Origin of the sequence: Pseudomonas endophytica (genome assembly GCF_001411475.1) — a bacterium.
GTDB lineage: Bacteria > Pseudomonadota > Gammaproteobacteria > Pseudomonadales > Pseudomonadaceae > Aquipseudomonas > Aquipseudomonas endophytica.
Map to the genome: position 1 here is coordinate 1 of NZ_LLWH01000161.1, position 43,554 is coordinate 43,554.

The window sequence follows — 43,554 nt, forward strand, 5'->3', positions numbered from 1 at the left end:
TCGTGGGGCCCGATGATTTTGGGCCATAGCCACCCGGACGTGTTAGACGCCGTGCGTGCGCAATTGGAGCACGGGTTGTCATATGGCGCCCCGACTGCCATGGAAACCGAGATGGCCGATCTGGTGTGCTCGATTGTGCCGTCTATGGAGATGGTCCGTATGGTCAGCTCAGGCACTGAGGCGACCATGAGCGCCATCCGCCTAGCGCGGGGTTTTACCGGGCGCGACAACATTCTGAAATTCGAAGGCTGCTACCACGGCCACTCCGACAGCTTGCTGGTCAAAGCTGGCTCCGGCGCGCTGACCCAAGGCGTTCCTAGCTCGGGTGGCGTACCGGCCGACTTTGCCAAACACACCTTGACCACGACCTTCAACGACATCGACGCGGTTGAAAAACTGCTGTCCGAAGTGGGCGACACGGTGGCCTGCATCATTGTCGAGCCGGTCGCCGGCAACATGAACTGCGTCCCGCCTGCTCCGGGCTTCCTGCAAGGCTTGCGCAGCGTGTGCGACCAGCACGGCATTGTGCTGATTTTTGACGAAGTGATGACCGGCTTCCGTGTCGCACTGGGCGGCGCTCAAGCTCACTACAACGTGACGCCAGACCTGAGCACCTTCGGCAAAATTATTGGTGGCGGCATGCCGGTTGGCTGCTTTGGCGGCAAACGCGAAATCATGCAACACATTGCTCCGCTGGGGCCGGTGTATCAGGCCGGCACGTTGTCCGGCAACCCACTGGCGATGGCCGCGGGTTTAACAACCTTGCGCCTGATCAGCCGTCCTGGCTTTCATGACGAGCTGACCGACTACACCACCCGTCTGCTCGCTGGCCTGCAAGAACGCGCGGACGCCGCCGGCATTGCATTTGTGACCACCCAAGCGGGTGCCATGTTTGGTCTGTACTTCAGCCAAGCCGATGACATCGTGACCTTCGACGACGTCATGGCCAGCGATGCCGAGCGCTTCAAACGTTTCTTCCACCTGATGCTCGACGGCGGCGTGTACTTGGCGCCGAGTGCATTTGAGGCAGGCTTCACCTCGATAGCTCACGGTGACGCTGAGCTGCAACTAACACTGGATGCTGCCGAGCGGGCTTTTGCTGCGCTGAAGTAAGTCTGAATAGGCAGAAGGCCTGCTTTACGTAAGAGCTGCCGCAGGCTGCGATCTTTTAATGATCAAACGATCGCAGCCTTCGTGCCTTGGCAGCTCCACGTGAGCTGACTGCTTACAGTTTTTAGCGAATCATTTATGCCACCCGTCCAAAATCGTCTTAAATCAAACGATATGGCGGTCAGGCAGCAGAAAAACGAGTAAAGACTTTGTAAGGTTGCCTCCGCTTATTTCATAATGCGCGCCTATTCATCCCTTAGTCGGGTATGCCCGCCTTTCAGAGGTACGTCGATTCCCATGAACCGCACCGGCCGCGCCCTTACACTGGGCTGCCTGTTGCTCCTACATCCTATGCTTGCTCAGGCAGGCGGTAACTCGTTGTTGATTCCAGCGATGGGTCGTTGCACCCTCAATACTCAGCCAGAGGACCTTAAAGAGGCACTGGAAACCTGTGTTGAGGCGGCAAAAACCGGGGATGCAGAAGCCCAATACGAGCTAGGTGAGTTCTATTACGACGGTAAAAACGCCCCTCAAGACCTCAATCAAGCCCTGAGCTACTTCGAACAAGCCTCACTGCAAGGCCACGCCATGGCTCAGTTTCAGCTTGGGTCGATGTTTTTCAAGGGGGAAGGCGTACCGGCCAACAACATTCAGGCTTACATCGTGCTGAAAATGGCTGCCGTCAATGGCGCCGAAGATGCGCTGGACACCGCCGACTTGGTTGCGGAACAAATGTCTCGCGAACAGCTCGAGACTGCCACCCAGATCCTGGGCCAGATCTTCCGCAGGTACTTACTCGAACTGCAGTCAGCCGACGGTCGCTCGCCGTTCTCGCCTCTGCCTTGACCTAATCCGAACTCGCCAAACTATTTGTCGGGCATCGGGAACGGAAAAGGCATCACGTTGCTCATACCGTTCGCTTCGCTGATTTTCGGAGTTCCCAGACGTTCGACTTCGTCGATTCGCACAATCGAGTGCATCGGTACAAAGCTGCGCACCACCCCTTCAAATTGCGCCTTGAGCTTTTCTTCGCTCGGATCGACGACTATTTGCGTGCGCTCACCGAAGACAAACTCCTCAACTTCCAGAAAGCCCCACAGATCACTTTGATAGATCTGCTTGGCGTACATTTCGAACACCTGGCCCTGATTGAGGAAAATCACCTTGTAGATTGGAGCTTCACGTTTGGTCATGGTGGGCGGGTAAACATCTGTGGAAATAAAAAGGGCGCAAACTATAGCATAGCCTCCAGACGCGCAGCGCTAGGAACCAGCGGCCATGCCCCCTATAATGCGCGGTTCTTTGAACCACTTGATGAACACCCATGGCCAAGAAGCTTTACATCGAAACCCACGGTTGCCAGATGAATGAGTACGACAGCTCGCGCATGGTCGACCTGCTGGGTGAACATCAGGCCCTGGAAGTCACAGCGCGCGCCGAAGACGCTGATGTCATCCTGCTTAACACCTGCTCAATCCGTGAACGTGCCCAAGACCGCGTGTACTCGCAACTGGGCCGCTGGCGCGAACTGAAGCTGGCCAACCCCGAAATGGTGATTGCCGTCGGCGGCTGCGTTGCCAGCCAAGAAGGCGCCGCCATTCGCGACCGCGCCCCTTATGTTGATGTGGTATTCGGCCCACAAACCCTGCATCGCCTGCCAGAAATGATCGACGCTGCGCGCATCACCAAGCTGCCGCAGGTAGACGTGTCATTCCCCGAGATCGAAAAATTCGACCACCTGCCAGAGCCACGTATCGACGGCCCAAGCGCCTACGTATCAGTGATGGAAGGTTGCAGCAAGTACTGCACGTTCTGCGTGGTGCCCTATACCCGCGGCGAAGAAGTCAGCCGCCCGTTCGACGACGTATTGAGCGAAGTGATTCACCTCGCTGAAAACGGCGTGCGCGAAGTGACCTTGCTGGGGCAGAACGTTAACGGCTATCGCGGTTTGACCGAAGATGGTCGTTTGGCGGACCTCGCGGAGCTGATCCGGGTGGTCGCAGCAATCGACGGTATCGAGCGCATTCGTTACACCACGTCCCACCCGCTTGAGTTCTCGGACAGCTTGATTCAGGCTCACGCTGACGTACCTGAACTGGTGAAGCATCTGCATTTACCGGTGCAATCGGGCTCTGATCGCATTCTCTCGGCGATGAAACGTAATCACACTGCGCTGGAGTACAAGTCCAAGCTGCGCAAACTGCGCGCTGCGGTGCCGGGTATTTGCATCAGCTCCGACTTTATCGTTGGCTTCCCCGGTGAAACCGAGAAAGACTTCGAGCAAACCATGAAGCTGATCGAAGACGTTGGTTTCGACTTTTCCTACTCCTTTGTCTACAGCCAACGCCCCGGTACGCCAGCGGCCGATTTGGCCGATGACACGCCCGAGGAGCGTAAAAAAGAACGCCTTAACGCGCTTCAACACCGCCTGAACCAACAAGGTTTTGAGATTAGCCGCCAAATGGTCGGCTCCATTCAGCGGATTTTGGTCACCGATTATTCGAAAAAAGACCCCGGCGAACTGCAAGGTCGCACCGAAAACAACCGTATTGTTAACTTCCGCTGCGACAACCCGCAGTTGATCGGACAATTTGCCGATGTGCACATAGACGCCGCCCAGCCGCATTCCCTGCGGGGTTCGCTGCTCAATTAAGCAGAACCTTATGTAAGAGCGAACTTGCATCGCGATCTTTTGATTTTTTAAAAGATCGCGAAACAAGCTCGCGCCTACAGAAGGGTAATCATTTATCTCGGCCCTTTCGCCCGTGACCTGCTAGCGTTATCCTTCATCTCACCTCAATTGCCTAAGGGCGGCTAAAAACGACCTTGAACGCACCTATCGAACCACATCGCTTTCTCCTCGAGCCCTTTGAGGCTCGCCGCTTCGCCAATCTGTGCGGACAGTTCGACGAGCATTTGCGCTTGATCGAGCAACGTCTGGGCATCGAAATCCGCAACCGCGGTAATCAATTCGAAATGATCGGCGACCCTAAACTGACGTCTTCCGCAGAAAACCTGCTGCGCCGCCTGTACCGCGAAACCAAAGCCACTGAGCTTTCGCCGGACATGGTGCACCTGTTCCTGCAAGAGTCTGCCGCCTCTGAACTCGCCAGCACACCGGTGGCTGAGGCGAGTGTTTCGCTGCGCACCAAAAAGGGCATGATTCGCCCGCGCGGCACCAACCAGCAGCGCTACGTCAAAGAAGTGCTGGGTAACGACATCAACTTTGGCATTGGCCCAGCCGGTACGGGTAAAACATACCTGGCCGTAGCCTGCGCGGTAGACGCACTGGAGCGCGAGCAAATCCGCCGCATCCTGTTGGTACGTCCAGCCGTTGAAGCGGGTGAAAAACTCGGCTTCCTGCCGGGCGACCTGTCGCAAAAGATTGACCCGTATCTGCGCCCGTTGTATGACGCGCTGTACGAAATGCTGGGCTTTGAATACGTAGCCAAGCTGATCGAACGTCAAATCATTGAAGTTGCACCGCTGGCTTATATGCGCGGACGCACCTTGAACAACAGCTTCATTATTCTCGACGAAAGCCAGAACACCACCGTTGAGCAAATGAAGATGTTTCTGACCCGCATCGGCTTCGGCTCAACAGCGGTGATCACGGGCGACATCACCCAGATCGACCTGCCAAAAGGCACAAAGTCTGGGCTGACCCATGTCATTGATGTGCTCAAAGACGTGCCGGGCATCAGCTTTACTCATTTCCAATCCAAAGACGTTGTTCGCCACCCGCTGGTACAGCGTATCGTGGAAGCCTACGGGCGCTACGAGCAGGAAGCCGCAGACAAGCTGGCCGCCCTGCCCGCCGCCAAGGACTACCGCCACGATGCTTGAGCTTGACCTGCAACTGGCGACACAAGCCGCAGCCCCCAATGAAGCCCAGTTCCGCCAATGGTGTGAACTGGCGCTGCGCCAGCGCACCGCCGATTCGGAGATGACCATTCGTCTGGTCGACGAAACCGAAGGCCGCGAGCTTAATCACACATGGCGCCACAAAGACTACGCGACCAACGTGCTGTCTTTTCCGGCTGAAGTCCCCGACGAATTTCTCGATATCCCGCTACTGGGTGACTTGGTGATCTGCGTGTCTGTGGTCGAGCGTGAAGCGGCCGAGCAAGGCAAGGCACTTGACGCTCATTGGGCGCACTTGGTGATCCATGGCTGCTTGCATCTTCTTGGTTACGACCATATAGATGACGAAGAAGCCGAAGAGATGGAAGCGCTGGAACGAACGTTGCTTGCAGAACTGGGTCATCCTGACCCGTATGCAGACGACGAAACTGATTAACAACCCACTGAAACAACCAAGGGATACGAGTAAATCGCTATGAGCGAAGACCGATCGAGCAACGGGCAAAAGTCGTGGTTGGGTAAGCTGACCCAGGCCTTTGCCCATGAGCCGAAAAACCGCCAGGAGCTACTTGAGCTGCTGCGTGAAGCACATCAGAACAAACTGTTGGACAGTGAAGCGCTGGCCATCGTCGAAGGCGCCATCCAAGTGGCTGACCTGCAAGTTCGGGACATTATGGTCCCGCGTTCGCAGATGATCAGCATCAAGGCGACTCAGACCCCCCGCGAATTTCTCCCGGCGATCATTGACGCGGCGCACTCGCGCTACCCGGTGATCGGCGAAAGCCATGATGACGTCTTAGGCGTCTTGCTGGCCAAAGACCTGCTGCCGCTTATCCTTCAAGAGAACGGTGACAAATTCAACATTAAGGACTTGCTGCGTCCAGCGACGTTTGTCCCAGAGTCCAAGCGCCTTAACGTGTTGTTGCGTGAGTTTCGCGCCAACCATAACCATATGGCCATCGTCATTGACGAATACGGCGGTGTGGCTGGACTGGTCACCATTGAAGACGTCCTGGAACAGATCGTCGGCGATATCGAAGACGAGCACGACGTCGAAGAAGACAGCTACATCAAACCGCTGCCTAGCGGTGATTTTCTGATCAAAGCGCTGACGCCTATTGAGAACTTTAATGAGTTCTTTGACAGCGACTTCTCCGATGATGAGTTCGACACCGTTGGCGGCTTGGTCATGAGTGCGTTCGGACACTTGCCAAAACGTAACGAAATCACTGAAATCGGCCCTTACCGCTTCCGCATCCTGAATGCTGATAGCCGCCGAATTCATTTAATTCGCTTAACGCCTATTGCTCGCTAAACCCTGACGCTAAGGATTGAAATGCGCTGGATAACCGCCCCCGGCTGGCCCGGTAACTTGCTGGCCGTGGTAGCTGGCGCACTCACAACCTTAGCGTTGGCGCCCTTCGATATATGGCCTTTGGCACTGGTTGCATTAGCCCTGTTTTATATGGGCTTGCGCGACCTGTCTCCAAAACAAGCATTGGGCCGCGGTTGGTGCTATGGCTTTGGCCTATTTGGCGCGGGCACCAGCTGGATCTACTACAGCATCCACCACTTCGGCGGTGCCTCGGTGTTGTTGGCCGGCTTTCTCATGCTGTTGTTTACAGCCGCTATTGCCTGGTTCTTCGCTCTGCCCGCTTGGTTATGGGCACGCTGGATTCGTCGCAATGAAGCACCATTAGCGGACACGCTGGCGTTTGCCGCGCTGTGGGTGATGCAAGAGGCTTTCCGAGGCTGGTTCCTCACCGGCTTCCCTTGGCTTTACTCGGGCTACAGCCAGCTTGATGGCCCTCTGGCGGGGCTCGCGCCGCTGGGTGGTATGTGGCTGATCTCGTTCACTCTGGCCCTAACGGCGGCACTGCTGTGCAACTTGCCGCGCCTGATCAAAGCCAAGCGCAAGGCCTTCGTCGGCGCAGCGGTGGTGCTATTGGTCGGCCCATGGTGCCTCGGCGCTGCGCTCAAGCATCACGCGTGGACCAGCCCTTCGGGTGATCCGCTGAGCGTGGCGGCCATGCAAGGTAACGTCGCGCAAAGCATGAAATGGGACCCGGCAGAGCTCAACGCGCAGTTGGCGTTGTACCGCGACATGACCTTCAGCTCCAAGCGCGTCGACCTGATTGTATGGCCAGAAACCGCAGTACCCGTGCTCAAGGAAAACGCCGAAGGCTTTCTGACGATGATGAGCCGGTTTGCCGCTGACCGAAACTCCGCATTGATTACCGGCGTACCGATTCGCCAGGAAGTGCGCCATCAGTCGCGCTTCTTTAACGGCATTACAGCAGTGGGTGAAGGCGACGGCATTTACCTTAAACAGAAGCTGGTGCCCTTCGGCGAGTACGTCCCGTTGCAGGACGTATTGCGCGGCTTGATCGCCTTTTTCGACTTGCCGATGTCAGACTTCGCGCGCGGTCCAGCCGATCAGCCCATGCTGCAAGCCAAGGGTTATCAAATTGCCCCGCTGATTTGCTACGAAGTGGTGTACCCGGACTTTGTTGCAGGCTTGGCGGCTCAGAGCGATATTTTGCTGACCATCAGTAATGACACGTGGTTTGGCACCTCAATCGGTCCGCTGCAACATTTGCAAATGGCACAAATGCGCGCCCTTGAAGCAGGCCGTTGGATGATCCGTGCCACCAACAATGGCGTGACTGCGCTGATCAACCCCTTTGGACAAATCACCACACAGGTGCCGCAGTTCGAACGCGCGGTCATGTACGGCGAAGTGGTGCCAATGCATAACTTAACGCCCTATCTAGAATGGCGCTCTTGGCCGCTGGCAATCCTGTGTGCCTTGTTAATTGGCTGGGCGCTGATCACCAGCCGAATCGCCAAAACGGTGTAACACCAAAGCCCCCGACCTCCTCCCGTAGGAGCTGCCGCAGGCTGCGATCTTTTGATCTTCAAAAACAAAAGATCGCAGCCTACGGCAGCTCCTACGCAGGATTTTCGTCAGCTATCCGAACATCGGCAGGTTGACGTTTTTCTCAACGATAAAACAACGGGTAGGCAATCTGCCCCACGGCTTCGTTGAGCAATAACCCGGACTGCCAAACCGATTTGTACTCAGGCAACCAGCCACCCAAAGGGCGTGCATTGTCGGCACTAAAAAAGCCGACCGGCGCAGGCAGCACCTCGAAGCCCGCTTTTTCAAAACTCCACACCGAGCGCGGCATGTGCCACGCCTGGGTGACGACCACTACACGTTTGATTCCCTGCGGTAACAGGATCTCAGCGGTCATTTGAGCGTTTTCCCATGTGGTACGGCTGCGCTCTTCTTTCCAGCGGACTTCAACGCCTGAATCCGCGCGTAAAGAGTCGGCCATCATTTGTGCCTCGCTAGGAGGCGCCCCGTAGTGCAAGCCCCCCGTCACCAGCACCGGCAAGCCAGAGGCTTTGGCCAGTTGCGCGGCGTAACGCTGGCGTTCCAGGCCGATTCCGGTGGGCTGATCGCTGCCCCACGCCGGATCACCCCGCTCACGCCCCGAGCCCAGCACCACAATCGCATCAGCCCGTTGCGCCAATGTCGACCATTCACTGGGCGCCAACGCCGGCTCACGTTCAATGACTCGCCCGCCCCACTGCACCATGATTGGCAAACTCATCAGCCACAAGCCGCCGAGCCCAACAGCGAACAGCACGCCTGCCAAGCGCGGGCGTGAATGGCGAAACCACCAAGCAAGCAGCAGGAGCAGCAAAAGAATGCCGGGAGGCAGCAGAAGTTGTTTAACCATGTATCGAAAAGGCATCGAGCATCTCCTTAGATGCCCGAAGCCTAAGGGGGTTGAGAGGAGGCATCAACAGGGCGAGTTGCACTCAATCAAATAACCCTGTGATTTCAACCTAAGGAGCAAGCCACTTACGTCGCGGGACCGGTCTGGTTCGTCGCGCTGGCTTACTTTCCCTTGACCCTGTCTTTTAGCCAGATGACCTGAGCTTTATGAGGGGTTTGCTGCTCATTACTGCTGCCTTGCAGGCGTTCATCTGCCTCACGCCCGATCCGGTTTAAATAAACGTTGATTAACGCCAATTCGGCTCGACTCAAACCACGCAACTCCAACTCGTCAGGACGTTCGTTTCTCAATTGTGCTGCCGTTTTTGCCGAGTCAAGAGCCACACTCAAACGATCAATCAACCGCTCGTACACCTCCGAATTTACTGCCTTATATTGCGACTCAACCATCCGTACACCTCATTAAGGAAGTTTCTTCCCCCAGAGAGAGCTTAGACGTGCTTATAAAACCAGCGCGCTGTAGCGACCAACGGAACGATCTGGCAATCAGGGTTTCCCTCGATAGAGTGGGGTCATGTATGCTACGGGACTTCCTGTAACCCCTACTCCAACCTAACCGGGCAACACAATAGCCGGTGTATGTTGAAGAGGATTAGGCCACCCTTTATTAGTACAAGTAGCCATGCACGAACAATATCAACCCCGTGAAATAGAAGCCGCCGCCCAATCATTCTGGGACAACCAAAAGTCCTTCGAAGTCAGCGAAGATCTAGGCAAAGAAACCTTCTACTGCCTTTCGATGTTCCCGTACCCAAGCGGCAAGCTACACATGGGGCATGTGCGCAACTACACCATTGGTGACGTGATCTCCCGTTACCAGCGCATGCTGGGCAAAAATGTACTGCAACCGATGGGTTGGGATGCGTTCGGCATGCCTGCTGAAAACGCGGCGATGAAGAACAAAGTCGCCCCGGCCAAGTGGACCTACGAAAACATCGCGTACATGAAAAAGCAGCTGTGCAGCCTGGGGCTTGCCGTGGACTGGTCGCGCGAGGTTACCACCTGCAAACCGGACTACTACCGCTGGGAACAATGGCTGTTCACCCGTCTGTTCGAAAAAGGCGTTATCTACCGTAAAAACGGTACCGTGAACTGGGACCCGGTCGACCAGACCGTTCTGGCTAACGAGCAAGTGATCGACGGCCGCGGCTGGCGCTCGGGCGCGCTGATCGAAAAACGCGAAATCCCGATGTACTACTTCAAGATCACTGCTTACGCAGACGAGCTGCTCGAAAGCCTCGACGACCTTGACGGCTGGCCTGAACAGGTCAAAACCATGCAACGCAACTGGATTGGCAAATCCCGTGGCATGGAAGTGCAGTTCCCTTACGACCAAGCTTCCATTGGCCAAGCGGGCGCACTCAAAGTCTTCACCACTCGCCCCGACACCTTAATGGGCGCGACCTATGTAGCCGTGGCGGCAGAGCATCCACTGGCCACACTGGCTGCGCAGGGCAACCCTGAGCTGCAAGCGTTTATCGCTGAATGCAAAGGCGGCAGCGTTGCCGAAGCCGACATGGCCACCCAAGTTAAAAAGGGCATGCCAACCCCACTGTTCGTTGAACACCCTCTGACCGGCGAAAAACTCCCGGTTTGGGTCGCTAACTATGTACTGATGCATTACGGCGATGGCGCTGTGATGGCAGTCCCGGCGCACGACGAGCGTGATTTTGAATTCGCTATTCAGTACAACCTGCCGGTCAAAGCCGTCGTGCGTACTAGCGCCGGTGACGAAACACCCGCACCGTGGCAAGCCGCCTACAACGAACACGGCACACTGATTAACTCCGGCGAGTTCGACGGGCTGGACTTCCAGGCCGCGTTCGATGCCATCGCAAACGCCTTGGCGGCCAAAAATCTGGGTCAGTCGCGCACCCAATTCCGTCTGCGTGACTGGGGCATTAGCCGTCAACGCTACTGGGGCTGCCCGATCCCAATCGTCCACTGTGACGCGTGTGGTGACGTGCCTGTCCCTGAAGACCAACTGCCAGTCGTGCTGCCAGAAGACGTAGTACCCGATGGTGCCGGTTCGCCATTGGCTCGCATGCCAGAGTTCTACGAGTGCAGCTGCCCTAAATGTGGCGCACCGGCCAAGCGCGAAACGGACACCATGGACACCTTCGTTGAGTCCTCTTGGTACTACGCTCGTTACGCCTCACCGCACTTCGAGGGTGGTCTAGTTGAGCGCAAAGCAGCCGATCATTGGCTGCCGGTAGACCAATACATCGGTGGTATCGAACACGCGATCTTGCACCTGCTGTACGCGCGCTTCTTCCACAAACTGATGCGTGACGAAGGGCTGGTCAGCTCTAATGAGCCGTTCAAAAACCTGCTCACCCAGGGCATGGTGATTGCTGAAACTTACTTCCGCACGCTGGATAACGGCGGTAAGGACTACTTCAACCCGGACGACGTAGAAATCGAGCGCGACGCCAAGGCCAAGATTATCGGGGCCACGCTGAAGTCTGATGGCTTGCCGGTAGAAATCGGCGGCACGCAAAAAATGTCCAAATCGCTGAACAACGGCGTGGATCCGCAGTACATGATCGAGCAATACGGCGCAGATACCTGCCGTCTGTTCATGATGTTCGCATCGCCGCCTGACGCGAGCCTGGAGTGGTCGGATGCAGGTGTTGAAGGTGCGCATCGCTTCCTCAAGCGCGTATGGCGTTTGGCCCATGTACACGTGGGCAAAGGGCTTTCGGGCGCGTTGGACATTGCTAGCCTGAGCGACGATCAAAAAGTCATTCGCCGAGCCATTCATCAGGCAATCAAGCAAGCCAGCCAAGACGTCGGCCAGCATCACAAATTCAACACCGCCGTGGCTCAGGTGATGACGGTGATGAACGTGCTCGAAAAAGCACCGCAAGCCACTGAACAGGATCGCGCACTGCTGCAAGAAGGTCTTGAAACCGTTGCATTGATTCTGGCGCCGATCACTCCACATATCAGCCACGAACTGTGGAACCAGTTGGGCCACGCAGACCCTATCATCGACGCAGCATGGCCAACCTTGGATGAAAGCGCACTGGTGCAAGACACCTTGCAGCTGGTTATTCAGGTCAATGGCAAGCTGCGCGGTCAGATCGAAATGCCGGCCTCGGCCAGCCGTGAAGACGTCGAAGCGGTCGCCCGCGTTAACGAAAGCGTACTGCGGTTCACCGAAGGCCTGACGATCCGCAAAGTCATCGTGGTGCCAGGTAAATTGGTCAACATCGTCGCCAGCTAATTGGAACAGGCGCCCGTGCACTGGCCGGGCGCCGACTAAACCTTTCGGGCCGCACCGTCGGCCCTCCTGGTTTCAAGGGGAGCAACACATGATCAAACGCAATTTGCTGGTGATGGGTCTGGCCGTTCTATTGAGCGCCTGCGGCTTTCAACTGCGCGGCACCGGTGTCAACCAAATGACGATCCCTGAATTGGGTGTCAGCGCTCGTAATGCTTACGGCGATACCGTTCGCGAACTGCGCCAAGCACTGGAGCAAAGCGGCGTTAAAGTCACCGACAACGCACCGTATAAAATTTTCTTGAGCCGTGAGCAGGAAGATCAGCGCTCTGCCAGCTACACCGGCACGGGCTCGACGGCTGAATACGAGCTGTCCAAGGTCTTGACCTATCAGATCATTGGCGAAAACAACCTGACGCTGCTCGAGAACAAACTTGAGGTGCACAAGTTTTACCAGCAAAACACCGGCAACATCGCTGGTAGCACCCAAGAAGCCACGATGGTTCGCAAAGAAATGACCCGTGACCTGGTTCAACAGGTCATGCTGCGCCTGGAGCAACTGACCCCAGCGCGCTTGGCTGAACTGCAAGCCGTCGCCGATGAAAAAGCGCGCGCAGAAGCTGAGGCCCTTGAGGCTCAACGCAGGGCCGAGGCTGAAACCCCTCAGCAGTCGCCACTCGAACTGCCAAACCAGTAAGGCATACGGGGCGCTCAGGCGCCCCGTTATCTATTAAGCGCCTATGAAACTCGCCCCCGCCCAGCTCACTAAACACCTACAAGGCAACTTGTCGCCGGTCTACATCATCAGCGGCGATGACCCGCTGTTGTGTCAAGAAGCCGCAGACGCCATTCGCACCACCGCCCGCCAGCAAGGCTTTGATGAACGTCAGGTCTTCAGCGCCGATGCCAGTTTTGACTGGGGCACGTTGCTGCAAGCGGGTGCCAGCATGTCGTTGTTTGCCCAAAGACGCCTGCTAGAGCTACGCCTGCCTTCCGGTAAGCCGGGTGATAAAGGCGCGGCGGCACTGATCGAATATTGCTCACGCCCAGCTGAAGACACGCTGTTGCTGATTAGCTTGCCCAAGCTCGATGGCAGTGCGCAAAAAACCAAGTGGGGCAAAGCGCTCGTTGAAGGTCCACAGACTCAGTTCCTACAGATCTGGCCGGTGGACGCCAACCAGTTACCTCAATGGATTCGCCAACGTCTGTCGCAAGCGGGCTTGGCTGCCAGCCATGACGCGGTAGAACTGATTGCCGCCAGGGTTGAAGGCAATCTGTTAGCAGCCGCTCAAGAAGTCGAAAAACTCAAACTGATGGCCGAAGACGGGCAAATCACCGTCGAAAACGTGCAGGCTGCGGTGGCTGACAGTGCCCGTTTTGATGTGTTCGGCTTGGTAGACGCGGTGCTCAACGGCGATGCCGTTCACGCCCTGCGCATGCTCGAAGGATTGCGCGGTGAAGGCGTCGAGCCACCCGTGATTTTGTGGGCGTTGGCCCGCGAGTTACGAGTACTGGCCAACATTGCCTTGCAATACAGTCAAGGCATCCCGCTGGACAAAGCCTTCAGCCAAGCTCGCCCTCCGGTCTGGGACAAACGCAAGCCACTCATGAGCAAAGCTCTGCAGCGTTTTTCGGCACAGCGCTGGGCGCAATTGCTGATGGACGCACAGCGTATTGACGCTCAGATTAAAGGCCAAGCTGCGGGTTCAGCCTGGAGCAGCCTGAGCCGATTAACGCTACTGATGTGTGGGCAACGTCTGAATTTGCCAGCGGAATAAATACAGTCTTAAAGACTGCGCTCAAAAGATCCAAAGATCGCAGCTTGCGGCAGCTCCGGGGTTACACCGTTTTGGTGATACCAGAGCTGACGATGACGCGTGTAGGAGCTGCCGAAGGCTGCGATCTTTTGCAGTTAAAGATCAAAAGATCGCAGCCTACGGTGTTTTTTCAGCACTGGACAACACTGAAAAACAGGCCGATGATTTGCGCTTGTTTTCATCCAGCGAGAGCCAACGCCATGAGCAAGCGCCCCAACAAGGCCAAATCCATTGTTGCCCAACCTCTGTTCCGCAGCCGCCAGGAACGGCCCGCCAAAGGCAAAGGCAGCTACCGCCGCGAAGCCTTCCAGTCGAAAGACCGGGAGGCTTTTTACTTTCTGGCTGCCTGACAGCGGGAATGATAAGGTCTGCTTCTGATTTTGCATTTCCTGGACCTGCGCATGCCTTTAACACATTCACATCGTTGGCCGATGCGCCAACTGATCGTTGCCTCCAGCGTCATTTTGTTAGTCGCCTGCGCAGAGAAACCCACCGCAGCCGACGCCCAGCCCCTGCCCGCCACTCCTGTAGCGCCTGCTGCGCCGGTGATCGTCAGCAACCCGGTCAGTACTGATATGCCCGAGATCCAGCCCGCTCAGAGCTTTAATGAGTGGCTGAGCGCCTTCCGCTTCAAAGCGTTAGAAGCGGGTATCTCGCCAGCCGTTTTTGACAGGGTCGTGGATGGCATGACGCCTGACATGAGCGTCATAAAGGCAGACCGCAGCCAACCAGAATTCAGCCGCCCCGTTTGGGAATACCTCGACGGTGCTTTGTCACCTTTACGTGTACGCAATGGCCAACGCTTGCTGGAGCAAAACGCCGAACTGCTGACGCGCATAGAGCAACGCTACGGTGTTGATCGTCAGGCGCTGGTGTCGGTGTGGGGTATGGAAAGCAACTTCGGTACATTCCAAGGCAATAAGTCGGTGATTCGTTCACTGGCCACCCTCGCCTATGAAGGACGCCGCCCAGAGTTTGCTCAGAGCCAATTGATCGCCGCGCTGAAGATTATTCAAGAAGGCGACGTCACCCCAGAAAAAATGCTCGGCTCTTGGGCAGGCGCCATGGGTCAGACCCAATTTATCCCGACCACTTATGAAACCCACGCCGTGGATTTCGATGGCGATGGCCGCCGTGACATTTGGAACAGTTCCGCCGATGCCTTGGCCTCGACCGCACATTACCTGCAAAGCTCAGGCTGGAAGCAAGGCCAGCCGTGGGGGTTTGAGGTTAAATTGCCGACCGGGTTTGATTACGCACTGGCCGATGGTGCCGTGCGCAAAAGCGTCAGTGAATGGCAGCAACTGGGCATCACGCTGCCTGCTGGGGCCCAAACACCTGCGGGGTCATCAGACCTGAGCGCGACCTTGTTGCTGCCTTCTGGGTATCGTGGTCCGGCATTTTTGGTACTGGATAACTTCCGCGCCATTCTGCGTTACAACAACTCGTCATCGTACGCTCTCGCGGTAGGCTTGCTGTCGCAACGTTTCAACGGTGGTGGGGTTATTTTGGGCGAGTGGCCAAAAGACGATCTGCCCCTGAGTCGTACCGAGCGCATTGAGTTGCAAACCTTGCTTACCCAGCGCAATTACGATGCAGGCGCGCCTGACGGCATTATTGGCGCCAACACCCGAAAAGCAATTCGTAATGCGCAACAGGCATTTGGATGGCCGGCTGACGGGTATCCGACGCATAAATTGCTTGAGCGTTTGCGCAGTCAGTAAGCGTAGGTATAAAGATCGCAGCCTTCGGCAGCTCCTACAGTGACTCCTTTAAGCGCACAGACCTGCTTTTTGTAGGAGCTAGCGCAGCCTGCGATCTTTAGATCTTCTACCGCAACATCAAAAGATCGCAGCCTTCGGCAGCTCCTACACGGTTTTGTGGCACACACGAAACCTGTGGTTAAAACTGGGCCTTGAGCACTACTTCCTGCTCCAACACCAGTTGCTGGTTGTCAGCGTCTAGGCGCACTAGCGCGCCCATCGGCAAGGTGATGTTCGGGTCGCAATGCCCACTGCGCCAGCCGGCCAACACGGGGATGTTCAATGGCCCCAATTCCTGCCTGAGCAACAGCTCCAACCTCTGCACATCAACCCCGGCAATGTCGCCCACCAAGACGCCACGTACTTGGCCAAGCTTGCCTGCCTGACGCAAATGGGTGAGCAAACGGTCGACTCGGTACAACGGCTCGTTAACGTCTTCGATAAACAAGATGCTGCCCTGCCCCTCCAGCTCAAAGGCCGTGCCGAGGGTGGCGCAGATCATTGAGAGGTTTCCGCCGATTAATCGGCCTTGGGCAACGCCAGGCGCAAGGGTGGTCAACGGATACGCAGTAGGATGCTCAAGCAATGTCGGTTGTTGCCCGCTAAGCATGCGCAGTAGGGAGGATTCAGTCGGTGGTTGTTTGTGAGCCAGCAAGTCGGCATTCAGCATGGCTCCGTGGAAGGTCACAAAGCCCGCGTAACGGGTGATTGCCACGTGCAGCGCGGTGATGTCGCTGTAACCCACAAAGGGCTTGGGATGGCGTCGCAGCAACTCGAAATCAATGTTTTCAAGTAAGCGTGAACAACCGTAACCTCCGCGTACGCACAAGATCGCATCCACACTGTCATCGGCGAATGCATCGTGTAAATCGCGTAAGCGCACGGTATCTGAGCCGGCCAAGTAACCGTCTTTCTCCCAAACACCCGGAAATACCTTCAGCTGATAGCCGCGGGCATCCATCCATTGGGTAGCGCTTTGCAGGTCGAATTCGCAGGAGCCAGCCGGGGCGATCAGGCCGATCACCCCGCCAGCAGGCAGCGCGGGCACCGCGCTCAAGGTCGGTAAAGACACGGGCGCAGCGAGCCGGCTGTTCATGATGTTAAGAACCTACCAAGATGTCTTTAACCAATTGGGCTTGTTCGTCAGCGTGGTACGAAGAGCGCACCAGCGGCCCCGAAGCGACGTTTTTGAAGCCCATTTTGTAGCCTTCTTCGGCGAACCAAGCGAAGGTGTCCGGGTGAACAAAACGCTGCACCGGCAAGTGGCTACGTGAAGGTTGTAGGTACTGGCCCAAGGTCAGCATGTCGATGTCGTGTTCGCGCATGCGCTGCATCACTTCAATGACTTCTTCATCGGTTTCGCCCAAGCCAAGCATCAAGCCAGATTTAGTCGGAATGTGCGGCATCATTTGCTTGAAGCGTTGCAACAGGGTCAAAGACCACTGATAGTCAGACCCTGGACGCGCAGCCTTGTAGAGGCGCGGCACGGTTTCGAGGTTATGGTTAAACACGTCTGGCGGCTCAGCTGCGGTGATGTCCAACGCAATGTCCATACGGCCACGGTAATCCGGGACCAGTGTTTCAAGCATCACGTTCGGCGACAAACGGCGAATTTCACGGATGCAGTCGGCAAAATGCTGAGCCCCACCGTCGCGCAGGTCATCGCGGTCTACCGAGGTGATAACCACGTATTTTAAGCGCAGGTCAGCAATCGCAATGGCCAGGCTTTCTGGTTCGTTAACGTCCAGCGGTTTTGGACGGCCGTGGCCAACGTCGCAGAACGGGCAACGACGGGTGCAGATATCACCCATGATCATGAACGTTGCCGTACCGCCCGAGAAGCACTCGCCCAAGTTAGGGCAGGAGGCTTCTTCACACACGCTATGCAGCTTGTGTTTACGCAGCAACGCCTTGATGCGGTCGACTTCCGGCGACACCGGAATGCGTACACGAATCCAATCCGGCTTTTTAGGCAATTCGGTGGTCGGAATGATTTTTACCGGGATACGTGCAACCTTTTCGGCACCGCGCAATTTAACGCCAGTCTCAACCTTGGAACGGGCCTCTTGCGCACGGGCCACACGTTCTGAGATATCCAGCGTGGGAATCAGGGTTTGAACAGCGTCTTGCGCAGTAGTCATATCAGTCTATTCCGCCCGTTAGGGTCGTCTGCTCAGCATAGTCGAGGTGTTTGACGAGCTGCGCACGCAGCTGGACACCTACCTCGGCAAATTCAATCGGCCCTGCATGGTCACGCAACTGGGTCATTGCCAGCCCCGCATAACCACAGGGGTTAATCCGTCTAAACGGTTCAAGGTCCATGTCCACGTTCAGGGCCAGACCATGAAATGAGCAACCATTGCGAATGCGCAGGCCCAAGGATGCGATTTTCGCACCGTCGACATACACGCCCGGCGCATCAGCTTTGGCGGCCGCTGTGATGCCGTAACTGGCCAGCAGGTCGATCAGGCACAGCTCCATCCGACTTACCAGCTCGCGGACACCAAAGCCCAGACGGCGTACATCCAGCAAGAGGTAAGCGACCAACTGCCCCGGCCCGTGATAGGTCACTTGCCCGCCACGGTCTGACTTAACCACCGGGATATCACCCGGCAACAACAGATGCTCGGCCTTGCCAGCCTGACCTTGGGTAAACACCGGCGGATGCTGCACCAGCCAGACCTCGTCTTGGGTGTCTGGCTTATGCTTGCGCTCGTCAGTGAAACGTTGCATCGCAAGCCAGGTGCGCTCGTAATCGAGCCGACCTAACTCGCGAATACCCAAGACCTGCGACATCACAACACCATGTGCACGAAGCCGGAAGCTCGCAATTCGCTGTTGATGTTGTACAGCTGGTCTTGATCAGTCGCCACGATGTGCAGCTGAATCGTGGTGTACTTGCCATTGGTGCTTTGGCGCTCGTCAATACGTTCGTCATTGATCGTGGCGTGCTTTTTAACGATGGCGATGATCTTGTCTTTGTTACCAACACCCGTGTCACTGATCACCTTAACCGGATAATCAGTTTGAGGAAATTCGATCTTTGGCGCCTTTACTTCGGTATCGGTCATGGCGTATTGGCCTCGTAAGCCCGGAACTACAGAGTACCCCCATGCTCGATAAGCACAGGGGCACGCAGGGGTGTGCAATCAGTTGAACAAGCCGTAGAAGAATAGACGGATGCTATCCCACACGCGGCGGAAAATACCACCTTCCTCAACCGGTTCAAGTGCAATCAGGTCGGAGCTGTGGATAACTTTGTCATCCAGTTTGACTTCTACCTTGCCGATCACATCACCTTTGGCGATAGGTGCCATCAACTGCGGGTTCATGGTCATGCTCGCCGCCAGCTTTTTCAACTGGCCTTTTGGCAAGGTCAGGCTCAGGTCATCCGCCAGACCGGCTTTAACTTGGTGCGTGGTGCCTTTCCAGACCGGTGCTTGAGCCAGCTCAGTGCCTTTCTGGTAGAAGGTTTGGGTTTCAAAGAAACGGAAACCATACGTCAGCAGCTTTTGAGTTTCGGCAGCACGTGCCGCTTCGCTGTTGGTGCCGAATACCACGGCGATCAGGCGCATGCCATCACGTACCGCCGAAGACACCATGCAATAGCCTGCTTCCTCAGTGTGGCCGGTTTTCAGACCATCAACGGTCTTGTCACGCCACAGCAACAGATTGCGGTTAGGCTGTTTGATGCCATTCCAGAAGAACTCTTTTTGCGAGTAAATCGCGTAGTGAGTTGGGTCTTCATGAATAATGGCGCGTGCCAGCAACGACATATCGTGGGCCGACGAGTAGTGATCTGGGTTCGGCAGGCCAGTCGGGTTCATGAAGTGACTGTTGGTCATCCCCAAGTCGCCAGCGGTTTTGTTCATCATGTCGGCGAAGGCGTCTTCGCTACCGGCGATGTGCTCAGAAAGCGCAACGCTGGCGTCGTTACCCGACTGGATGATGATCCCGTGGAGCAAGTCGCTCACCGATACTTGGCTGCCCACTTTGATGAACATGCGCGAACCACCTGTGCGCCAAGCGTTCTCGCTGACAGTCACCGGATCCTCTTCGCCAATCTGACCGCGACGGATTTCTAGGGTCGCGATGTAAGCGGTCATCAGCTTGGTCAAGCTGGCTGGAGGCAGACGCTGGTCACCATTGTTTTCAACCAGCACGTTACCGCTGTTGGCATCCATCAGAACGTAAGATTTGGCGGCCAGCTGTGGCGGCGACGGCATCATCTCGACTGCCCAAGCAGCAGGAGTGATGATCAGCGGTACAAGCAGGCACAGGCGTTTGGCAAAGGTGGTGATGTTCATCCGTCTCTCGAGTTTGCTAATAGACACTTACCCTCGCGGGCAAAACTTTTCTGGCAGCCGTGTAACGGGCCGCCGCGTATTCACTGTTACTGGTCGGTCACAACACTGGGCTGACCCAAGTTGGCCGAACGTACGCTTTGTTGCGTTTGTTGCACCTCACCTACCGAGGCTATTGGCCCCATGCGAACACGGTGAAGGGTTTGCTGATTGCGCACAATCGAGCTGATAAACACAGGAGCGCTGACCATGCTACTGAGTTTGGAGCGAAGTAATTCAGCGGCATCAGGATTGGCGAAAGCGCCCACTTGCAAGTAGGTGCCCGGGCCTTTGCGGGCAATTGCCGGCGCAATGACATCAGCCGCATGCTGTTGCGGCGGCGGTGTCCACTGTTCGACCTTGCCGGTTGAAACCGTCGGCGCAGGCGCTGCTTGTGCCATGGCAGGTTCATTCAACATCAACGGGGCCGGACGACCACGGGCTGCCCACCACGCTTGCGGGTCAATGCCTTCAACCTTGACATGCGCAGTGCCCGTTTCGGCGTAACCGAGCTTCTTGGCCGCTGCGTAAGACAAGTCGATGATGCGGTCCGAATAGAACGGCCCACGGTCGTTGACGCGCAAGATCACGGTTTTGCCGTTGTCCAGGTTGGTCACTTTGACGTAACTGGGCAGCGGGAGCGTTTTATGAGCGGCGCTCATCCCGTACAGGTCATACACCTCGCCATTAGCGGTGTTTTGGCCGTGAAACTTGGTGCCATACCAAGAGGCGGTCCCTGAAGCCACGTAGTTTTTGGACTCTTGAATCGGGAAATAACTCTTGCCCAAAACGGTATACGGATTGGCCTTGTACGCCCCCGTGTGCAGGGTCGGGGTAGCGTCTGGAATACGCGAAACGTCGACATCCCACCATGGCGCGCCGTCTTTGTGCGCGCGGTTGATGTCCAGACCAGGTTTAGCGCTGATGGTCCCCGAGGTTTTCGGGGGCGTGCTCGGGCGGTTGCTCGAGCAACTCACCACCAGCAGCGCGGCCGCCGCGCAGGCCGCGATTTTCAGAGGTGTGCGGATCGCTAAAAACGGCATTACTTATTGCCCCGTGCTTGAACCAGCAGGTCGGACAGTTGATGCACTGCCATGGCATACATCACGCTACGGTTGTAACGCGTGATTGCATAAAAATTCTTCAGGCCCATCCAGTATTCAGGGCCGTTTTCACCTTCTAGACGGAATGCCGTGACGGGCATGTCGTCGCGCAGCGCATCATGACTCGACCAGCCCAGCGCTCGCAACTCCCCAACGGTTTTGACCGGTTCAATCCCTTGAGTCAACCCTTCATCGACACGCTCACCCTGCACATCGGCTCGGGCGACGACCGGCTCGCCTGCCACCCAGCCATGACGTTTGAAGTAGCTGGCAACGCTGCCAATGGCGTCGTCCGGGTTGCTCCAGATGTTGATGTGCCCGTCGTTGTCGAAGTCCACGGCATAAGCGCGGAAGCTGCTCGGCATAAATTGCGGCAAGCCCATCGCCCCGGCATACGAGCCTTTTAGACTCAGCGGATCGACTTGTTCCTCACGGGCTAGCAATAGAAACTCACGCAGCTCTTTACGAAAGAAATCGGCACGTGGCGGGTAGTCAAAGCCCAACGTGGAGAGCGCATCAATAACCCGATAATTACCGGTATTACGCCCATAGAAGGTTTCTACGCCAATAATCGACACGATGACCTGCGCCGGAACGCCATATTCCTTTTCGGCGCGAGCCAGCGCTGCTTCGTGCTCCCGCCAAAAATCGACACCCCGCGCAACACGGGCATCCGTCAGAAACATCGGACGGTATTCTTTCCACTGTTTCACGCGCTCTGCTGGGCGCGAAATGGCATCCAGAATGCTCTGCTTACGCTCTGCCTCACGAAAAACACCCATCAACTGCTCACCGGCAAACCCATAGTCACGGGTCATCTCACCGACGAATTCAGCCACTTGGGGCGAGCCATCGTAGTCGCCAGCCACCGCACTTTGCGCTGCCCCGAACAGGCCCAAAAAGCCCATCCATGACGCGTATCGAGCGGCCCAGCCACGCATTGCTTGCATTGAATTCTTCACCTTAATCAAACTTGTGCAATCCACTTGCGATGTGTGTGGATTGACATCAAAACCCCAAACGCTGACAGCAGCGTCACCAGTGAAGTTCCGCCGTAGCTAATAAACGGCAATGGCACACCCACCACTGGCAACAGCCCACTGACCATACCGATATTGACGAAAACATACACAAAAAAGGTCATGGTCAAACTGCCAGCCAGTAACTTACCGAACAGTGTTTGCGCTTGGGCGGTAATCACCAAGCCGCGACCAATCAACAACAGGTAGATCAGCAACAACGCACAAATCCCTACCAAACCGAACTCTTCCCCCATCACCGCGATGATGAAGTCGGTATGGCTCTCGGGCAGGAAGTCCAGATGCGACTGAGTCCCCAACAACCAACCCTTGCCAAACACACCGCCCGAACCGATGGCGGCCTTGGACTGAATGATGTTCCAGCCCGTGCCCAGCGGATCGCTCTCTGGGTCAAGGAACGTCAAGATTCGCTGTTTTTGGTAGTCATGCATGATAAAGAACCACATGCCAATCGCTACCGGTATGGCTGCCGTCAGCACGCTGATGATCCAGCGCCAGCGCAAACCGCCCATAAACAGCACAAACGCCCCTCCGGCCAATACCAGCAAGGCGGTCCCAAGGTCGGGTTGGCGTACGATCAGGCCAAAGGGTATGCCGATCAAGAGCAAACTGACTGCTACGTGCTTGAGTTGCGGCGGTAAGGTGCGCTTGGAGAGGTACCACGCGATGGTCGCGGGCATCAGGATTTTCATGAACTCCGAAGGCTGGAAGCGGATAACCCCCGGGATGTTGATCCAGCGCGTGGCCCCCATGGCGTTATGGCCCATGACGTCAACGACTACCAGCAACAGGACTCCGGCTAAATAGCCGACCGGCACCCAGCGCGCCATAAAACGCGGCTCCAACTGGGCGATGACAAACATTGACACCAACCCTAAACCAAACGAGGTGGCCTGCTTGCTCAGCAGATCCCAGTTTTTGCCACTGGCTGAATACAACACAAACAAACTGCCCGCTGCGAGTGTCAGCAACAAAATCAGCAACGGACCGTCGATATGCAAACGCTGAAGCAGCGTGGCGCGCCGACGCATCACATCCTCACTGGAGAGGATGCGGTCAAAATTACTCATCATTGGCCTTAGCCTCCGCCTTTGAAGCGCTGGCGTACTCAGGTTTGAGTTTGCCATCTTCGCCCAGAAGCCAAGCGTCCATCACCGAGCGCACCACGGGAGACGCCACACGGCTACCGGCCTCGCCGTTTTCAATCATCACCGAAACGGCAATTTTGGGATTGTCGGCCGGGGCAAAGCCCACAAACAACGCATGGTCACGATGACGTTCCTGAACCTTTGAGCGGTCGTATTTTTCGCCCTGCTTGATCGCCACCACTTGGGCTGTACCGCTTTTGCCCGCAATCAGGTATTGCGCCCCCACACCTGCAACGCGTGCCGTGCCGCGAGCACCATGCACCACCTGTTGCATGCCATGGTTGACCTTGGCCCAGTTGGACGGGTCGCGCAGCACAATGTCAGGTATCGGATTAGGATCAACTGGCGGCACGCCCTCAATGGTTTTAGCTAAATGCGGACGGTTCCATTTGCCCTTACTGGCAATCAGTGCCGTCGCTTGCGCCAGTTGCAATGGGGTGGACTGCATATAGCCCTGCCCGATCCCGAGGATCAGCGTTTCACCCGGAAACCAAGCCTGGCGCCGGGTAGCACGCTTCCACTCGCGAGACGGCATCAGACCGGCCGACTCTTCAAACATGTCGAGCGAGACTTTTTGCCCAATACCGAACTGGGTCATGTAGGACGATAAGCGGTCGATACCCAGCTTGTGAGCCAAGTCATAAAAATAGGTGTCATTGGAGCGCATGATCGCGGTGTCCAAATCGACGTAGCCATCACCGGAGCGGTTCCAGTTACGGTACTTATGGTCGTAATTGGGCAACTGGTAATAGCCGGGGTCATAGACCCTAGAGCTGCCGGTGACCACGCCACTGTCTAGGCCAGCAATCGCTACCGCAGGCTTGATCGTGGAGCCTGGTGGGTACAAACCCCGCAAAATCCGATTGAACAGCGGGCGGTCAATTGAGTCGCGCAACTCGGCATAAGCTTTAAAGCTGATACCGGTTACGAACAGGTTAGGGTCAAAACTCGGCTGGCTAACCATCGCTAGCACTTCGCCAGTCATGGGATTGAGTGCGACCACCGCACCGCGCCGCCCGGCCAACGCTTCTTCGGCCGCCTCTTGCAACTTGATATCAAGGCTGAGGACGATGTCCTTGCCAGGGATCGGGTCCGTGCGTTTAAGCACGCGCAGCACTCGACCACGTGCGTTGGTTTCAACTTCTTCATAACCCACCTGGCCATGCAACTCGGCTTCATAGAAGCGTTCGATGCCGGTTTTGCCGATGTGGTGAGTGCCGCTGTAGTTGACCGGATCGAGGGTTTTGATCTCTTTTTCGTTGATCCGCCCCACGTAGCCAACCGAGTGCGCAAAATGCGCCCCTTGAGGATAGTGACGCACCAACTGCGCGACCACCTCAACGCCCGGTAAGCGGAACTGGTTAACGGCGATACGGGCGATTTGCTCTTCATTAAGCTCGAACAAAATCGGCACCGGCTCAAAAGGCCGTCGCCCCTGCTTGGTGCGCTTCTCAAACAACGCTCGGTCTTCAGGAGTGAGTTCCAACACCTCAACAATGGTGTCGAGCACGTGCGGCCAGTCACCCGCGCGCTCGCGGGTCATGGTCAAGCTAAAGCTGGGACGGTTGTCAGCTATCACCACGCCATTACGGTCAAAAATCAGACCGCGAGTAGGGGGGATCGGCTGCACATGCACCCGGTTGTTTTCTGAAAGCGTGGAGTGATAGTCGTACTGCACCACTTGCAGGTAGTACAAACGCGCCATCAGCACACAAATCAGTGCCATCACCAATATTGCGCCGACCACGACGCGACTACGCACTAGACGTGCGTCTTTTTCGTGGTCCTTAAGGCGAATTGGCTGAGTCATTGCAAGGCGCTGAGCTATTTGTGATAAGGGTGCCCGGACAAGACTGTCCAAGCGCGATACAACTGCTCACCGATCAGAATCCTTACCAACGGGTGCGGCAACGTCAACGGCGACAGCGACCAGCGCTGATCGGCGCGGGCGCAAACCTCTGGCGCCAACCCTTCCGGGCCGCCGACCATGAAGTTCACCGTACGCGAGTCTAGCCGCCAGCGATCAAGCTCAACCGCTAGCTGCTCAGTACTCCATGGCTTGCCGTGCACTTCGAGGGTGACAATCCGCTCCCCTGGGCCGACTTTAGCCAGCATGGCTTCGCCTTCCTGACGGATGAATCGAGCCACGTCGGCATTTTTGCCACGGGTATTGAGCGGTATTTCTACCAGTTCGAGGGCCAATTCGGATGGCAGACGCTTGGCATACTCATGCCAACCTTCTTCCACCCATTTGGGCATACGCGAACCGACAGCGATCAAACGCAAGCGCACAGCGAACCCTTATTCCTGGTCTTTGTTGAGCTTGGTGAAATGCTCATGGGTGTTTTCGGGGCTGTGATGGGCAGCGTTGGCCGAACGGCTTTGCTCGGCACCGGCCCACAGACGCTCCAGGTCGTAGAACTGACGAGCGCTGGCGGTCATCATGTGAACGATGACGTCGTCCATGTCCAACAGAACCCAGTCGCTATCGCCCTTGCCTTCTTCGCCCAACGGCTTGACGCCCTGCGCTTTAACAGCTTCGCGGATCTTATCGAGCATTGCGCCGATCTGACGGTTCGAAGTACCGGTGGCGATGATCATGAAGTCCGTGATGCTGTGCTTGTCACGCACATCGAGGACTTGAATGTCTTGCGCCTTGACGTCTTCCAGTGCCGCTACCGCCACTTTCACCAGTGCTTCGCCAGCCAGGACTTCACCCGTGTGGACGGCAACTGGCAATGGGGCGCTTTTGAAGGTGCCTTTGCGCTTAACTTTGCTTACATCTTTATCGGTCATATAAAACTCGTTTTGCTCGTATGTTCGGGTGCTTCAATACACGTTAAATCGCGCCTTGAATCACGCCTTTTTAGTTCGACGCACGGTAAAGCCCATGCGCATCTATGTAGGCCAGGACCGCGTCGGGCACCAGATAACGTACCGACTTACCGCTGGCCAGCAGTTGACGGATCTGGGTGGCGGATACCGCGAGCGGCGTCTGCCAGACGAATGCAATCTGTCCGCCGGGCCCCTTCAGGGCTAGCGGGTCGCTTACCGAGCGCGCTGCCAGCAGATTGCGCAAGGCATCCGGCGGTTCGCTGTCGGCATCCGGGCGCTGTAGCACCAGGATATGGCAATGCTGGAGTAGCTCTTCCCAGCGGTGCCACATGGGCAGGCCGCAAAAAGCGTCCCAGCCCAGCAATAAAAACAACTGGTCATCCGCGGCCAACTCGGCCCGCATCAGCTCCAGGGTATCAATGGTGTAAGACGGCTTGTCTCGTTGCAGCTCCCGTGGGTCTACTACTAGCGTAGCGACTCCTGCGACAGCGCACTCAACCATCGCCAAACGGTCGAGCGCCGACACCTGCGGGGTGTCGCGGTGCGGCGGCCTGGCGTTGGGGGTTAGACGTAGCTCATCGAGCGCCATCATTTCCGCCACTTCTAGCGCACCGCGCAAATGCCCGATGTGTACTGGATCAAAGGTGCCACCCAGCACACCAATGCGCCGGGGTAACACGTCGGAGGCTCTCACATTGCCTGCCGGGCTAAGATCACCCAAGTCAGCTCGGCTCCTGACCGCGCAATTGGCCGTCACCGACCACGATGTACTTCTCGCAGGTTAGACCTTCGAGACCCACCGGACCGCGGGCGTGCAGCTTATCAGTTGAAATGCCAATTTCAGCACCCAATCCGTATTCAAATCCATCGGCAAAGCAAGTAGGGGTGTTTAGCATGACCGAACTTGAATCGACCTCAGCCATAAAACGTCGGCTTTCTCCCTGATGCTCGGTCACGATTGAATCAGTGTGATGGGAGCCGTACTGATTGATGTGCTCAATCGCTTGGTCAAGACCGTGGACAACGCGGATAGACAATATGGCCGCCAAATACTCGGTGTTCCAGTCTTCTTCGGTGGCAGGGTTTACATCAATCAGCGCCTGAGTGCGCTCGCAGCCGCGCAATTCTACGCCCTTAGCGCGAAATTGTTCAGCCATCGCGGGCAAAAATTGCGCAGCTACCGCTTGATCGACCAGCAAGGTTTCCATCGCCCCACAAATCCCATAACGATAGGTTTTGGCATTGAAGGCAATACGCTGAGCTTTGGCCAGATCCGCATGGGCACTCACGTACACATGGCAAATACCGTCCAGATGCTTGATGACGGGCACGCGCGCATCACGGCTCACGCGCTCGATCAAGCCTTTGCCGCCACGCGGCACGATCACGTCAACGTACTCAGGCATGGTGATTAACGCCCCGACAGCCGCACGATCGGTCACTTCAACCACTTGCACCACCGCCGGCGGCAGCCCGGCTTCAGCCAGACCTCGCTGGATGCAGGTTGCAATCGCACGATTGGAGTGAATAGCCTCGGAGCCGCCACGCAAGATAGTTGCGTTGCCGGACTTCAAGCACAAGCTGGCGGCGTCAATGGTCACGTTGGGACGCGACTCGTAAATGATCCCGACCACGCCCAAGGGCACGCGCATTTTGCCGACCTGAATACCCGACGGGCGATAGCTCATGTCGCGAATGGCCCCAATGGGGTCTGGCAGGCTGGCCACTTGGCGCAAGCCGACAATCATGCTGTCGATGCGTGCTGGGGTCAGCGCCAAGCGCTCCAGCATTGCGGGCTCGAGGCCGTTGGCCCGGCCAGCGGCCAAGTCCCGCTCGTTGGCGGCAGTCAGCTCTTCGCGGGCGGCATCCAATGCGGACGCTGCGCCTTGCAGAGCACGGTTTTTCTGCGCCGTGCTAGCGCGGCCGATCACTCGGGAGGCTTCACGGGCGGCGCGACCCAAGCGGGTCATGTAGTCAAGAACGGACTCAGTCATGGTCTCAATGGTCTTGGCAGAGGGGAAAGCGGCCGATTATAGCGGTCCAGCCGTCTCGCGCACAGCGGTGACAGGCGGATGGTCGAAAAGGACTACAAAAAGTGTCTGTTCAGCCCGGATTAAGGATGACTTGCTATGATCCGTAACTTTTCGTACATCTTAGGATCGCATTGACGATGCCGAGCATGCTGCCTGACACCTTTTTCAACCGCGACGCACAGCTCGTCGCGCGCGAACTATTAGGCAAAGTCATTCGCCATCGGGTTAACGGTTTGTGGCTAAGCGCTCGCATTATTGAAACCGAAGCGTACTACTTCGCCGAAAAGGGCAGCCATGCCTCGCTAGGCTACACAGAAAAACGTAAGGCTTTGTTTCTGGATGGCGGGCACATTTACATGTATTACGCCCGTGGCGGCGACTCGCTGAACTTCAGCGCCCAAGGCCCTGGCAACGCGGTACTGATCAAGTCGGCCTACCCCTGGGTCGACGCGCTGTCTGGCCCCGCCAGCTTGGCGAAGATGCAAGACAACAATCCTGATACACAGGGCCGCCCGCGCTCAGAAAAAAAGCTGTGCGCAGGCCAGACATTGCTGTGCAAAGCCCTCGGCCTGAAAGTTCGCGAGTGGGACGCCAAACGATTTGACCGCGAACGATTATGGGTTGATGACGTCAGAGAGCGACCCTCGCGCATTCTGCAAGCTACCCGTTTGGGTATCCCTCATGGTCGAGACGAACACTTGATGTATCGGTTTGTCGACGCGGACTACGCTGTGTACTGCACTCGAAACCCACTTCGTCGTGGGCAAGTTGAGGGGCGCGACTACCTCGTTTTAGACAATGCTGCTCCTCTTTAGGAGCGAGCTTGCTCCTAAAGATAAAAACATCTCTACACGCTCAGAATAAGGAAATTGAAACATGGGCCCATGGCTCGACACCATCACCAGTTGGCTCACCACTAACCCCCAATGGCTGGGGCTGGCGGTCTTTATTGTGGCGTGCTTGGAGTGCCTGGCCATCGCCGGGGTCGTCATTCCCGGTACGGTGCTGTTATTTGCAATCGCGGTGTTGGCGGGCAGTGGCACGCTTTCGCTAGGCCAAACATTGCTACTGGGCGTGCTCGGTGGCTTGCTGGGTGATGTGCTGTCTTACACGCTAGGCAGACGCTTCCACCAAAATATCCGCCGTTTACCGTTGCTGCGTACCCATCCGCAATGGATGGCTGGCGCAGAGAGCTACTTTCAACGGTACGGAATTGTCAGCCTGATCGTCGGACGCTTTATTGGCCCACTGCGACCTATGCTGCCAATGGTTGCCGGGATGTGCGACATGCCGTTCCCGCGCTTTATCGCCGTCAGTGTGCTGGCAGGGTCTGGCTGGGCAGTCGCTTACCTGCTGCCGGGTTGGGCGACAGGGGCAGCGCTTCGCTTGCCGCTACCCGAAAACTTCTGGCCGCAAGCCGCTATCGTCGCAGTCAGCATTGCGGCTTTGCTAGGGCTTTGCATCCACGCCAATATCCGTCGTCAGCCTAAAGCGACACTGATGATCGGGGCACTGAGTCTGGCGCTGCTGATCGTGGCGTTCTTCGGCTATACACACATGACCGCGTTCGACCAAGGCATCAATGCCTTGGTGCAAGAGCATCGCAGCAGCGCGGGCGATATGGTCGCCGTGCTGGTGACGCAAATCGGTAACTTCCGCACACAACTAGTGGCCGCAGCCTTGGTCTGTGCGCTGTTGTTTTTCAACAAACAATGGAGAGCTTTGATCTTTTTCGGCGGAGTCACCTTGTTCACCGCCATCGCCAACACCACCACTAAGCATTTATTCGCGCGTATGCGCCCAGAAGTCCTGATCGACCCGCTAACCAGTTACAGCATGCCTAGCGGCCACAGTTCTGGGTCATTTGCCTTCTTTTTGGCGTTGGCGATTCTGGCGGGCCGTGAAAAACCGAAACGCATGCGCCTCATCTGCGTGCTACTGGGCTGCCTGCTGGCGCTGACCGTAGCAACCTCTCGCGTTTATCTAGGCGCTCATTGGCCGACTGACATCTTGGCAGGTGCATTACTGGCAATCACCGTCAACGCTTTTGCTTTGGCCCTAACCCAGCGCTACATGGAACTCACACCAGTACCGATCAAGGTCTGGTGGATGATTTTACCGTCGTGCGCAGTGCTGTATGGCTTCTTCATGCTTAGCCATTTGTCCAACGAGCTGGTGCGCTACGCCTATTAATAGGTGATGAACCTCGCGATATACCCGTGAGCTGCCGCAGACTGCGAGCTTTTGTGTTTTAAAGATCAAAAGATCGCAGTCTTCGGCAGTTCCTACGCAAAGCAGGCTGCCGCTCACGATCTCGGGCTAGTTGAGCATCTCGCCCTGCATCTCTTCGAGCAGGACTTGAATTCCATCGAGACGCTGCTGCGGGTCGTCGACTTGCAACAAGTCGACTTTGTCTTCCTCAGCAAAGGGCAGTAAGTACGCCAATTGGTTGGCCAGTGATTGCTGCCCCGTCACTTCGGTATTCATATTCAGTGCGGCGACCATCGGATGTTCGGCCAACGCCTTGAGCAACGCCAACAAGTCTTGATCTTCATCCTGAAGTGGTTGCTCAGGGATCTCATCCAGCCACTCAACGTCGGCTATCAGTAAATTGTCAGGCTGCAACTCAGTGCCCAACACCTCGAAGCGACGCCCGCCTTGGACCCGAATCCCCAATAAGCCGTTTTCCTGCTTCTGGAAATCACAGACCCGTGCTTCGCAGCCAATACCGGCGATATCTGAAGGCGCATCACCCGTTTCATCGCCGTCAAGAATGCACACAACGCCAAACCCCGTGCCTTGCTTCATGCAGCGGGCAATCATGTCCAAGTAACGCGCTTCAAAAACCTGTAGATCCAGTACGCAGCCGGGAAAAAGGACGGTATTCAAGGGAAACAATGGCAGCTTCATACAACCCTCCTTACACCATAAGGCTTACGGCCAACGGCAGAAAAACCGCCGTGCCTACGCCCATTAAACTCATTGCCAATGCCGCAAATGCACCCGCCTCTTCGCCTTCTTCCAAGGCCACTGAGGTGCCCACAGCATGAGCGGTCATGCCTAACGCTATGCCGCGCGCTTCAGGGCTGTGTACCTTAAGCAGGTTCAGTAAACCCGGACCAAAAATGGCCCCTATCACCCCAGTGATCAACACAAACACCGCGGCCAGCGCCGCAACGCCGCCAATTTGCTCAGCGACCAGCATCGCAATCGGCGAAGTCACAGACTTGGGAGCCAAGGTCATCAGCATCATGCGCTCGGCACCAAACCACCACCCTAACAACACCACCAAACCGGTTGCCAAGACCCCGCCAATCACTAGCGTAGTAAAAATAGGCCAAAACAGTTGGCGGATTCGCCGCAAGTTCAGGTACAGCGGCACTGCCAACGCCACAGTAGCGGGGCCCAACAGGATGGTGAGAATGTCCGTACTTTTACGGTATTCGGCGTACGTAAGCCCGCAACTGACCAGCACCCCGATCACCAGTAACATGCTGGCCAATACCGGCTGGAGAAAGATCCAGCGCGTTTTTTCATAGCCTGCGAGTACCAGTTGATAGGCCCCTAATGTGATACCGATACCAAACAACGGGTGATGAATGACCGACTGCCAGGCACCTAACCATTCAACGCTCATGTTCACCCCGCGCAGTGTTATGAGGTTTTAGCAAACGCTGCATTAGCACGCCGACAAACGCCATCGAGATCAGCAGCGACAAGACCAGCGCGCCTGAGATGGCCCAAAAATCAGCGGCAATATCGGCGGCATAGACCATAACGCCGACAGCTGGCGGCACTAACAGTAAAGGCAAGTAACGCAAAAGGCTTTTTGCGGCTTCATTTAAAGGCTCGCTGACCTGACCACACACCAGCAAATAGATCAGTAGCAGCAACAGACCGATAATCGGGCCGGGCAGTACCGGGACAAACAAGTGATTAAGGGCAGTGCCCAGTAATTGAAACAGCACCAACCACGTCAGGCCGCGTAACAACATATCGTCTCCCCCGCTGTCTTTTTTCGCGCCGCATTATAAGCACGTCCAAGCAAACCTCACCGATGCGACTCATGTTCTGCTACCGCCCGTACTGAAAAACATAATATCTGCGCATGTTTCATCTGCCCCTATAGACAGCTTTATTAGCTTGGGCATACTCGGCAGCCTAATTATCCGGATCCCGCTATGCGCCCACTTGCCCCCCTTGCTTTGACCCTGCTACTGACGGCCTGCGGTGATGGCGAATCGCTACTTCCACCTGATGCACGCCTGCCCGATGGCGGCCGTTATCGGGGCGAAGTGGTCAATGGGTTGCTACAAGGCCAAGGCCGTATCGACTACCCAAACGGCAGTTGGTACGCAGGCCAATTCATGAATGGACAATGGCATGGCCAGGGCGAGTGGCATGGTAGCAATGGCGAGGTCTATGTCGGGCACTTTGAGCAGGGGTTATTTAATGGCCAAGGCAGCCTAGACACCCATAACAGCAGCTATGTGGGCGGCTTCAAAAAGGGTCGACGCGAAGGGGAAGGCACGCTCAAAGAAGGCAGCATGAGTTATCGCGGCGAGTTCCATAATGACGAGTTTTCTGGGCTCGGGCACTTGGAGCTGGACGACGGCAGCCAGTATGAAGGGATGTTTGCCAACGGCAAACCCAATGGCGAAGGCAAGCGAAGCGATACGACCGGCAATGAATTCAGCGGCCACTTCGTCAATGGCCAACTCGAAGGCAACGGTACGTTCACCAGCGCTGACGGCGATGAATACGTCGGCGGCTTCAAAAACAATCAGCTAAACGGCAAAGGTCGCTATGAGAATGCTGATGGCGACGTCTGGATCGGCGATTTCAAGGACGGCGCACTGACGGGTAAGGGTGAACTCATCGGCGCTGATGGCAGCCATTATCGCGGCATGTTTAACGAATGGCGCTTCAACGGCCCCGGCCATTTGAACATGACCGATGGCAGCCTCTATGTGGGGGACTTTGTCGCTGACACCTACCAAGGTAAGGGCACGCTGACGTTTAGTGACGGATCTTCCGAAAGCGGCGTGTGGACCAATGGTCAACGGGTTCGCGACGCCAAAGGTGGTCTTCTGCCCGACCCTTTGGAACTCGGCTTGCTCAAGCAGGGCGAATTGCTGAAGCAGGCGCTGGATGCCGTTCCGCCATCCACCCCAGCCATTGAGTTGTACAGTTTGGTGCTGGCAGGCGACGGCAAACAAAGCGTTTTCATGCGTGAGGCCGACTACGTCAGTGACATGCTCACCAGCCGTTTCGGCAGCCGTGGTCAGGTCACCTTGGTCAACCATCGCGACCATCTCATGGACCGCCCATTGGCCACCCGCGAAAACCTGCACCGTGCGGCAAAAACGTTAGCCGAGCGCACAGGGCCAGAAGACTTGGTGTTTATCTACCTCACCAGTCACGGTACACAAGACCATGAGTTAGTTCTGGATCAGCCTCGACTAGAGCTGGCAGACCTGCCCGCCGATGAACTGGCCGCCGCACTCGAGCCTTTGAAAGACCGCGACAAGATCATAGTGATTTCATCGTGCTATTCAGGTGGTTTTATTCCGGCTCTCAAAGATGAAAGAACCTTGATCATGACCGCCTCGCGCACTGATCGCGTGTCATTTGGCTGCTCAGAAGAGGCCGACTTTACGTATTTCGGCAATGCCTTGTTTGCTCAGGCTCTAAACCAGACCGACGACTTGCAAAGAGCGTTTAAGTTGGCCAAGGAAGCTATCGCTGAACGCGAGCAAGCTGATGGCTTTGAGGCATCAGCCCCCCAAATATGGGCCCCAAAAGGGGTAGTGAAGCATTGGCAACAGTTACGTCAGCATCAAGCCAAACAGGCTTTGCAATAAATCAGTTGAACAGCAAGACCGTAAACAAGGACTAAGCTGAATGTATCAAGGGAGAACACGCATGTACTTGACGCCTCAACACATTCTGCTCGCAGGAGCGACTGGCCTGACTGGCGAGCTTTTGCTCGACCGTCTGCTTAACGAACCGACCATCAAACGCGTGCTGGCCCCCTCGCGCAAACCATTGGCGGATCACCCGCATTTGGAAAACCCGGTGGGTGACCCGGCCGTATTCTTGCCGCAACTCAGTGGCCCGGTAGAGGTGGCCTTCTGCTGCCTGGGCACCACCATCAAACAAGCGGGCTCAGAAGAAGCATTCCGCGCAGTGGATCACGACATGGTCGTGGCCTTTGCCAAACGCGCCCTGGAAATGGGCGCAAAACACCTTATTGTCATCAGCGCGATAGGCGCTGATCCAAAATCCTCGGTGTTCTACAACCGGGTCAAAGGTGAGATGGAACAATCATTGCGCGCTCAAGGTTGGCCGCAATTGACCATCGCCCGCCCGTCACTACTGATCGGTGAGCGCCAGGAAGAACGCCCCGCTGAAAAAATTGTCGCCACGCTGTCCAGGCTGATTCCGGGCAAGTACCACGGCATCGAAGCCTGTGAACTGGCCCGTGCACTCTGGCGTTTAGCGCTAGAAGAACAACAGGTTGTGCGGGTGGTTGAGTCGGATGAGTTACGCAAGTTAGGCAAATAACCCCAAACGCTCAACTCAATAGACAGGAGGGGGGACTAATGACTGATCACCCCCTGTCTATTCACTGTCAATTTATGCTGGGAGCAATAGCGCTTTTTCAACATTGGTTTTTATACAGTTCTTAACCAGTTGCGTACGATCAAACCAATCAATATTAATAATATTACTTTTCATTTGATAGGGACCACTTGCCTTATACCAACTATCAATTTCATTCTCAAGAAACGTTGGACCGATTTCACCGTAACCGGTAGCAGACATGGACCAGAGTTCACCGGTGGGTGGTGCCTTCATAACACTTTCTATATAACGCCCTAGCTCATCAGCTCTAACAATGGACTGACCGATCCACTGATGCATTATTTTTGGCCACACCCAGTTATTTACAGCCAGTTCAGAAGTCGCCGCAATAACAACTGTTTTACCTGGATAAGTTTTTTTAATTTGTTCAACGGTTAACGAGGAAGCATCCGCAGGCAAAAGCTTTTCATTAAGCTCTCCATGGAGATAATCAGCCAATTCCTTGTAGGGAATACCGCCAGGGGTTGAATCAAGCTCATGAAGATCAAGTATCAAGAACTCACCAGGGTTCTTTCCCAGAAACTCTTTGATGGCAACCTCGGTATCGTGCAGGGTTCGGCCAGAATCAAGATCATGCCGATGTCTATATTTTTCTCCATGCCCAGTTCGCAAGCCCGAGTAATACTTGACGCGAATATCGAACACCCGAATACCATTATCCATCTGATAACGGAATGAATCGGACTGGCACGTTCTCCACATATCGTGCATTTCCGCCTTCTGGTCCATTCCACAATTGTGCGCCCCTGGAAGACTCATTTCGTACAACTTGAGCTTCTTTATCGCATCGCAATTATCTTCCATCCAGCTGTTAAGTTGTGTAGCACTCGCTATTTTAGTCATCATCACTACCTTGTGTTTACGCCCACCATCCTGACAGGCTTTAATACTGCTCTCTTAAATGGATGAGCACAGCTCCTTATAAACCAGATTAGTCGACACGCTCTAAATCTCATGAATTTTCATATGATTTAACATATACACAAAACTACAAACCATCGCACTTACTTCTTACAACTCAAAGCACCTACATTACTTAATACAGATCTAATTAAACGATTAGGCATGCTCTGAATAAGCCGGCCTAAAAGTAGTTTTCGACAATACGCCGCTACTGGGCCGAAGATTTCCTGAAGAGTGGGATCTCAAGCGCTTCCTACGCAAAAAGAGGTCAGATCACACTCCCCCGCCCGCTGGCATGAAACTCGACGCCCAGAACAGTGAGCATCGATAACGGCTATAAAATCGTGTCGAGCAATACGCTCGCCGGAAGATCCAGCCCCGGATAACGCGGCGCATCAGTGCCAAAGCGGTCTTTGGCGCAACAACGGCCTTGCAGTGCATACCAGTCCAGACGCGCGCCTGAATACACAACCGGCGCGCCCGGCTTAGCGGCATCCAGCATACGAACGCTGGCGCAACCGCCGATCTGCAAGAGCATTAACACGCCTAGCAGCGCCTTACTCATCGCCTCCGACATGATGCTCGCCCCATCGCGGGAGCATGTCTTGCGGGATGTTGAGCAGGTTTAGAATCCGCGCCACCATGAAGTCGACCAAATCATCAATGGTCTGCGGCTGGTGATAAAAGCCGGGGGATGCGGGCAGTATCACAGCGCCCATATTCGACAGCTTGAGCATGTTTTCCAAGTGGATGCTGGAATACGGCGCTTCACGCGGCACCAAGATCAGTTGCCGACGCTCTTTAAGCGTCACATCCGCAGCACGCTCTATCAGGTTGTTACACGCACCGGTCGCAATGGCCGACAGCGTGCCCGTCGAACACGGCACCACGACCATCGCCGCCGGCGCCCCAGAGCCTGATGCGACCGGGGACATCCAGTCCTCTTTACCGTAAACGCGGATCTGCCCTGCGGTAGCACCCGTGTATTCGGTCAGAAAGGTTTGCATGGCTTGTGGCTTAGGCGGCAGGTTGACGTCGGTTTCAGTCGCCATCACCAATTGCGCGGCCTTTGAGATCAGAAAATGCACCTCGCGATCTTCACGCACCAAGCAGTCAAGCAGGCGCAACGCATAGGGCATGCCCGAGGCACCTGTCACGCCCAAGGTAATACGTTCTGGGCCACTCATTGCAGCGCTTCCGCCAGCTTGCCATGCAAGCCACCAAAACCGCCGTTGCTCATGATCACCACATGGGTGCCCGCTTTAGCTTGGGCTTTTACGTCATCAATGATGGCCTCCAACGAGTCGCAAACCAAGGTCGGCACGCTGCTGGAGCCCACAGTCGCGGCAAGGTCCCAACCCAAATTAGGCGGTGCGTACCAGACCACGTGATCGGCCTGAGTCACACTGCCCGGCAAGCCATCGCGGTGCGCGCCCAGCTTCATGGAGTTGGAGCGCGGCTCGATGACTGCAATCAGCGGTGCATCGCCGATGCGTTTACGCAATCCATCCAAGGTGGTGGCAATCGCCGTCGGATGGTGAGCAAAGTCGTCATAGATCGTAATACCCCGAACTTCTGCGACTTTTTCCATCCGTCGTTTTACGCTTTTAAAGGCGCTCAACCCGTCAATCGCCATGCTCGGCACAACGCCCACGTGGCGAGCAGCGGCCAAGGTCGCCAAGGCATTCGCCACGTTGTGCTGACCGGTCATGTCCCACTCGACCGTGCCTTGCACCGCGCCCTCAAACAGCACCTCGAAACGCGAGCCGTCTTCGCTCAGCAGGTTGGCTTGCCACTGACCGCCTTCGCCGGTGGTTTGCACCGGTGTCCAGCAGCCCATCTCAATCACCCGCTGCAAAGCAGGTTCTGTCGTCGGGTGAATCACCAAACCTTCACTCGGGATGGTGCGCACGAGATGATGGAATTGACGCTCAATCGCGGGTAAATCAGGGAAGATGTCGGCGTGATCGAACTCAAGGTTATTGAGGATCGCAGTCCGTGGGCGGTAGTGAACAAACTTTGAACGCTTGTCGAAGAACGCGCTGTCGTATTCGTCGGCTTCAACCACGAAGAATGGCGTATCGCCCAACCGCGCCGACACCGCAAAGTTTTGCGGCACGCCGCCGATCAAAAAGCCCGGCGCCATGCCTGCGTGCTCAAGCACCCAAGCCAGCATGCTGCTGGTGGTGGTTTTACCGTGCGTCCCGGCGACCGCCAATACCCAGCGACCTTGCAGCACGTGATCGGCCAGCCATTGCGGGCCCGACACATAAGGCAGGCCTTTATTCAGTACGTATTCAACAGCTGGGTTGCCACGCGACAGCGCATTGCCGATGACCACCACGTCTGGGGCCGGATCCAATTGCGCCGAGTCGTAGCCCTGGGTCAACTCAATACCTTGAGCTTGCAACTGGGTACTCATTGGCGGATAGACGTTGGCATCAGAACCAGTAACGTGATGGCCCAACTCTTTGGCCAAAACCGCCAAGGAACCCATGAAAGTGCCGCAAATACCAAGAATATGAATGTGCATAGTCGACCTCGTAAATCATCGGCGAAGGGTAGCGTAGGGGGCTGTTTTTCGCACCTGATGATTTAAAACTCACACCTTTAACGCGCTATCCCATGCTTACGCAGCTTTCTGTACAGCGTATTGCGGCTTACACCCAACTGCGCTGCGGTTTGGGTCATGTGCCAGCGCTGTGTGTCCAGCGCTGCCAGCAACGCCAACTTTTCAGCGTTCTCCAACGGATTCTCGGAATAAGACGGCGCAGGTTCTGTCACAACCTGACGGATGGCCACGGGCAAGTCGTCGAACTCGATAACGTCGCCTTCGCACAATGCCGCCAAGGTGCGCAGCATGTTACGCAACTGCCGCACGTTCCCCGGCCACTGAAACTCCAGTAACGCTTGGCGCGCTGCGGGGCTGATCGCAAGCCGTTGCTCGCCCGCTTCTTGGGCCAGCAAAAAGTCCAGAAGCTGCGACTTGTCGGTACGCTCGCGCAACGCCGGCAAACCCACTTCTAGACCGTTAAGACGGTAGTACAAGTCTTCACGAAAACTGCCGTCCGACACGCGCTCCAGCAAGTTGCGGTGGGTCGCGCTGACAATCCGCACGTCAACCGCCTGCGGTTCCCCGCCAATCGGCACGACGACTCGATCTTCCAGCACTCTTAATAGACGGGTTTGCAGCGCTAACGGCATGTCGCCAATTTCGTCCAAAAACAAGGTTCCGCCATCAAACGGCTTGCTCGCGCGCAGACTGGCTTGGTGCACGGCTTTGGCAAACGCCTCTTTGCCCGAGCCGGTTTCGCCGTTGATCAATAACGGGACGTCGCGCTCAAACACCCGTAGCGCTCGGCGAAAGTCTTGTTGCAGCGCCTCATCCCCCATACAGATGTCACCCATAGGCGGGCGGATCGGCTTAGGGACGGGGGCGGGAGCGACACACACCGGGACCGCCCGAGGCTGCCCACGCAGTGCGGCAAATAACTGTCGCCCGTCACAGGTGCGTAGCGGCCAACTGGCACTGGCCTGCGTACTGGCGCGGGCGAACAAGTCATCAAGGCCGCAATCAAAAATGTTGTCAATCGACTGCCCAAGTAAACCGCTGCGCGTCTGCCCGAGCAGGTTCAGGCCGCTTTGATTGACGCCACAGATCAGCCCTTCGCCGTCAAATGCCAACATGCCTTCACTGAACAAACCCACCGCTTGCGCCTGTAAATGAAAACGCAGCAACCATTGGTGTTCGTACTGGCGAAGAAAGTAACTGCTTTCGATAGTTTTGGCCGAAAGATTGACCAGCGCCATGGTATGAAACTGGCTCTGGCGCGTGGCCGCATGGCGCGCCGAAGACACATCCAGCACCGCCAACAGTTCGCCCTGCGGGTCAAAAACTGGGCTTGCCGAGCAGGTCAGCCCAGTGTGGCGCCCGCGAAAATGCTCGTCCTGATAAATACTCAGCGCTTGGCGTTCAATCACACAGGTGCCGATGCCGTTAGTCCCTTCGCGAGCCTCGCTCCAGTCAGCGCCCAACCACAGCCCCGCGTGCTCAAATACTTTGCGCTCAGCGGGGGCGGTGATGCAGTTAAGGATGATTCCCCGCGCATCGGTTAACAGCACTGCATGCCCAGCGCCAGAAAGTTGTTGATGCAGGCTATTCATTTCGCACCCAGCGATGTGTAACACCTGCTGCAAACGCTCGCGCCCCTCAAGGATGCGACTGTGCTCAAGCACCGTAGGCGCGATGTTCTGCGCGGGGTCGAGGTGGTAATCCTCCAAGCAACGCTGCCAAGAGCGAACGATAGAAGGGTCACACCCCTGAGGGTGCCCCTGAGTCACATTAATGACTTGTCGGGCGTGCCGATTGAGATCGGTACTGGGCATTTTTATTGTTCTCCGCTCTGTGACGTTGACCCCCACTGCGCAGAAAAACACGCTTCTGCACCCTTTGAGATCCAGCTCAAACCGAACGTCCAGCATCCTCTTGCGTTCGACTCATTGCAATCTCGAACTGACTCACCGGTCATTGACTGTGCCGTTCTTGGTACAAAGTGTCACGGTGGTTGTACCAAGCTTGTCACACTCACCCAACACTTCCCCCCGCTCCCCCCCTCCAAAGCCCCGTAATACAAAGGCTTCAGAACCTTGGCCCAGCCTTTGCTCCCATTATGGGCAGCGCCACAGCGCGTCCTCCCATAAGCACAATAAAGCCAAGGAGACACTCCATGCGTTACGCACAACCCGGTACTGAAGGCTCGATCGTTACGTTCAAGAGCCAATACGGTAACTACATTGGCGGCGAATTCGTGGCACCGGTCAAAGGCCAGTACTTCACTAATACCTCGCCTGTGAATGGCAAGCCCATCGCCGAATTCCCTCGCTCGACTGCCGACGACATTGAAAAAGCGCTGGATGCCGCCCACGCCGCAGCCGATGCATGGGGTGCCACCTCCGTTCAGGCGCGCTCGTTAGTGCTGCTGAAAATAGCTGACCGCATTGAACAAAACCTCGAACTGCTGGCCGTGACCGAAACTTGGGACAACGGTAAAGCCGTGCGCGAAACCCTGAACGCTGACGTCCCACTGGCCGCCGACCACTTCCGCTACTACGCCGGGTGCATTCGCGCCCAAGAAGGCAGCGCAGCCGAAATTGACGGCAATACCGTGGCCTATCACATCCATGAGCCGCTGGGTGTGGTCGGGCAAATCATCCCGTGGAACTTCCCGCTGCTGATGGCCGCGTGGAAACTCGCACCCGCGCTGGCCGCCGGGAACTGCATCGTGCTCAAACCTGCCGAGCAAACCCCATTGAGCATCACCGTGCTGATGGAACTAATCGGCGACCTGCTACCGCCGGGCGTTCTGAACGTGGTGCAAGGGTTCGGCAAAGAAGCAGGCGAAGCGCTGGCGACCAGCAAACGCATCGCCAAAATCGCGTTCACCGGCTCAACGCCAGTGGGCTCGCACATCATGAAATGTGCGGCCGAGAACATCATCCCGTCGACCGTAGAACTGGGTGGCAAATCGCCAAACATCTTCTTTGCCGACATCATGCAAGCGGAACCGACCTTTATTGAAAAGGCCGCCGAAGGTCTGGTGCTGGCGTTCTTCAACCAAGGCGAAGTATGTACCTGCCCGTCGCGGGCACTGATTCAAGAGTCGATCTATGACGACTTCATGAAAGTGGTGATGAAGAAAGTCGAGTCGATCAAGCGTGGCGACCCGCTGGACACCGACACCATGGTGGGCGCGCAGGCGTCCGAGCAGCAATTCGACAAGATCCTCTCCTACCTTGAAATTGCCAAAAAAGAAGGCGCCGAACTGCTGACCGGCGGCCAAGTGGCCAAGCTTGAAGGTGATCTGTCGACCGGCTATTACATCCAGCCGACCCTGCTCAAGGGCACCAACAAAATGCGCGTCTTCCAGGAAGAAATCTTTGGCCCGGTGGTCAGCATCACCACCTTCAAAGATGAAGCCGAAGCGCTGGCGATTGCCAACGATACCGAGTTCGGCCTAGGCGCTGGCTTGTGGACACGCGACATCAACCGCGCGTACCGCGTAGGCCGTGCCATCAAGGCCGGTCGTGTGTGGACCAACTGCTACCACCTGTATCCAGCCCACGCCGCGTTCGGGGGTTACAAAAAGTCCGGTGTTGGCCGTGAAACCCACAAAATGATGCTCGACCACTATCAACAGACCAAAAACCTGTTGGTGAGCTACGACATCAACCCGCTGGGCTTCTTCTAAGCCATACCGATGTAAGAGCGAGCCTGCTCGCGATCTTTTTCAAGATCAAAAGATCGCGAGCAGGCTCGCTCCTATATCCGAAGTTGGCCTCTCTCTTGCTTTGCTCCCTGTCAATTTTTCCGAACAATAAAGAACAGGTGGACTGAAATGCCTAGCGAACCCAATGCTGCTCCGGCAGCAAATACTTCCGTCGATTTTGAAAAAGTCGGCTCCGAATACTTTCAACAACGCGAACTGAAAAAAGGCGCTGCTGGCTGGGTCCTACTCGTAGGTCTGGGTGTGGCGTACGTGATTTCCGGCGATTATGCAGGCTGGAACTTCGGTCTAGCCCAAGGCGGCTGGGGCGGGATGTTCATTGCCACCTTGCTGATGGCCACCATGTACCTGTGCATGTGCTTTTCGCTGGCCGAACTGTCTTCAATGATTCCTACCGCTGGCGGCGGTTATGGCTTTGCCCGCAGCGCTTTCGGCCCGTGGGGTGGGTTTTTGACCGGCACTGCGATCCTGATCGAATACGCCATCGCCCCTGCCGCTATCGCGGTATTCATCGGGGCCTACTGTGAGTCGCTTTTCGGGATCGGCGGCTGGATGATCTATCTGGCCTTCTACATTATTTTTATCGGCATTCACATCTTCGGGGTCGGTGAGGCGCTCAAGCTGATGTTCATCATCACCGCCGTCGCCGCCATTGCGCTGGGCGTGTTTTTGGTGTCGATGGTGCCGCACTTCAGCGTTGCTAACCTACTGGACATCCCCGTCACGCAAGCCAAGGGGGCCAGCGCGTTCCTGCCTTTTGGCTATGTCGGTGTGTGGGCGGCCATTCCCTATGCGATCTGGTTTTTCCTCGCCGTTGAAGGTGTGCCTCTGGCCGCCGAAGAAACCAAAAACCCTAAGCGCGACCTACCGCGCGGTTTGATCGGCGCCATGCTGGTACTGGTGACGTTTGCGTTGCTGATTCTGGTGATCGGCCCAGGTGGCGCGGGCGCGCAACACTTAATGGCCTCAGGAAACCCGTTGGTGGAAGCGCTGAGCAAAGCTTACGGCGGCTCAACGTGGATGGGCGGCTTCGTCAATCTGGTGGGCTTGGCCGGCTTGATCGCCAGCTTCTTCTCGATCATCTACGCCTACTCGCGTCAGATCTTTGCCCTGTCTCGTGCAGGTTATTTGCCGCGCAAGCTGTCACAAACCAATAAGAGCAAAGCGCCAGTCCTGGCGTTGATCATCCCCGGCATCATCGGCTTTGGCCTGTCGCTGACCGGCCAGGGTGATCTGCTGATTCTGGTCGCGGTGTTTGGCGCAACCATCTCGTATGTCTTGATGATGGCCGCGCACATCACCTTGCGCATTCGTCGCCCTAAAATGGAGCGTCCGTATCGCACACCGGGCGGTATTTTCACTTCAGGCACCGCTTTGGTGCTGGCATGCGTGGCCGTGGTTGCAGGCTTCTTGGTGGACCCACGCGTGGTGATTGGCGCGGCGGTGATCTATGGCGTATTAATCGCCTACTTTGCTTTTTACAGTCGACACCATTTGGTGGCCGGGACACCGGAAGAGGAATTTGCAGCCATTCAACAGGCTGAGCAATCCTTGCACTAGTCGCTGAGAACCCGCCAGGCGCCGTGCGCTTGGCGTTAAGGAGCACGTTGTAGGCCAAGTTTCTCCCAC

Annotated in this window: 42 protein-coding genes; 18 read left to right on the plus strand and 24 right to left on the minus strand. The window is 56.2% G+C overall.

What is annotated here, in order from left to right:
- Both hemL and AQS70_RS10890 read left to right on the plus strand, forming a co-directional pair.
- Positions 1 to 1,113 (plus strand): glutamate-1-semialdehyde 2,1-aminomutase (hemL, locus tag AQS70_RS10885; protein WP_055102784.1); only part of this gene is annotated, 1,113 nt, incomplete at its 5' end.
- Positions 1,114 to 1,407: 294 nt separating this feature from the next.
- A complete protein-coding gene (locus AQS70_RS10890; RefSeq protein ID WP_055102785.1) occupies positions 1,408 to 1,956 on the plus strand; it encodes a tetratricopeptide repeat protein in 549 nt (182 codons plus the stop codon).
- A gap of 20 nt (positions 1,957 to 1,976) precedes the next feature.
- Here AQS70_RS10890 and AQS70_RS10895 read toward each other — a convergent pair whose 3' ends face one another.
- Positions 1,977 to 2,303: a DUF1820 family protein gene (locus AQS70_RS10895; protein WP_048367613.1), complete on the minus strand. Its 327-nt coding sequence runs from the start codon at positions 2,301 to 2,303 to the stop codon at positions 1,977 to 1,979.
- Positions 2,304 to 2,434: 131 nt separating this feature from the next.
- Here AQS70_RS10895 and miaB point away from each other — a divergent pair, with 131 nt between their 5' ends.
- From miaB to lnt, 5 genes are all read left to right on the plus strand, one after another.
- Complete coding sequence (gene miaB / locus AQS70_RS10900) at positions 2,435 to 3,763, plus strand: tRNA (N6-isopentenyl adenosine(37)-C2)-methylthiotransferase MiaB (protein ID WP_055102786.1); 1,329 nt, start codon at positions 2,435 to 2,437, stop codon at positions 3,761 to 3,763.
- Between the two features lie 173 nt (positions 3,764 to 3,936).
- Entirely contained in the window at positions 3,937 to 4,956 is a 1,020-nt protein-coding gene (locus AQS70_RS10905) for a PhoH family protein (RefSeq protein ID WP_055102787.1), read from the plus strand.
- On the plus strand, positions 4,949 to 5,410 hold the full coding sequence (ybeY, locus tag AQS70_RS10910; RefSeq protein ID WP_055102788.1) for an rRNA maturation RNase YbeY: 462 nt from the start codon (positions 4,949 to 4,951) through the stop codon (positions 5,408 to 5,410). The genes AQS70_RS10905 and ybeY overlap by 8 nt, the downstream gene beginning before the upstream one ends.
- 39 nt (positions 5,411 to 5,449) lie before the next feature.
- Positions 5,450 to 6,289: an HlyC/CorC family transporter gene (locus AQS70_RS10915; protein ID WP_048367621.1), complete on the plus strand. Its 840-nt coding sequence runs from the start codon at positions 5,450 to 5,452 to the stop codon at positions 6,287 to 6,289.
- A gap of 21 nt (positions 6,290 to 6,310) precedes the next feature.
- A complete protein-coding gene (lnt, locus tag AQS70_RS10920) occupies positions 6,311 to 7,834 on the plus strand; it encodes an apolipoprotein N-acyltransferase (protein ID WP_055102789.1) in 1,524 nt (507 codons plus the stop codon).
- Between the two features lie 142 nt (positions 7,835 to 7,976).
- Here the strand turns inward: lnt and AQS70_RS10925 are convergent, their stop codons facing one another.
- Both AQS70_RS10925 and AQS70_RS10930 read right to left on the minus strand, forming a co-directional pair.
- Positions 7,977 to 8,738 carry a YdcF family protein gene (locus tag AQS70_RS10925; protein WP_055102790.1) on the minus strand — a complete coding sequence of 254 codons (762 nt, stop codon included), beginning with the start codon at positions 8,736 to 8,738 and terminating at the stop codon, positions 7,977 to 7,979.
- Positions 8,739 to 8,884: 146 nt separating this feature from the next.
- Entirely contained in the window at positions 8,885 to 9,172 is a 288-nt protein-coding gene (locus tag AQS70_RS10930) for a hypothetical protein (RefSeq protein ID WP_055102791.1), read from the minus strand.
- A gap of 232 nt (positions 9,173 to 9,404) precedes the next feature.
- Between AQS70_RS10930 and leuS the strand changes: the two genes are divergently transcribed.
- The 5 genes from leuS to AQS70_RS10955 all read left to right on the plus strand — a co-directional run bounded on the left by leuS (position 9,405) and on the right by AQS70_RS10955 (position 15,549).
- On the plus strand, positions 9,405 to 12,011 hold the full coding sequence (leuS, locus tag AQS70_RS10935) for a leucine--tRNA ligase (RefSeq protein ID WP_055102792.1): 2,607 nt from the start codon (positions 9,405 to 9,407) through the stop codon (positions 12,009 to 12,011).
- Positions 12,012 to 12,099: 88 nt separating this feature from the next.
- Positions 12,100 to 12,705: an LPS-assembly lipoprotein LptE gene (locus tag AQS70_RS10940; RefSeq protein WP_055102793.1), complete on the plus strand. Its 606-nt coding sequence runs from the start codon at positions 12,100 to 12,102 to the stop codon at positions 12,703 to 12,705.
- Positions 12,706 to 12,748: 43 nt separating this feature from the next.
- Positions 12,749 to 13,786, plus strand: coding sequence for a DNA polymerase III subunit delta (gene holA, locus AQS70_RS10945; protein ID WP_055102794.1), 1,038 nt, complete (start codon positions 12,749 to 12,751; stop codon positions 13,784 to 13,786).
- A gap of 239 nt (positions 13,787 to 14,025) precedes the next feature.
- A complete protein-coding gene (gene arfA / locus AQS70_RS10950) occupies positions 14,026 to 14,175 on the plus strand; it encodes an alternative ribosome rescue factor ArfA (RefSeq protein WP_055102822.1) in 150 nt (49 codons plus the stop codon).
- Positions 14,176 to 14,226: 51 nt separating this feature from the next.
- Positions 14,227 to 15,549 (plus strand): lytic murein transglycosylase, encoded by a 1,323-nt coding sequence (locus AQS70_RS10955; RefSeq protein ID WP_055102795.1) that lies wholly within the window; start codon positions 14,227 to 14,229, stop codon positions 15,547 to 15,549.
- A gap of 178 nt (positions 15,550 to 15,727) precedes the next feature.
- Here AQS70_RS10955 and AQS70_RS10960 read toward each other — a convergent pair whose 3' ends face one another.
- From AQS70_RS10960 to AQS70_RS11020, 13 genes are all read right to left on the minus strand, one after another.
- Positions 15,728 to 16,684: a S66 peptidase family protein gene (locus AQS70_RS10960; protein ID WP_055102796.1), complete on the minus strand. Its 957-nt coding sequence runs from the start codon at positions 16,682 to 16,684 to the stop codon at positions 15,728 to 15,730.
- Between the two features lie 4 nt (positions 16,685 to 16,688).
- Positions 16,689 to 17,729: a lipoyl synthase gene (gene lipA, locus AQS70_RS10965; RefSeq protein WP_055102797.1), complete on the minus strand. Its 1,041-nt coding sequence runs from the start codon at positions 17,727 to 17,729 to the stop codon at positions 16,689 to 16,691.
- 1 nt (position 17,730) lies between these two features.
- Positions 17,731 to 18,384, minus strand: a complete 654-nt coding sequence (gene lipB, locus AQS70_RS10970; protein WP_055102798.1) for a lipoyl(octanoyl) transferase LipB — start codon at positions 18,382 to 18,384, stop codon at positions 17,731 to 17,733.
- Entirely contained in the window at positions 18,384 to 18,659 is a 276-nt protein-coding gene (locus AQS70_RS10975; protein WP_055102799.1) for a DUF493 domain-containing protein, read from the minus strand. Before AQS70_RS10975 ends, lipB begins: the two co-directional genes overlap by 1 nt.
- Before the next feature lie 78 nt (positions 18,660 to 18,737).
- A complete protein-coding gene (locus AQS70_RS10980; protein ID WP_055102800.1) occupies positions 18,738 to 19,895 on the minus strand; it encodes a D-alanyl-D-alanine carboxypeptidase family protein in 1,158 nt (385 codons plus the stop codon).
- Positions 19,896 to 19,981: 86 nt separating this feature from the next.
- Positions 19,982 to 20,974, minus strand: a complete 993-nt coding sequence (locus tag AQS70_RS10985) for a septal ring lytic transglycosylase RlpA family protein (protein WP_055102801.1) — start codon at positions 20,972 to 20,974, stop codon at positions 19,982 to 19,984.
- Entirely contained in the window at positions 20,974 to 21,984 is a 1,011-nt protein-coding gene (gene mltB / locus AQS70_RS10990; protein WP_055102802.1) for a lytic murein transglycosylase B, read from the minus strand. The genes AQS70_RS10985 and mltB overlap by 1 nt, the downstream gene beginning before the upstream one ends.
- A gap of 17 nt (positions 21,985 to 22,001) precedes the next feature.
- Positions 22,002 to 23,105 (minus strand): rod shape-determining protein RodA, encoded by a 1,104-nt coding sequence (gene rodA / locus AQS70_RS10995; RefSeq protein ID WP_162233899.1) that lies wholly within the window; start codon positions 23,103 to 23,105, stop codon positions 22,002 to 22,004.
- Between the two features lie 31 nt (positions 23,106 to 23,136).
- Entirely contained in the window at positions 23,137 to 25,032 is a 1,896-nt protein-coding gene (gene mrdA, locus AQS70_RS11000; RefSeq protein WP_055102804.1) for a penicillin-binding protein 2, read from the minus strand.
- Between the two features lie 14 nt (positions 25,033 to 25,046).
- Positions 25,047 to 25,514, minus strand: coding sequence for a 23S rRNA (pseudouridine(1915)-N(3))-methyltransferase RlmH (rlmH, locus tag AQS70_RS11005; RefSeq protein WP_003444191.1), 468 nt, complete (start codon positions 25,512 to 25,514; stop codon positions 25,047 to 25,049).
- A gap of 9 nt (positions 25,515 to 25,523) precedes the next feature.
- Positions 25,524 to 26,018, minus strand: a complete 495-nt coding sequence (rsfS, locus tag AQS70_RS11010; RefSeq protein WP_055102805.1) for a ribosome silencing factor — start codon at positions 26,016 to 26,018, stop codon at positions 25,524 to 25,526.
- 70 nt (positions 26,019 to 26,088) lie between these two features.
- A complete protein-coding gene (gene nadD, locus AQS70_RS11015) occupies positions 26,089 to 26,751 on the minus strand; it encodes a nicotinate-nucleotide adenylyltransferase (protein WP_420912349.1) in 663 nt (220 codons plus the stop codon).
- Between the two features lie 28 nt (positions 26,752 to 26,779).
- The gene (locus tag AQS70_RS11020; protein ID WP_055102807.1) at positions 26,780 to 28,051 is read right to left on the minus strand and encodes a glutamate-5-semialdehyde dehydrogenase; all 1,272 of its coding nucleotides are present in this window, start codon (positions 28,049 to 28,051) and stop codon (positions 26,780 to 26,782) included.
- Positions 28,052 to 28,227: 176 nt separating this feature from the next.
- Here AQS70_RS11020 and AQS70_RS11025 point away from each other — a divergent pair, with 176 nt between their 5' ends.
- Entirely contained in the window at positions 28,228 to 28,905 is a 678-nt protein-coding gene (locus AQS70_RS11025) for a DNA-3-methyladenine glycosylase (RefSeq protein WP_055102808.1), read from the plus strand.
- Positions 28,906 to 28,966: 61 nt separating this feature from the next.
- On the plus strand, positions 28,967 to 30,283 hold the full coding sequence (locus AQS70_RS11030) for a bifunctional DedA family/phosphatase PAP2 family protein (protein WP_055102809.1): 1,317 nt from the start codon (positions 28,967 to 28,969) through the stop codon (positions 30,281 to 30,283).
- 126 nt (positions 30,284 to 30,409) lie between these two features.
- On the opposite strand, the gene AQS70_RS11035 is transcribed toward AQS70_RS11030, so the two are convergent.
- Genes AQS70_RS11035 through AQS70_RS11045 form a run of 3 tightly spaced genes read right to left on the minus strand, consistent with a single transcriptional unit; the run spans position 30,410 to position 32,085 of the window.
- Positions 30,410 to 31,000: an LON peptidase substrate-binding domain-containing protein gene (locus AQS70_RS11035; RefSeq protein ID WP_055102810.1), complete on the minus strand. Its 591-nt coding sequence runs from the start codon at positions 30,998 to 31,000 to the stop codon at positions 30,410 to 30,412.
- Between the two features lie 10 nt (positions 31,001 to 31,010).
- Complete coding sequence (locus tag AQS70_RS11040) at positions 31,011 to 31,727, minus strand: LrgB family protein (protein ID WP_055102811.1); 717 nt, start codon at positions 31,725 to 31,727, stop codon at positions 31,011 to 31,013.
- Positions 31,717 to 32,085, minus strand: a complete 369-nt coding sequence (locus tag AQS70_RS11045) for a CidA/LrgA family protein (protein WP_055102812.1) — start codon at positions 32,083 to 32,085, stop codon at positions 31,717 to 31,719. Before AQS70_RS11045 ends, AQS70_RS11040 begins: the two co-directional genes overlap by 11 nt.
- A 186-nt stretch (positions 32,086 to 32,271) precedes the next feature.
- Between AQS70_RS11045 and AQS70_RS11050 the strand changes: the two genes are divergently transcribed.
- Positions 32,272 to 33,954 carry a C13 family peptidase gene (locus AQS70_RS11050; protein ID WP_055102813.1) on the plus strand — a complete coding sequence of 561 codons (1,683 nt, stop codon included), beginning with the start codon at positions 32,272 to 32,274 and terminating at the stop codon, positions 33,952 to 33,954.
- A 61-nt stretch (positions 33,955 to 34,015) separates the two neighbouring features.
- Complete coding sequence (locus AQS70_RS11055) at positions 34,016 to 34,657, plus strand: oxidoreductase (protein ID WP_055102814.1); 642 nt, start codon at positions 34,016 to 34,018, stop codon at positions 34,655 to 34,657.
- A 72-nt stretch (positions 34,658 to 34,729) separates the two neighbouring features.
- Here AQS70_RS11055 and AQS70_RS11060 read toward each other — a convergent pair whose 3' ends face one another.
- The 5 genes from AQS70_RS11060 to AQS70_RS11080 all read right to left on the minus strand — a co-directional run bounded on the left by AQS70_RS11060 (position 34,730) and on the right by AQS70_RS11080 (position 40,027).
- Positions 34,730 to 35,581, minus strand: coding sequence for a phosphatidylinositol-specific phospholipase C domain-containing protein (locus AQS70_RS11060; protein WP_055102815.1), 852 nt, complete (start codon positions 35,579 to 35,581; stop codon positions 34,730 to 34,732).
- A 394-nt stretch (positions 35,582 to 35,975) separates the two neighbouring features.
- Positions 35,976 to 36,206, minus strand: coding sequence for a YceK/YidQ family lipoprotein (locus AQS70_RS11065; RefSeq protein WP_055102816.1), 231 nt, complete (start codon positions 36,204 to 36,206; stop codon positions 35,976 to 35,978).
- Positions 36,199 to 36,828, minus strand: a complete 630-nt coding sequence (gene ubiX / locus AQS70_RS11070; RefSeq protein ID WP_055102817.1) for a flavin prenyltransferase UbiX — start codon at positions 36,826 to 36,828, stop codon at positions 36,199 to 36,201. The genes AQS70_RS11065 and ubiX overlap by 8 nt, the downstream gene beginning before the upstream one ends.
- Positions 36,825 to 38,174 (minus strand): UDP-N-acetylmuramate:L-alanyl-gamma-D-glutamyl-meso-diaminopimelate ligase, encoded by a 1,350-nt coding sequence (mpl, locus tag AQS70_RS11075; RefSeq protein ID WP_055102818.1) that lies wholly within the window; start codon positions 38,172 to 38,174, stop codon positions 36,825 to 36,827. Before mpl ends, ubiX begins: the two co-directional genes overlap by 4 nt.
- Before the next feature lie 77 nt (positions 38,175 to 38,251).
- A complete protein-coding gene (locus AQS70_RS11080) occupies positions 38,252 to 40,027 on the minus strand; it encodes a sigma-54-dependent Fis family transcriptional regulator (RefSeq protein ID WP_055102819.1) in 1,776 nt (591 codons plus the stop codon).
- Positions 40,028 to 40,368: 341 nt separating this feature from the next.
- Here AQS70_RS11080 and exaC point away from each other — a divergent pair, with 341 nt between their 5' ends.
- Both exaC and eat read left to right on the plus strand, forming a co-directional pair.
- Positions 40,369 to 41,889, plus strand: coding sequence for an acetaldehyde dehydrogenase ExaC (gene exaC, locus AQS70_RS11085; protein WP_055102820.1), 1,521 nt, complete (start codon positions 40,369 to 40,371; stop codon positions 41,887 to 41,889).
- Positions 41,890 to 42,036: 147 nt separating this feature from the next.
- Positions 42,037 to 43,485 (plus strand): ethanolamine permease, encoded by a 1,449-nt coding sequence (gene eat / locus AQS70_RS11090; RefSeq protein WP_055102821.1) that lies wholly within the window; start codon positions 42,037 to 42,039, stop codon positions 43,483 to 43,485.
- Positions 43,486 to 43,554: the final 69 nt, after the last annotated feature.

What these genes read in the sequence shown, in the direction of transcription:
- AQS70_RS10930 (WP_055102791.1), bottom strand. Translation starts at nt 9,172, where the DNA reads ATGGTTGAGTCGCAATATAAGGCAGTAAATTCGGAGGTGTACGAGCGG.
- AQS70_RS10980 (WP_055102800.1), bottom strand. Translation starts at nt 19,895, where the DNA reads ATGAACATCACCACCTTTGCCAAACGCCTGTGCCTGCTTGTACCGCTG.
- AQS70_RS10915 (WP_048367621.1), top strand. Translation starts at nt 5,450, where the DNA reads ATGAGCGAAGACCGATCGAGCAACGGGCAAAAGTCGTGGTTGGGTAAG.
- arfA (WP_055102822.1), top strand. Translation starts at nt 14,026, where the DNA reads ATGAGCAAGCGCCCCAACAAGGCCAAATCCATTGTTGCCCAACCTCTG.
- AQS70_RS11025 (WP_055102808.1), top strand. Translation starts at nt 28,228, where the DNA reads ATGCCGAGCATGCTGCCTGACACCTTTTTCAACCGCGACGCACAGCTC.
- AQS70_RS11060 (WP_055102815.1), bottom strand. Translation starts at nt 35,581, where the DNA reads ATGACTAAAATAGCGAGTGCTACACAACTTAACAGCTGGATGGAAGAT.
- AQS70_RS10925 (WP_055102790.1), bottom strand. Translation starts at nt 8,738, where the DNA reads ATGCCTTTTCGATACATGGTTAAACAACTTCTGCTGCCTCCCGGCATT.
- exaC (WP_055102820.1), top strand. Translation starts at nt 40,369, where the DNA reads ATGCGTTACGCACAACCCGGTACTGAAGGCTCGATCGTTACGTTCAAG.
- AQS70_RS10895 (WP_048367613.1), bottom strand. Translation starts at nt 2,303, where the DNA reads ATGACCAAACGTGAAGCTCCAATCTACAAGGTGATTTTCCTCAATCAG.
- AQS70_RS11065 (WP_055102816.1), bottom strand. Translation starts at nt 36,206, where the DNA reads ATGAGTAAGGCGCTGCTAGGCGTGTTAATGCTCTTGCAGATCGGCGGT.
- miaB (WP_055102786.1), top strand. Translation starts at nt 2,435, where the DNA reads ATGGCCAAGAAGCTTTACATCGAAACCCACGGTTGCCAGATGAATGAG.
- lnt (WP_055102789.1), top strand. Translation starts at nt 6,311, where the DNA reads ATGCGCTGGATAACCGCCCCCGGCTGGCCCGGTAACTTGCTGGCCGTG.
- holA (WP_055102794.1), top strand. Translation starts at nt 12,749, where the DNA reads ATGAAACTCGCCCCCGCCCAGCTCACTAAACACCTACAAGGCAACTTG.
- AQS70_RS11030 (WP_055102809.1), top strand. Translation starts at nt 28,967, where the DNA reads ATGGGCCCATGGCTCGACACCATCACCAGTTGGCTCACCACTAACCCC.
- AQS70_RS10890 (WP_055102785.1), top strand. Translation starts at nt 1,408, where the DNA reads ATGAACCGCACCGGCCGCGCCCTTACACTGGGCTGCCTGTTGCTCCTA.
- AQS70_RS11050 (WP_055102813.1), top strand. Translation starts at nt 32,272, where the DNA reads ATGCGCCCACTTGCCCCCCTTGCTTTGACCCTGCTACTGACGGCCTGC.
- rsfS (WP_055102805.1), bottom strand. Translation starts at nt 26,018, where the DNA reads ATGACCGATAAAGATGTAAGCAAAGTTAAGCGCAAAGGCACCTTCAAA.
- AQS70_RS10985 (WP_055102801.1), bottom strand. Translation starts at nt 20,974, where the DNA reads ATGCCGTTTTTAGCGATCCGCACACCTCTGAAAATCGCGGCCTGCGCG.
- mrdA (WP_055102804.1), bottom strand. Translation starts at nt 25,032, where the DNA reads ATGACTCAGCCAATTCGCCTTAAGGACCACGAAAAAGACGCACGTCTA.
- ybeY (WP_055102788.1), top strand. Translation starts at nt 4,949, where the DNA reads ATGCTTGAGCTTGACCTGCAACTGGCGACACAAGCCGCAGCCCCCAAT.
- mltB (WP_055102802.1), bottom strand. Translation starts at nt 21,984, where the DNA reads ATGCAAGCAATGCGTGGCTGGGCCGCTCGATACGCGTCATGGATGGGC.
- AQS70_RS11080 (WP_055102819.1), bottom strand. Translation starts at nt 40,027, where the DNA reads ATGCCCAGTACCGATCTCAATCGGCACGCCCGACAAGTCATTAATGTG.
- lipA (WP_055102797.1), bottom strand. Translation starts at nt 17,729, where the DNA reads ATGACTACTGCGCAAGACGCTGTTCAAACCCTGATTCCCACGCTGGAT.
- ubiX (WP_055102817.1), bottom strand. Translation starts at nt 36,828, where the DNA reads ATGAGTGGCCCAGAACGTATTACCTTGGGCGTGACAGGTGCCTCGGGC.
- leuS (WP_055102792.1), top strand. Translation starts at nt 9,405, where the DNA reads ATGCACGAACAATATCAACCCCGTGAAATAGAAGCCGCCGCCCAATCA.
- AQS70_RS10975 (WP_055102799.1), bottom strand. Translation starts at nt 18,659, where the DNA reads ATGACCGATACCGAAGTAAAGGCGCCAAAGATCGAATTTCCTCAAACT.
- AQS70_RS11055 (WP_055102814.1), top strand. Translation starts at nt 34,016, where the DNA reads ATGTACTTGACGCCTCAACACATTCTGCTCGCAGGAGCGACTGGCCTG.
- AQS70_RS11045 (WP_055102812.1), bottom strand. Translation starts at nt 32,085, where the DNA reads ATGTTGTTACGCGGCCTGACGTGGTTGGTGCTGTTTCAATTACTGGGC.
- AQS70_RS10955 (WP_055102795.1), top strand. Translation starts at nt 14,227, where the DNA reads ATGCCTTTAACACATTCACATCGTTGGCCGATGCGCCAACTGATCGTT.
- AQS70_RS10940 (WP_055102793.1), top strand. Translation starts at nt 12,100, where the DNA reads ATGATCAAACGCAATTTGCTGGTGATGGGTCTGGCCGTTCTATTGAGC.
- AQS70_RS11040 (WP_055102811.1), bottom strand. Translation starts at nt 31,727, where the DNA reads ATGAGCGTTGAATGGTTAGGTGCCTGGCAGTCGGTCATTCATCACCCG.
- AQS70_RS11035 (WP_055102810.1), bottom strand. Translation starts at nt 31,000, where the DNA reads ATGAAGCTGCCATTGTTTCCCTTGAATACCGTCCTTTTTCCCGGCTGC.
- AQS70_RS10960 (WP_055102796.1), bottom strand. Translation starts at nt 16,684, where the DNA reads ATGAACAGCCGGCTCGCTGCGCCCGTGTCTTTACCGACCTTGAGCGCG.
- mpl (WP_055102818.1), bottom strand. Translation starts at nt 38,174, where the DNA reads ATGCACATTCATATTCTTGGTATTTGCGGCACTTTCATGGGTTCCTTG.
- AQS70_RS11020 (WP_055102807.1), bottom strand. Translation starts at nt 28,051, where the DNA reads ATGACTGAGTCCGTTCTTGACTACATGACCCGCTTGGGTCGCGCCGCC.
- rodA (WP_162233899.1), bottom strand. Translation starts at nt 23,105, where the DNA reads ATGCGTCGGCGCGCCACGCTGCTTCAGCGTTTGCATATCGACGGTCCG.
- eat (WP_055102821.1), top strand. Translation starts at nt 42,037, where the DNA reads ATGCCTAGCGAACCCAATGCTGCTCCGGCAGCAAATACTTCCGTCGAT.
- lipB (WP_055102798.1), bottom strand. Translation starts at nt 18,384, where the DNA reads ATGTCGCAGGTCTTGGGTATTCGCGAGTTAGGTCGGCTCGATTACGAG.